Below are 54,635 nucleotides of genomic sequence, written 5' to 3'. Positions count from 1 at the left end.
CGTCGAGCACGCAGGAATGATGGTCGAAGCCTTGGGCCCATCCCTTGCGGACGGCCTCTTCCGGACTTTCGGCAAGGATCTTGACGCGTTGCGGCGCGGCGGAACCGCTCGGACCGCTTAGCAGGTACCATTGCGCCATGGGTTTGCTCCCTTTGCGTCGCTGACGGGGACCACCATAGCGCATTGTGTTGCGTCGCAGCATACTAGGTGCTGTGACCACAACTCCCTGATTGAACAAGTCTTGTGCGAAGGCGTGGTGCATCGCGGGAGGAATGCACCAGTGCGAGGCATCTCTGTCTCCCGGCACGCGCCGGGCGGGCATCCCCGCCGAGCGGGGACACGCCGCGCGCGGGCGGCTTACTCAGCCGCCCTTGTCGAGCTCGGCCTCGAGCTCCGGCACCGCCTCGAAGAGATCGGCGACCAGGCCGTAGTCCGCCACCTCGAAGATCGGCGCCTCCTCGTCCTTGTTGATCGCCACCACCACCTTCGAGTCCTTCATGCCCGCAAGGTGCTGGATGGCGCCGCTGATGCCGACGGCGATATAGAGCTTGGGGGCAACGATCTTGCCGGTCTGGCCCACCTGGTAGTCATTGGGCACGAACCCGGCGTCCACCGCCGCCCGCGAGGCACCCACTGCCGCGCCGAGCTTGTCGGCCAGACGCTCGATCAGCGCGAAGTTCTCGCCGGAACCCACCCCGCGACCGCCGGAGACGACGATCTCGGCCGCCGTGAGCTCCGGGCGGTCGGAGCTGGTCAACGACTCATCGACGAACTCGGCAACGTCGTTGTGGGGCATGGCCTCCACTGCCTCCACCGTGGCGCCGCCGCCCTCGGCGGCCGCCGGGTCGAAACCGGTGGCGCGGACGGTGATCACCTTGATGGCGTCCGTGGACTGCACCGTGGCGATGGCATTGCCGGCGTAGATCGGCCGCCGGAAGGTGTCCTCGGACTCCACGGCGACGATCTCGGAGACCATGGCCACATCCAGGCTGGCCGCCACCCGGGGCAGGAAGTTCTTACCGGTGGTGGTCGCCGGGGCGAGCACATGGGAGTACCCGCGCGCCAGCTCGGTGACCAGCGCCGCCAGGTCCTCGGCGGTGGGGTGGGCATAGTGCTCGGCCTCGGCGTGGAGCACCCGCCCGACGCCCGGTACCTTGGAGGCCGCCTCCGCCACTGCCTCGCTGCCTTGGCCGGCCACCAGCAGGTCGATGTCCCCGCCGATGGCGGCCGCCGCGGTCACCGTGGACAGCGTGGCCGCGCCCAGGGTGTCGTTGTCGTGGTCCGCAATGATCAGCACGTTGCTCATGTTCAGATCACCTTCGCCTCGTTGCGGAGTTTCTCGACCAGCCCGGCGACACTATCCACCTTCACGCCCCCCTGGCGCTTCGGCGGCTCGGCAACATTGAGCGTCTTCAGCCGCGGCGCCAGGTCCACCCCCAGCTCGGCGGCATCGATCACGTCTAGCTGCTTCTTCTTCGCCTTCATGATGTTCGGGAGCTTGACGTAGCGCGGCTCGTTGAGACGCAGGTCCGTGCTCACCACCGCCGGGAGCTTCAGACGCACCGTCTGGGTACCCCCGTCGATCTCCCGGCTCACCGTGGCGGTGCCATCCTCGAGCTCGAGGCCGCAGGCAAAGGTCCCCTGCCCCCAGCCGAGCAGCGCGGCGAGCATCTGCGCGGTCTGATTGGCGTCGTCGTCGATCGCCTGCTTGCCGGCAATGACCAGCCCGGGCTCCTCGCGCTCCACCACTTTGGCCAACGCCTTCGCCACCGCCAAGGGCTGCAGCGCCTCCTCGCTGGTGATGAGCATGCCACGATCGGCACCCATCGCCAGGGCGGTGCGCAATGTCTCCTGGCTCGACTGCTCGCCCAGGGAGACCGCGACGATCTCCTCGACCTTGCCCGACTCCTTCAACCGGACCGCCTCCTCCACGGCGATCTCATCGAAGGGGTTCATCGAATGCTTGACGTTGGCGGTCTCAACGCCGGAGCCGTCCGCCTTTACCCGGACCTTGACGTTGTAGTCCACCACCCGCTTGACCGGGACCAGTACCTTCATGATCGCTCCCGTCCGTTCCTGTATCCGTTACTTATTATCCCGCAGGCCGGTGGGCCCGCAATTCGCGAACCCTGACGCCGACTTTCGCCGCTGCGACACCCCGGCGAAGCGACCCCGGGCCGTTACGGGCTATTAGCGTAAACCGATATGGCCCCCGTTTGCCCAGCGGCCTGCCCTATGGCTGTCAGCACCCCGCGTTCTCGAGAAGGCCCCTACCGGAACTCGCGCTGATCGTCGATGACCTTGCCGTCGTTGGCAAGCGTGCCCGGTTCCTCCAGGGCCACCTCGCCGCGCAGCCCGCAGAGCTCCCGGATGGACTCGCCGACGGCCTCGGCGAGGCCCTCCGGACGATCCCGCGCCTCGCAGTGCAGGGTCATCACGTCACGGTGCTCCTGCTGCGTGACCACCAACCGCGCCCGAGTGAGCTCGGGGTGGCGCTTGACCAGGGCATCCACCTGGGAGGGGTGCACGAACATCCCGCGTACCTTTGCCGTCTGGTCCGCGCGGCCCATCCAGCCGCGGATCCGCTGATTGGTCCGGCCGGTGGGACAGGGCCCCTCGAGCACGGCGGAGAGGTCGCCGGTGGCGAAACGGATGAGGGGATAGTCCGGATTCAGGGTTGTGACCACCACCTCGCCGACCTCGCCGTCGGGGACCGGATCACCGGTGCCGGGACGGACGATCTCCACGATCACCCCCTCGTCCACCACCAGCCCTTCCCGGGCCGAGGTCTCATAGGCGATGAGGCCCAGGTCAGCGGTGCCATAGCACTGGTAGACATCGATACCGCGGCCGGCGAAGCGCTCCACCAGTGAAGGGGGCAACGGCTCGGCGGTAACCAGGCCATGTGTCAGCGAGCCCACGTCCTCGCCCAACTCGTCCGCCTTCTCGAGGAGGATGTTGAGGAACGACGGCGTTCCCGTGTAATAGCGCGGCCGCAGCGCGGCCATCGCTCCGACCTGTTGCTCGGTCTGCCCGGTGCCGGCCGGAAATACGGGGCATCCCAACGCGGCTGCGGCACCGTCGAACATGAAACCCGCGGGGGTGAAATGGTAGGCGAAGGTGTTGTGCACCAGCCCACCGCCGCGCTCGAAGCCCGCAGCGACCATGGCCCGGGCGAAGCGCCAGAAGTCCTCGCGGCGGGACTGCGGCTCATGGATGGGCCCCGGCGAGCGGAATACCCGCAGCAGGTCCCGCTCCCCCATGGCGGTCAGCCCGCCGAAGGGCGGCGCCGCGTCCTGGCGCTCCACCAACTCCGTCTTGCGCAGCACCGGCAGCCGCGCCAGGGCGTCGCGATCGGTTACCCCCGCGGGGTCCACATCCGCGAGACGATCGGCGTAGTGGGGGGCGCGCTCGCGCGCCTGGCGCACCTGGCGGGGAAGGGCCTCCGCCATCGCCTCGGCGCGCGCCGCCACGCTGCGCGTCTCCAATTCATCGTAGAAACCGGTCATTGCCGCTCCGTTACAGCCAGCGCTTGCGCCGCTTGTAGCTCTTGAGGTTCTTGAATGAACGGCGCTCTTCGCCGCCACCCAAGTAGGATTCCTTGACGTCCTCGTTGTTGAGCAGCTCATCGCGGCTGCCGTCGAGGACGATCTTGCCGTTCTCCATGATGTAGCCGTAGTCGCACATCCGCAGGGCATAGTTGGCGTTCTGCTCCACCAGCAGCATGGTCAGCCCCTGCTCGCGGTTGATCCGCCCGATAATGGAGAACACCTCCTTGACCAGCATGGGCGACAGCCCCATGGACGGCTCGTCGAGGAGCAGCATCCGCGGGCGGGCCATCAGCGCCCGGCCGATGGCCAGCATCTGCTGCTCGCCGCCGGAGAGGTAGCCGGCCAGACCGCCGGAGCGCTCGCGCAGGCGGGGGAAGTACTCGAAGACCATATCCATGTCGGTCTTCACCGCCTCCCGGTCCCGGCGGGTGAAGGCACCGAGTCGGAGGTTCTCCACCACCGTCATGTCCTCGATCACCCGCCGACCCTCCATGACCTGGAAGATCCCGCGTCGCACGATCTCCTCCGGCGGTCGGTCGCTGACGGTTTCCCCCTCGAAGGAGATGTTGCCGCGGGTGATCTCGCCATCCTCGCTATGGAGCAGCCCGGAGATGGCCTTCAGGGTGGTGGACTTGCCGGCGCCGTTGGCGCCGAGAAGGGCCACGACCTGCCCCTTGGCCACCCCCATGGAGACCCCGCGCAGCACCAGGATGACGTCGTCGTAGACCACCTCGACATTGTTAACGGAAAGCACCGGCTCCGCGGTGAACGCCTCAGCGGGTTGTGACATCGTGCCTACCTCCTCGGATTCAGCGGGCGGGGCGCTCGCACGCCCCGCCCCGGGCCGTCACCAGCCGAGCCAGTCGTCCCGGCGTGGCAGGTCGACAGTGGTCAGCTTGTTGAGCTCGAAGTCGCCGCCCCCCTTCCACTCGTTCTGGTAGACCATCACCTCGGTGGTCCCGCGGTGATTCTCGTTGGTCCAGGTGTGCGGCAGGCAGACACCCTTCATGCCCTCCGGCACGTGGCTGCGCATGCTCTCCAGGGCAGCCTTCACCCGTGGACCGGTAATATCGCCGTCCTCGGCCGCCATGAGCATGGCGTCACGCATGAAGTACACCGAGCAGGCACCACGCATATAGTGCAGGGCCCGCTCGCCACCGCCGGACATCTGGGAGATCTCCTCGATGGTGTCCATGCCGGGGACATCCGCGCCCCACTGTGCCGCGCCTACCGGGAAGACGATGCCGTCACCCGCGGCCTCCGCCGCCGGCGCCGCCAGCTCGTCGAAACCCCAGACATTGGAGACGAACTGCACATCGACATCCACCGTGTCACAGGCCTTGAGCAACGAGATGTTGGAGCCCGAGGTGTTGGCCAGGTATGCGTAGTCGGCATCCGCGTCCTGGAGCGACAGGCACTGCGCCTTGAAGTCCCCCGGGGCGAGCGAGTAGACGATGGGATTCAGCACCTCGAAACCCTGGTTCTCGGCGTACTGTGAGCAGGCCGCCTTGGGGGCGTTGGGGTAGGGGTGGTTGTCGCCCATGTGCACCCACTTCGGGGTTCCGTCCTCGCCCCGGTCCGCCCAGTCCTGCTTGGCCCAGGACACCATCGCCCGGCAGCCGTCGGTATAGGAGGGTCCGTAGAAGAAGTTGTACGGGGCGGGGTTCTTGGTGTGCTCCGACTTCCCGGTGGGGTCGGTCAGGTGCCCGGAATAGGAGGCGGACATGTACACGATCTCATCGCGGGCGACGAAGCGCACCAGCGCCTCGGTGTCCGCGGTGCCCCAGCCCTGGATCACCGGCGGCGGGTTGTCGGAGCCGGTCCAACGCTTGTAGGTGGCGATGGCGCGGGGCGCCTCGTAGCCATAGTCCACGGTGTCCTTGTCGATCATGCGGCCATTGATGCCGCCCTGGTCATTGATGTAGGCGATGGCGTCCTCGACACCCTGGCCGTAGACCTTGCCCACCGACGAGGTCGCCCCGGTATAGGCGGCGATGTGGCCGACGGGGATAGACTCCTGGGCCTGAGCGCCGGCCGCCAGGCCGAGGGCCGCCGCCGCCGACAGTGCAATGGTGGTAGTACGGATCATGCTTCTCTCTCCTCCACTAGCGTGGTTGGCGTAATTCGGGCGAGTGCCCGTTGCTTGGTGGTTGTCAGTATGAGAAAGGATAGAGCTTCCAGTAGGCCTTGATGAGCTTCCAGCGGTGGGCGAGGCCATCCGGCTCGAAGATCAGGAACAGCACGATGGCCAGACCAATGGCCATCTCGCGGAGGTATGACAGCCCCTGGCTGAAGCCAGGGAAGACCACGCTCACCGCACCCGAGCTCCACTCCATGACCTCCGGCAGCAGCACCATAAAGGCCGTGCCCATGAGCGTGCCCATCACCGAGCCGAGACCACCGATGATGATCATGCCGAGGAACTGGATGGACAGCACGATGGTAAAGCCCTCCGCCGAGACGAAGCTCAGGTAGTGGGCGAACAACGCCCCGCCGACGCCCGCATAGAACGAGGCCACACCGAAGGCGAGCACCCGGTACTTGCTGAGGTTGATCCCCATAATCTCGGCGGAGAGGTAGTGATCACGGACGGCGACGAAGGCCCGGCCGTCGCGGCTGCGCAGGAGGTTGGCGCCGAGCAGGTACATCACGACCACGAAGGCGAGCACGATGTAAAAATAGCGCTCGTCACTCATGAACGTATAGCCGAACAGGGACAGCGGCTCGGCCATTGCGCCGGCGGAACCGCCGGTGAACCAGGCCGCGCGGCTGAAGAAGTCCTCGAGGATGAACTGCGCCGCGAGCGTGGCGATGGCGAGGTACAGCCCCTTGATGCGCATCGCCGGGATGCCGACGATCATGCCCACGGCGGTGGTCAGCACGCCGGCGAGGGGGATGCACAAGATCACCGGTATGCCGGTGGTGTTGTACAGCCAGGCCGAGGCGAAGGCCCCGAAGCCGAAGAACGCGCCGTGGCCCAGCGAGATCTGCCCCGAGAACCCCACCAGGATGTTCAGCCCCAGGGCGGCGATACCGTAGTAGCCGATCTGGATCAGCAGGTTAAGCTGGTAGCTGCTGAGCACCAGGGGCGCAAGCAGCAGCAACACCACGCCGGCGATGGCGAAGTTCCGCGACATGGGCGTGGGGAAAATGGTGGTGTCCGCCTTATAGGTGGTGCGAAACTCGCCGCACCGCATGCTGTCCGCGCTGAGCGCCATGCCCTCTCTCCTCCTCGCCGGTTATCAGATGCGTTCGATGTCCTTGGTGCCGAATAGCCCGTAGGGTTTGATCATCAGGATGATCACCAGCACGTAGAACGGCGCGATCTCGTAGAGGTTGCCCCAGCCCAGCCACTGGGTGTCCACAAACTCGGCGAAGTTCTCCAGCAACCCGATGATCAGCCCGCCGACCACGCCGCCGACGATGGAATCCAGCCCGCCGACAATGGCGGCGGGAAAGACCTTGATGCCGATGAATGACAGTGCCGAGGACACCCCGTTGACCATGCCCACCACCACGCCGGCGAGCGCCGAGACCATGGCGGAGATCGCCCAGGACAGGGCGAAGACGTGCTTCACCGAAATGCCCAGGCTCTGGGCCACCTGCTGATCGAAGGCAGTGGCCCGCATGGCAAGCCCCATGCGTGAGTATTTGAAGAAGAAGAAGAAGCCCACCATGATCAGCAGCGAGATCACCAGGCTCATGATGTAGGCGCTCTGCACATTGAGCCCGAGGATATTCACCTTCTCGATATCGAATACCTGGGGAAAGGGCTTGGCGAACTCGCCGAAGATCCACGACAGCAGGGCCTGCAGGAACATCGACAGCCCGATGGTGAGCATGATCACGGAGATAATGGGCTCGCCGATCATCGGCCGTAAGACCACCACCTGAAGCAGTACACCGAAGACGAACATGAACGCCAGGGTGACCAGGAAGCCCAGCCAGAACGGCAACTGGAAATACACCAGCAACGCCCAGCAGACCCAGGCCCCGATGAGCAGGAACTCGCCCTGGGCGAAATTCACCACCTGGGTGGATTTGTAGATGAGGATGAAGCACATCGCCACCACCCCGTAGAGGGTGCCGACGATGACGCCGTTGACCAGAAGCTGTCCGAGTAGTGCCCAGTTCATCGTCCTCTCCTCCGGTAAGGCTCAAGCCGCGCCAGCGGCGCGCTTGTTACCGCCCGCCTCCACCACCCCGGTCTCGGGGGCCAGATCCACCAGCCGCAGATCGGTGCGGATCCGCGAGGTGGTGCCATCCTGGAAGGTGATCACCGTATCCACGTGCACGTGGTCCAGGTCGCCATAGATGGCGTCGATGATCTCTTGGTATTTCTCCTGGATAACCCCCCGGCGGACCTTGCGGGTGCGGGTGAGCTCGCCGTCGTCGGGGTCCAGCTCCTTGTAGAGCAGCAGGAACTTACGGATGCGCTGCCACTCCGGGAGGCTCGCGTTGACCTGCTCCACTTCCGACCGGATCAGGTCATAGACCTCCGGCTGGGCGGAGAGGTTGGTGTAGTTGGTGAAGGAGATGCCGCGCTGCTCCGCCCACTTGGCAACAATGCCGTAGCGGATGCAGATCATCGCCGCCAGATACGGGCGCTCATGACCGAGGATCACCGCCTCGGCGATGAACGGGGAGAACTTGAGCTTGTTCTCGATGAACTGGGGCGAATACCGGTCACCGTGGGAGGTAGTGGCCAGGTCCTTGACCCGGTCAATGACCACCAAGTGGCCGTTCTCCTTCTTGAAGTAGCCGGCGTCGCCGGTATACATCCAGCCATCACGGACGTCCTCGGCGGTGGCCTTCTCGTTCTTGTAGAAACCGAGGAACATCCCCGAGTTGCGGGCGACGATCTCGCCGACGCCATTCTCGTCCGGCTTGTCGATGACCACCTCGGCGTTGTCGAAGGGCACGCCGACGGTGTCGTAGTCGATGTCATCGCCGCGGTGGATGGTGTAGGCGCCGGCGAGCTCGGTCTGGCCGTAGAGCTGGCGCAGCGGCACGCCCATGGCCAGGAAGAACTTAAAGGTATCCGGGCCGAGGGCGGCCCCGCCGGTGGCCGCTGAACGCAGGTACGAGAAGCCGAGGCGATCCTTGAGCGCCCGGAACAAAATCCAGTGCGCGAGCCGCGAGTGCTCGCCGCGCTCCACCGCCTCCATGCCGAGCTTCATGCCCAGATCGAACATGCGCCGCTTGAAGGGCGTCGCATCCATCATCCGCGCCTTGACGTCGGCGGCAATGGTCTCCCACACACGGGGCGCGAGCAGCACGAAGTTGGGCCCGATCTCGCGGAGATCGGACATCATGGTCTCGGTGGCCTCGACGAAGTTCACCGTGATGCGGCTGAGCAGCGACTCCGCCACCGCGTAGACCTGCTCCATGATCCAGGGCAGCGGCAGCACCGAGACGTAGTTGTCGTCCGGATACTTGGGGTCGGCGCGCAGGTACGCCATGCAGTGATCCAGGAAGGGACCCGCCTGCATCATCGAGAGCTTGGGCTTGGAGGTCGTCCCGGAGGTGGTGATAAGCATGGCGACGTCGTCACCGTTGGTCGCCGCCACCAGTTCCCGGTAGAGCTCCGGGCCCTCGCGGTCGAGCTCGTCGGCGAGCTCGAAGAGCCGCTCCTGGCTGATCAACCGCGGGTCATCGTATTTCCGCATCCCCCGGGGGTCGTGGTAGATGATGTGCTTCACACAGGGGCACTGCTCGGTGATCTCCAGCGCCTTGTCCACCTGCTCCTCGTCCTCGCACATCACTACCGGTGCCTCGGCATAGTTGATCAGATAGGCAACCTCCTCATTGAGGCTATCCTGATACATGCCGAGGCTCATGGCCCCGAGGACGTGGGCGCTGACCTCGCAGTGGATCCATTCCGGGCGGTTGCCACCGATGATGCAGACGCTGTCGCCGCGGTCGACACCAAGGCTGCGCAACCCCAGGGCAAAGCGGCGCACCGCGGTTTCGTAGTCCCGCCAGGTGTACTCCATCCAGATGCCGAATTCCTTCTCACGCATGGCCACCTCATCGGGCCAGTGCGCGGCGTTGTAGGCGAGCAGCTTGGGGAAGGTGTCGTGCTCGCCGATATCCGGCAGCTCCATGGCTCGCTCGCTCATCACGCCACCTCCGCGCTGTCTTCCTCGCCGAGATAGGCTTCACGGACGCGGGGATTGGCCATGATTTCGTCGGGCACCCCATCGCCGATCTTCTCGCCGAAGTCGAGCACCGCCACCCGGTGGGAGAGGTCCATGACCACGCCCATGTCGTGCTCGATCATGATCACGGTAATGCCCCACTCCTCGTTCACATCGACGATATAGCGCGCCATGTCCTCCTTCTCCTCGTGGTTCATGCCCGCCATGGGCTCGTCGAGGAGGATCAGCCGCGGCCGCAGCGCGATCGCCCGGGCGAGCTCAACGCGCTTGCGCAGCCCGTAGGACAGCGTCCCCGCCACCGACTTGCGAATATGCGCGATCTCGAGGAAGTCAATGATGTCCTCCACCTCGGCGCGGTGATCAAGCTCCTCGCGCTGGGCCCCGGACAGCCAGTAAAGGGAACCCGTGAAGAAGTTGTTCCGCAGATGGTGATGGCGCCCGACCATGATGTTGTCGAGCACGCTCATGTGATCGTATAGGGCGAGGTTCTGGAAGGTGCGACCTATGCCGAGCTCACAGCGCCGGTTCGGCCGCAGCCCGATGATATCGCGCCCCTGAAATCGGATCCGACCCTGCTGCGGGTGATAGCGCCCTGAGATGCAGTTAAGCAAGGAGGTCTTGCCGGCGCCGTTGGGGCCGATGATGGAGAACATCTCGTTGTCGTGGACGTCGAGGCTGACGTTGCGGAGCGCCTTCACGCCACCGAATGACAGCGTGATGTCATCGATATTCAGGATGACATCCCCGTTCCCGGATTCAGCCATGCCGAACTCCCCTGCCTCGGCGACCCTTGCCGCCGGTGGACTCCCCGGGAGAGGCGCCTTGTTCGGCCGCGGTGGCCGCGACGGGCCGCAACACCGCAAGCTGGCGGGAAACCGACGCGATTCCCTCACGCCGGCACCTCTCCTCCTCCTATAGGGTGGCCCGCGGACCACCCGGCGGCGGGGTGACTTGATGGGATGGTGGTGTCACCCTCTGCCGACGTAATGAGCTTACGTTTACGTAAACGTTAATTCAAGCGCCCACCGGAGCGCAACAGCTCATCGCGGGCCCAGTTCGGGGTTCAGGGAAGGGGCGGGCACCACGCCGGCGCCCACCCCGGGGTGGCTCAGCGCGGCGCCATGCGGATGGCACCGTCGAGGCGGATCACCTCGCCGTTTAACATGACATTCTCGCAGATGTGGCGCACCAGGGCCGCATACTCCACCGCCCGGCCGAGGCGTGGCGGGAACGGGGTCTGCTCGCCGAGGCTCGCCCGCACCTTCTCGGGCAGGCTCGCCATCATTGGCGTCTCGAAGATGCCGGGAGCGATAGTCATCACGCGGATCCCACGGTCAGCCAGATCCCGGGCCAGCGGCAGGGTCATCCCCGCCACACCGGCCTTGGAGGCGGAATAGGCCGCCTGCCCCACCTGGCCGTCGTAGGCGGCCACGGAGGCGGTATTGATGATCACCCCCCGCTCGCCCTCGGCGTCCGGCTCGTTGCCCGCCATCGCCGCGGCGGCGACGCGTAGCACGTTGAAGGTCCCCACAAGGTTGATCTGGATGACCCGGGAGAAGCTCTCCAGGGCATGGGGCTCGGCGGACTTGTTCAGCACCCGCTCGCCATGGACGATGCCGGCGCAGTTCACCACCCCGTGCACACCGCCAAAGGCAGAGACCGTACGGTCCACGGCGGCCTGCACGGCCGCCTCGTCAGTGACGTCGGCCACCACGGCCACCGCGGCCTCGCCGAGCTCTGCGGCCAGGGACTCGGTGGCCTCGGCGTTGATATCGGCGAGCGCCACCCGCGCCCCGCCGCCCACGAGCTCCCTGGCGCTGGCACCACCGAGCCCCGATCCGGCACCGGTCACCAGGAAGACCTTCCCATCGATGTTCATCGTCGTCTGCTCCTTCGTTGCCGTGTGTCAGGCGCGCATACCTTTAATGGGTTAATGCTCGCCCGTCCAGAAAATTGACGCGTGAAAGATTCCCGCAAATTGACGTTAACGTAAACGTCACTAGAATGGTTCCCGTAGCCCCGGGCCGGGTCACAAGCTCCCGAGCCAGGGCATGACGCCACGATAACGCGACAGGTGCTCCCATGACGCGAACCGTCCCCTTATTCATCGAAGGTCGCTTCGTCGACAGCGAGGCGAACGAGTGGATCGACGTCACCAATCCCGCCACCAACGAGGTCATCGCCCGGGCGCCGGTGGCCACCGATGACGAGATGGCCCGGGCCATCGCCGACGCCAAGGCGGCGCAGAAGTCCTGGGCGGATGTCTCCGTCTCCGAGCGGGCCCGCTACCTGATGCGCTACCAGGCCCTGCTCAAGGAGCACCAGGAGGACATCGCCCACATCCTGGCCGAGGAGACGGGCAAGACCTTCGGCGATGCCAAGGGCGATGTCTGGCGCGGCATCGAGGTGGTCGAGCATGCCATAGGCGTGCCGACCCACCTGCTCGGCGACGCCATGGCGCAAGTGGCCGGCGGCGTGGATACCGAGAGCTTCCGCGAGCCGCTGGGCGTGTGCGCCGGCATCACCCCGTTCAACTTCCCGGCCATGATCCCGCTTTGGATGTTCCCGCTGGCGGTGGCCTGCGGCAACAGCTTCGTACTGAAGCCCTCGGAACAGGACCCGCTTACCCCGATGCGCCTGGCCGAGCTCTGGCAGGAGGCGGGCTTCCCCGACGGGTTGCTACAGGTCGTCCATGGCCGCAAGGAGCAAGTGGACACCCTGCTCACCCATCCGGACATCAAGGCCGTCTCCTTCGTGGGCTCGGCACCGGTGGGCCAGCACATCTACCGTACCGCAAGCCACCATCTAAAGCGTGTACAGTGCATGGTCGGCGCCAAGAACCACTCCGTGGTGATGCCCGACGCCAACCGGGAGCAGACCGTCAACGCCCTGGTGGGCGCGGCCTGCGGCGCCGCCGGCCAGCGTTGCATGGCGATCTCCGTGGTGGTGCTCGTCGGCGAGGAAACACGGGACTGGGTCCACGACCTGAAGGCCGGCTTCGAGCGCACCCATCCCGGCCCCACCGACGACCCCGGCGCCGCCTACGGTCCGCTGATCAGCCCGGCCGCCAAGGAGCGCGTCGAGCGCCTCATCGGCACCGCTGAGGCCGAGGGGGCCACGCTGCCCCTCGACGGCCGCGGCTACCAGGTGGAGGGCTATCCGGACGGGAACTGGGTGGGACCGACGCTCATCGACAACGTCACCTCGGAGATGACCTGCTACCGCGAGGAGATCTTCGGGCCGGTGCTCAGCGTGGTCCACGTGGACACCCTCGACGAGGCCATCGAGCTCGTGAACGCCAACCCCTACGGCAACGGCACTTCCATCTTCTCGGACTCGGGTGCGGCGGTGCGCAAGTACCGCCGGGAGTGCGAGGTGGGCCAGATCGGCGTGAACCTGCCTATCCCCGTGCCCCTGCCGTTCTTCTCGTTCACCGGCGGCAAGGGCTCGTTCTACGGGGACCTGCACGCCTACGGCCAGGACGCGGTGCGCTTCTATACCGAAACCAAGACGGTGATCGAGCGCTGGTTCGAGTCGGACATCCCCGACGGCCATGGCCCCAACATGACCATCAACCTGGGCTGAGCCCGGCGCCCCCGCTAACGGGGGCGTCACCGGGCACGAGAGGAGGAGGGATCAGCGCCCATGGACTTCGCACTCACTGACGAGCAGCTCGCCTTCCAGGAGGCGGCGCGCGAGTTCGCCGCCAACGAGCTCGCCCCCAACGCCGCACGCTGGGACGCCGAGGCACACTTCCCCACCGACGTCCTCGCCCAGGCGGGCGAGCTCGGCTTCTGCGGCATCTACGCCCCCGAGGCCGCGGGCGGGTTGGGGCTATCACGACTGGACGCCGCCATCATCTTCGAGGAGCTGGCCGGGGGGTGCACCTCCACGGCAGCCTTCCTCACCATCCACAACATGGTCACCTGGATGATCACTACCTTCGGCGGCGAGGCGGTGGTCGGCGAGTGGGGCGAGACCCTGACCAGCGGACAGCGGCTGGGCTCCTACTGCCTCACCGAGCCCGGCGCCGGATCGGACGCGGCGAGCCTGCGCACCAGTGCCCGCCGCGACGGCGACCACTACATCCTCAACGGCGGCAAGGTGTTCAGTTCCGGTGCCGGCGACACCGACGTCCTGGTGGTCATGGCGCGCACCGGCGGCGAGGGGGCGGCGGGGATCTCGGCATTCGCCGTGCCGGCGGACCTCGACGGCATTACCTATGGGCGCAAGGAGGAGAAGATGGGCTGGAACAGCCAGCCCACCCGCTCCATCACCTTCGACGACGTCCGGGTCCCCGCCCAGAACCTGCTGGCCGAGGAGGGGCACGGCTTCCGGCTGGCCATGAAGGCCCTGGATGGCGGGCGCATCAACATCGCCACCTGTTCGGTGGGCACCGCCCAGGCGGCGCTGGCCGCCGCGGGCGGCTATATGCACGAGCGTCGCCAGTTCGGGCGACCCTTGGCGGACTTCCAGGCCCTGCAGTTCAAGCTCGCGGACATGGCCACGGAGCTCGTCGCCGCCCGGCAGATGGTCCGCCACGCCGCCTGGCGCCTGGACCACGGCGACCCGGAGCTGACCACCTACTGCGCCATGGCCAAGCGCTTCGCCACGGACGTGGGCTTTCGGGTGTGCAATGAGGCGCTGCAGATCCACGGCGGCTACGGCTACATCCGCGAGTACCCGCTGGAACGCCACGTCCGCGACACCCGGGTCCACCAGATCCTGGAGGGCACCAACGAGATCATGCGACTGATCATCGGCCGGCGCATGCTCGCCGACCATGCCATGGAGACCATTCGATGAGCGACTACACCAACCTCCGCGTGGAACACCGGGGCCATACCGCCCTGGTGACCATGGACAACCCCCCGGCCAATACCTGGACCCGGGAGGGGCTCATGGACCTCAAGCGCCTGGTGGGGGAGCTGGCCGCGGACCGGGACGTCTATGCCCTGGTCCTCACCGGCGCCGGCGAGAAGTTCTTCTCCGCGGGCGCCGACCTCAAGGCCTTCGCCGACGGCGTCCCGGCGGTGGCCGCGGAGATGGCGCGGCGCTTCGGCGAGGCCTTCGAGGCCTTGGCGGGTTTCCGCGGCGTCACCATCGCCGCCATCAACGGCTTCGCCATGGGCGGCGGCCTGGAGGTGGCGCTGGCCTGCGACACCCGCATCGCCGAGGAGCAGGTGAAGCTGGCCCTTCCGGAGGCCAAGGTGGGCCTGCTGCCCTGCGCCGGCGGCACCCAGCGCCTGCCCCGGCTGGTGGGCGAGGGCTGGGCCAAGCGCATCATCCTGTGCGGCGAGCAGCTGGACGCCGAGACCGCCCTGCGGATCGGGCTGATAGAGGAAACCGCGGCCACCGGCGGGGCCCTTGAGCGCGCCCTGGAGCTCGCCGGGCAGGTGGCCAACCAGAGCCCGCCCGCGGTGGCCCACTGCAAGGCGCTGATCGACGCCGCCCAGTTCCGGCCCATGGCGGACAACCTCCCGGATGAGCGCGAGCGCTTCGTGCGGCTGTTCGACACCGAAGACCAGCGCGAGGGGGTCAACGCCTTCCTGGAGAAGCGCGCGCCGCAGTGGAAGAATCGTTAGGCGGGAGCCCGCCCCGCGCGACCGGACCGGGCCCGCCGCTCGACGGTGAGGCCGGCTCCCACTACAGCCGCCGCGCCGCAAGGCGCTTCATCCGGTAACGGCGGGGCCACCCCGCCGGATCGCCTGCAGAGGAGCAGACAATGTCCGACGAACCCGTCATCTTCGAGGAGGTCGGCACCCGCAACGGCCGGCGCATCGGCTTCGCGCGGCTCAACGCCGAAAAGGCGCTGAACGCGCTCAACCCCGCGATGATCGCCGCGCTCCAGCCCCAGCTCGCCGCCTGGGCCGAGGACCCGGCCATCGCCTGCGTGGTCCTGCACGGCTCCGGCGACAAGGCCTTCTGCGCCGGCGGTGACGTCATCGCCACCTACAACGCCATCCGCGAGGCGGACGGCGGCCGCAGCGAGTTCTGCGAGCAGTTCTTCGAACAGGAATACCGGCTGGACTACCGCATCCACACCTATCCCAAGCCGCTGCTGGTCTGGGGCCACGGGATCGTCATGGGCGGCGGCCTGGGGATGATGGTGGGCGCCAGCCATCGGGTGGTCACCGAGGCCTCCCGCATCGCCATGCCGGAGATCACCATCGGACTCTACCCGGACGTTGCCGGGACCTGGTTCCTCAACCGCATGCCCAGCCGCGTCGGCCTGTTCCTCGGGCTCACCGCCGCGCACATGAACGCCGCCGACGCCCTCTACACCAGCCTCGCCGACTACTTCATCACCGTGGAGCAGCGCGCCGCGGTATTCTCCGCCCTAAGCGATGTGGAATGGGACGACGACCCGGAGCTCAACCGCGGCCACCTCTCCATGCTCCTGCGGGGCTTCGCGGACCCGGTGCGGGAACAGCGGCCCCGCTCCAATGTCCTGGAGCACATCGATTTCATCGATCATGTAACCGACCGCCACAGTGTCGGCGGCATTCTCGAGGCCATGCGCAGCGCCGCGCCCGACGACAAGTGGCTGGCCACGGCCACGCAGAATCTCGCCGACGGCTCGCCCACCTCGGCGCGGGTGATCTTCGAGCAGTTCCGCCGGGGCAAGTACCTATCCCTGAAACAGGTGTTCCAGCGGGAGCTGAACATGTCCGTACAGTGCACCCGTCGCCACGACTTCCCTGAAGGCGTGCGGGCGCTGCTGGTGGACAAGGACCGCAACCCGCGCTGGGATCCGCCCACCATCGACGCGGTGGACGACGCGCTGGTGGCCGCCCATTTCGAGCCGCCCGAGGGCCTGGAGCACTCGCCGCTGGCCGATCTCCCGGAACCGTTCTAGGGCGTCGGGTCGACGATGGTGTAACCTGCCTTCCCATGGAACAACCGAGCTGGATCGTGCCGGACTGGCCGGCCCCGGAAAACATCCGGGCGGTGTCCACCACCCGCTGTGGTGGCATCAGCCGCCCGCCCTTCGACAGCCTCAACCTGGGCGCTCGCACCGGCGACGATGCGCTCAGCGTCACCGAGAACCGCAAGCGCCTGGCCACCGCCCTGGGGCTGCCGACGGCACCCCGATGGCTCGCGCAGATTCACGGCAGCCGGGTCGTCACCGCCGAGGAGATCGAGCCCGACGAGACGCGCGCGGATGCCGCCACCACCGGCGCCACTGCGACGGTATGCGCGGTGCTTACCGCCGACTGCCTGCCGGTACTGCTCTGCGACCGCGATGGCTCCCGGGTGGGCGCCGCTCATGCCGGCTGGCGTGGGCTTGTCGCCGGTATGCTCGAGCGCACGGTGGAGGCGATGGGAGTAGCGCCGGAGAGGCTCATGGCCTGGCTGGGCCCTGCGATCGGGGCGGAGGCGTTCGAGGTCGGTGATGAGGTCCGGGAGGCCTTCCGCCTCTCGGACCCGGGTTGTGAGGCGTGTTTCACTGCCGGCCGGCCGGGCCACTGGTATGCCGATCTCGGCGCCCTCGGCCGGCGCCGGCTCTCGGCCGCCGGCGTCGGCGCCCTATATGGCAGCGGCCTGTGCACCTACAGTGATGCCGGGCGGTTCTATTCCCATCGCCGGGATGGGCGCACCGGCCGGATGGCCACCCTGGTCTGGCGGGCACACTGAGACGATGACAACGGATTCAAGGGGGAGAGGATCATGCGCGTGATCAGCGGCGAGCAGGTGGCGGCGGCGCTACCGTGGCCGGACCTCATCGACGGCATCGACGCACTGTTCCGGGAAGGCTGCGAGGCACCGCCGCGGCACCACCACGCCATACCCCGACCCGACGGCGAGGCCACCATGCTACTGATGCCGGCCTGGGAGCATGACGGCCACATCGTCGTGAAGATGGTGCATGTGTTCCCGCAGAACGCGGACCGCGGGCTACCGGCGATCTCCGGCGTCTACCTGCTCTGCAACGGGGAGACGGGCGAGCCGCTGGCCTGCATCGACGGCGCCGAGTTGACCCGTCGCCGCACCGCTGCCGCCTCCGCGGTGGCGGCCCGCTACCTGGCCCGGCACGACGCCCAGCGACTGGTGATGGTGGGCACCGGCGCCCTGGCACCGATGCTCATCGAGGCCCATGCGGCGGTCCGCCCCATCCGCTCGGTGGGCATTTGGGGACGCAACCCGGAGAAGGCCGCAGCGCTGGCCGAGACCTGCCGGCAGCGGGGCTTCGACTGCGATGTGGTCACGGAGCTGGCACCGGCAGTGGCCAATGCGGACATCATCAGCTGCGCCACCCTCTCCAGCGAGCCGCTGGTGCTCGGCGAGTGGCTCCGGCCCGGAACGCACCTGGACCTGGTCGGGGCGTTTCGGCCGGACATGCGCGAGAGCGACGACGAGGCGGTCCGCCGCGCCGAGGTATTCGTGGACACCTATGCCGGTGCCCGGGGCGAGGCCGGCGACCTGCGCATGGCCGAGAGCGCCGGCGCCTTCGACTACGACGAGATCCGCGCCGACCTGGCGGCGCTGGCCCGCAGCGAACACCGCGGCCGGCGCGACGCCTCCGAGGTCACCCTGTTCAAGTCCGTGGGGACGGCCCTGGAGGACCTCGCCGCCGCCATCGCCGTATGGCGCGCTATCTCCTGACGCTCCCAGGGCTCAGGTATAGGGCTCAGGTATCCGGTCGGTCCCGGCGATGGCGTAGCTCGTCGCCCAGCGACGAGCCCGCCGCCTGGGCCATGCCCTTGAGCAGGTCCCATTCCGCCCGAATCCGGCGCAGGCTCATATGCCAGAGGTCCTGGTCCTCTTCCGCCTGCCCTTCGGGGCCGTCGAGCTCGCCGTACAGGGCCAGGGCGCGCTCCGCGCAGCGCGCCAGGGAGTAACGCTCCGCCGTCTCCGCCACCGCCTGCGCCCAGCGCCGTCGGGTGTCGACGTCGGCCTCCACGCACTCGCCCAGGGCGCTGGCGAAGGCGGCCTCATCACAGTGGGGCAGGAGCCTCCCGTTGTGGCCGTCGTCCACCACTTCCCGCACCCCGGGGGCATCCACCGCGACCACGGGCAGGCCTGCCGCCATCGCCTCCGCCAGGACCATGCCCTGGGTCTCGCTGAGCGAGGCGAAGGCAAAGCAGTCCATGGCGGCGTAGGCATCGGCCAGCGCCGGTTGCACCAGCTTTCCGGGCATGTGCAATCGCTCCCTCGCCCCCACCACGTCCAGCGCCCGCCGGATCCCTTCGGCGGCGGGGCCATCCCCCACCACCAGGAAATGGGCCCGCGGGACCCTGGCGAGCAGCCGAGCCACGGCACGGGCGAGGAAGCCCAGGTTCTTCTCCTCGGCCAATCGCCCCACATGGCCGATCACGAAGGCGTCCTCCGGGATCCCCGCCCGGCGCCGGAACGAGCGGCCATCGCCGCCCCGGAACTCGTCCACGGCGACCCCGGTGGGTACCACGTCCACCGGCGTACGCACCCCCCGCTCGCGGAGAATGCCGGCGATGCTCTCACTGGGGGCGAAGACGCGATCGCAGAGATTGGCGTAGCTGGTGGAGAGTTGCACCACGAAGCGCCGCAGCACCGCCGAGTCACCAGGCACATAGTGCGTATAGCGCTCATACATGGTGTGGTGGGTGAACACCAGCGGGAGGCCGAACAACGAGGCCAGGCGCAGGGCAGTGGAGCCGATGAGAAAGGGATGATGGGAATGGATGATGTCCGGCTCGAAACGGGTCACCTCCCGTTCCAGGAAGCGGGGCACCGGCAGGACCACGGAGAAATCACTGCCGTTGAAGTTCTGCAGCGCCGGCATGCGCACCACGCCGGCCTCGTCCTCCACCGTCCCGGCGAACTCCGGGGCCACCACCAGCACCCGATGGCCACGCTCGCGATAGGCCTGCGTAAAGGAGGCCACCGAGCGCGCCACCCCTCCGACGTGGGGCAGGTAGGTGTTGGTCATCATCAGTATGTTCACGCCGCCGTCCTCCAGCGCAGGGTTACCCGGCCGGCACCGGGCTCGGCCCGCATCGCCCGCATGCCGGCCGGGGCGATCTCCACCGCCTCCGGCCGGCGGCGCCAATCGGCCTCCCAGCGCACCTCGACGGCGCCTCGGTCGCCGGATACCGGCACGATCTCCACCGCGACCGTCCCGAAGCGGGTAGGAGTGGGCCCGAAGCGCATGCGCTCCCCCGCGGCGAACCACTGCGGCGGGACACCGGCGGCAAGCACCAGACGCTCGCCCTCCTCGCGCACGAAGCAGTTCCGTAGCACCGATACCCATTCCGCCGCCGCCCAGACATGCTGGCCATCGCCCATGCAGCCACCGAGGGTCCTTGGATGGATGGCCTCGGGCCACTGGCCCGTAGGGGTGGCCAGGTCCGCCACCGCCCGGATGAGCTCATGGCAACGGGGATCGCCGGCGCGCATGAGCACCTGGGCCAGGTGCAGGGTGAGATAGGCGTTGATCCCCGAGTGGATCATATCCTGGAAGAAGCCGCCGCGGACCCGGGCGTGGTCCATCAGCCAGTCCACCGTGCCGAGCAGCCGCGCATCGCCGGCCGGCACCAGCTGCAGGGGATACCCGGCGACGAGCCCCCCCACGGCGCCGGCATCCATCCGCCGATAGGGGGAGGCCGGCACCGCGACCCGTCCGAGTCGCTTCTCGTCCTGCTCGTGACAGCGCTCCAGGACCCCGCGAAGGTCCACCGCCTCGGCCTCCAGCTCCGACGCCCGGACCGGGTCACCATGATCGCGCAGGACCTCCGCCGCCGCTTCCAGTCCACCCACGGACCAGTAGTCGTCCCAGTAGTAATAGTCGTTGGGCCCGAAGTGCTCGGCGCTGAAACCGGCCGGTAACAGCCCCGCGTGGGGGGCATCACCGTGCGCGTCCGTGCGCTTGCGCGCGATCCAGCGCGCGCCGCGGCGCAGCGCCTGCAACCACGCCTCCGGCAGTTCCTCGCCGGTGACCTCGTGATAGCGCGATAGGATCCACAACGCCTCGCCGTTGGCGTCCCATTCGCCGTCCTGGGAGTGGAAATACCCGGTGGTACGATGCTGGCGTCCCGGGAAGGGTGCCAGCATTCGACAGGCCCGACCCGTAAGGCCCGCGTCGAGCAGGGCGTGGACGATAAAGGCCGCGTCCCGGAACCAGAAGCGCTTGTAGGTGTAGGGGCCCGGATAGGCATCCTCCACCGTGTGCAGCACCAGGGTGCGCAGGGCCGTGTGGTAGAGCCCGGCGATGTGTGCATCCGGGATCTCCAGGACGGCGCCGCCGGCCAGGGCCCCGGCCCAGTCGCCGCCGGCGCCGACATCATCGGCCGGGTCCAGGGGTACCCGCACCCCTAACCGCCGAACCTCGCCGCCGGCGACCGGAAACTCGGCGGCGGCAGTGGCGAGGCCCACGTCGCAGTCGACCTGCCCCGCACCCTCTTCCTCCCCCATGTGGATGGCCACATCACCATGGGCGTAGTCCGATACGTGATGACGCGCCGCCGCTGCGTCGAAGCGCACCGGCCGTTTGCCGTCCACCCGCCAGCCACGGCGATCCGCGTCCAGCTCGGCCTGGTGGATGAAGCTGATTCCCTCGGGATTGTAAGGCCGCAGGGCCAGCACCAGCGTACCGCCATTGTCCGCGCGGGCCTCGTAGTCCAGGTACAGGGTCGCCCTGCCCCCCTCGCGGCGCACCGCGGCCCGACAGAGCAGGCGCAGGCCGTTGCGGACCACCTCGGTGACCACGGCGCCATGGTCGGCGGAATCGAGGTACTGGGAGGCATGGGGCTCCCGCGAGGGATACAGGCGCTCCCCGTCGGCACCGTACACCCAGGCATCCAGGGACCAACCGTCGTGGAAGGGGGTCACCAGCCCCCTCGGATCCACGATGGGCAGCCCCGCGTGATCGGGGATGCCCACGGCGGTCCAGTTCCGATGCGTCAGGTTCACATGGGTTACCGAGAAGGCCCGGGGCAGGAACGCGTCACTCGAGGGATCGAACTGCTGCTCGATCCACCAGGGCCACACCCAGTCCAGGTTGTGCTGTATCACCCGGGTATTGATGAGCCCGCGGGCATGGAAGACCACCCCCGCCCGCAGCAGCTCGATGGGCTCGGAGACCTCCGATGGCTGAGCGAAACGCTGCAGACGCGCGATCAAGGCCAGCGGATCGAGAAACCCGTGGGCCCGCGCGGCACGGCGTACGAGGAATCGCCAGGGCAACCAGCGCCAGCGCAACAGGGCACCTCCCGTTCAGGGCAGCTCGACGAGACTGCAGTCCAGGGTCCGGCGATGGGTCTCCGGTGTTTCATCCGGATAGCCGTACCAGAGCAGGCCGATGACCGTCTCGATATCCGGATCCACCCAGAGGAGGTCATAGAAACGTGGATCGCGGATGACCGGCCCGGTGGTCCACTTCACCCCGATCCCCTCGCTCCAGAGATACAGTGCCAGATTGTGTATCGCGCAGGCACAGGCGGCATAATCCTCCCAGGCCTGCAGCTCATCGGTGGAATGGTCACAGCTCACGGCGAGCCAGCCCGGCTTCGCGGACCAGCTCTCGCGCTTGTCCCGGGCCGCCTCCTCCCCCTTGTTCGCGGCCACGAGTTCCGCGTTGAGCTCGATGATCGCCTCGCGGGTACGCTCGCCGATGAGATAGAAATGCCAGGGCTCGGTGAGGTGATGATTCGGTGCCCAGCGCGCCAGCTCCAGGGCGCGCAGGACGGCCTCCCGGGGCGGCGGCTCCGGGCGGAAGCGATTAATGGTGCGCCGGCTACGGATCAGCTCCGCGGCCTGCTCCGGCGTGGCGGGATGGGCCGATCGCTCGGCGGTGGCGCGGGTCTCGGCTGCCATGAGTACTCCCTTCACACGTCGCCCGGAAAAGCACAGGATATCAGAGCCACAGGGGCAGATTCGGGGCGAGGGATCGCCTTTCAAGGGGATGGGACATGGACACCGAGAGCTACCACCACTGGATGATCCTCACGCCGCCGCTGACCGGCGACGGCGGGGATTGGCTCGCACGCGGCCTCGCCGATGCCCGCGCCACGCTCCTGCATCGATTGGAGCTCACCAGCGCCCGGTTGCGCCTGCGCGGCCTGCGCCTGCACGTCGCCGCTGCGACCCCGCCGGACGTCCGCATCCCTGCGCAGGGGTCCCTGGGGCTGGCGCTGACCATCGTCGATGTCGATGACAGTCTGCGCGTCCGGGAGGCCCTGTACGGGAGGGAGGCCGAGGGCTGGCGACGGCTGTGGCTGGGGTATAGCCTGATCGGCGTCAGTGATGGCGAGCACCCGCAGCCGATGCCGGACGACCTCCGCGAGCAGGCTCGGGGCTGGCTGCGGCTGTTCCGGGATCAGGTCGCATTCCATTCCAGCGGGGACACACCCTGAGCCGACGGCGAATGGACTGTGCACCGCCCGTTTTTTTATGATACAAACACTATACAAACCTAGGACACGACGAAAGACCCATGACCCACCCCCTGGCCACCCAATTCGAACAGATCATCACCGGTATCGGCGAGGATGTCAGCCGTGAGGGGCTCGAAAAGACCCCCGAACGTGCCGCCAAGGCATTCGCGTACCTCACCGAGGGCTATACCCAGAACCTCTCGGAGCTGATCAACGGGGCGCTGTTCGAGTCCGATCTCGACGAGATGATCATCGTCCGGGACATCGAGCTGTATTCCCTGTGCGAGCATCACCTGCTGCCCTTTTTCGGCCGCGCGCAGGTCGCTTACATCCCCAACGGGCGGGTCCTTGGCCTGTCCAAGGTCGCCCGCATCGTTGATATGTTCGCCCGGCGCCTGCAGATCCAGGAGCAGCTCACCCGCGACATCGCCGAGGCGGTACAGGAGGTGACCGGTGCCCGGGGCGTGGCCGTGCAGATCGAGGCCCGGCACCTGTGCATGATGATGCGGGGCGTCGCAAAGCAGAACTCGGAGATGAGCACGTCGGTGATGCTCGGCACCTTCCGGGAATCACAGTCCACGCGGAACGAATTCCTCCAGCTGATCCGCTAGGGGCGGCCCATGCGACACGAGCGCTCGCGGATCCGTATCAAGAATCTCCGGCTACGCACCTATATCGGCTTCAACCCCGAGGAACAGGAGAAGCGACAGGACGTGGTGGTCAACGTCACCATCGACTACGACGCCCTGCCCGCCGCGCGTGCCGACGAGGTGGAGCGGGCCCTGGACTACAAGGGCATCACCAAGCGGATCATCGCCCACGTCGAGGACAACCGCTTCCTGCTGCTCGAGAAGCTGGTCAGCGACATCCTCGACATCGCCATGGCCGCCGAGCAGGTGGAACGCGCGGAGGTGGAGGTGGACAAGCCCCACGCCCTGCGCTTCTCCGACTCGGTGTCCCTGGCAATGGCGGCCAGCCGGGAATGATATGCCCGGGGATTCAGTCCCGGTTCATGCGGTGATACTCGGGATTGGGCATCATATCCACGCCGGCGGCGAGGCGGTTGGTCATGTTGAAGAATGCCGTGACCGCGGCGATATCCCAGATCTGTCGATCCCCGAAACCGGCCTCGCGTAGCAGCGCCCGGTCCTCGTCGCCCACGGACTCCGGATCCTCGGTCAGGGAAACCGCGAAGTCCAGCATCGCCACCTGCCGCGGCTCCAGCTCCGCGACCCGGTAGTTCATCACCAGCATCTCGCCGAGCTCCGGGTCCCCGGAGAGGGCGCGCACGGCCTGTCCATGGGCGACGAGGCAGTAGTAGCAGCGGTTGATCGAGGACACCACTACCGCGATCATCTCCCGCTCGAGCTTGCTCAGCCCCGAATCGCCGAGCATGAGCTCATTGTAGGCATTCACGAAATTGCGCAGCTTCGCCTGGTCGAAGCTGTAGGCCCGGAGCACGTTCGGGACCATGCCCAGCTTTTCCTCGCAGACCTCGAAGTAGCGGCGCATGTCCTCGTCCATGGCGGCCCGTTCGGGCTCGGGTAGATCGAGGGCGGTGACGTGATCGGGCTGACCCATTGCCATTCTCCTACTCATCGGATTTCGCCCCAGCGTAGCGCAATGGCGGGAACAAGGCGCGATCCGATTCGCGGGACGAGCCCCGGTGACTACCCCCGCCGTCCGCCCACGCCGTAGCGGGTCACCAGGGCCACCCCAATCAAGGCCAGGGCACCGCCCGCGAAGATCAGCGCGTTGGGCTGTTCGTCCAGCCACAGCCAGGCGATCAGTACGGAGATGGGCGGCTGCAGGTAGATGAAGCTCGAGGCGACGCTGGCCGGCAGGCGCGACAGGGCGAAGGTATACAGACCATAACCCGCGGCCATGGGGAAGATGCCCAGATAGACCCCGGCCAGGGTGGCCTCCAACGGCGCCGCGGCGATCCGATCCCAGATGCCGAAAGCGGCGGGGCTGCTGGCGAGCAACGAGGCCCACACCGCCCAGGCCAGAAACACCGTGGGCCGCTCGTGGCGCAGCACAGGTTTCTGATAGACGAAGTACACCGCGGTCACCGCCGCGGCGATGATGATGAGACCGACGCCACGGATGCTGCCCAGGTCCAGGCCTTCGTTGGCGGTGATCACCGTCACGCCGGTGGCCCCCAAGGCAAGTCCCACCCAGGCGGGGGCACGGAGGCGCTCGCCGGCCACCGCCGCGCCGAGCAGCGCGGTGAACACCGGCACCGCCGTGATCACCAGGCCCGCCGCGCTGGCCGTGATGCTGGTCTGCCCCGTCGCCAACAGGGCCTGGTAACCGAATACCCCGATGAGCCCGAGCACCACCACCCGGGGGAGTCGCCGCCAGGAACGCAAGGCGGCGACGCCCCGGGGGATCAGGACCACGGCGAAGCACAGCGCCGCCACGGTAAGGCGCAGGAACACCGTCTCCATGGGGGTGTAGTAACTCAGCGTCGCCTTGGCCGCGGGAAACGCGGAGGCCCAGAACACCGCCGTGGCACAAAGCGCCAGCAGGGCCACTAGCCGGGCCCGGGCGTCGCTATCGGCGGCGCTGCTCATGACGAGAGGACCCGGGACACCGTCACCACCGCGAGGCCGAGGAGCAGGCACCCTGTGAGCCGGTCCACCCAGACGCCGTGCCGGCGCAGCCACTCCACCACGCCGGCACCGGTCAGCGCCGTGGCCACCAGGGCATACCAGCCGCCGTCGATCACCGCCGCCGTGAGCCAGAAGACCGTGGTCTCCCCGACCCCCATCCCCGGGCGGACAAATTGGCTGAATAGCGCCACGAAGAAGACCGCGATCTTGGGATTGAGAAAGGCGATGAGGAAACCGTCACGGGCGGCGGCCCCGACTCCGCCGACGGCCTCCCTGCCAGCTCCCACCAGGGTCCGACCCCCAGCCCGCAGCGCCGCCACCCCCAGCCACGCCAGATAGGCGGCTCCGGCCAGTGCGATAACCCGGTAGACCAGCGGCTCGGCGGTGACCACCGCGGCCAGGCCCAGCGTGGTGAGCAGCGCGTACACGCCGATACCGACCGCGTGGGCGAGGGCCGCGGCGACGCCATGGGTCCGGGAGCCGCGGATACTGTGGCGCACCACCACGGCGAGGCTCGGACCCGGCGATACCGCCCCCATTGCGCAGACGGCGGCCAGGGAGAACCAGGCGGTGAGGCTCACTGCGCCGGTTCCGGCACCGTCAGCCGCGCCCCCGGCCGCAGGCCGAGTCGCTTGGCCTGGCCGGCGGCGAGCTCCAGGGCGTGCTGCACCCCGGGGGGCGACTCATAACCGTGGCCACCGGGCTCCATGCGGCCAACCTCCAGGACGCGGCCATCGACGTCCATCCAGACGATATCGAGGGGCAGGCGGACGTTGCGCATGTGCCAGCGGGTCACCCGCGGGGACGGATAGGCGAACCAGATAGGGCGGGCGCGGATCTCGGCCGGCGGCAGGTGCTGCATGCCCTGGGCCCGTTCGCGAGCGTCATCAGCGATGCGCACCACCAGTGGGTGCTCCCGGCCGGGCACGGGGACGGTAGCGGCCTCCATCCCCTCCACCACCGCCAGCGCCCGCCCCAGAGGCCCGCGGTCATCGGCGGGTCCCAGCGGGGCGAAGGCCAGCACCGCAACGGCCAGCAACAGCGGGAAGGCAAACCGGGGCGCCTGGCGCAGGATCCGTAAAGGCCGGCCCCTGCCAGTCCGGAGCCGGCGAGTCATTGCCCTTCCCGGGCCACCGTGCGCCGGATCCGCAGCCCCAGCTCGCGGAGTTGCGCCTCCTCCACCGCGGCCGGCGCCTCGGTGAGCAGGCAGGTGGCCGTCTGGGTCTTGGGGAAGGCCATCACGTCACGGATGGAGTGGGAACCGGTCATCAGCATGGCCAGTCGGTCCAGGCCGAAGGCGATCCCGCCGTGGGGCGGTGCGCCGTACTCGAGCGCATCCAGCAGGAAGCCGAACTTCTCCCGGGCCTCCGCCTCGCCGATGCCCAGCAGCTCGAAGATGCGCCACTGCATCTCCGGGCGGTGGATACGGATGGAGCCGCCACCGATTTCGGTGCCGTTGAGCACCATGTCGTAGGCCCGGGACAGAAGCGCCTCCGGGTCCTGGCCCTCCAGCTCGGCAGGATCGGAGACCCGCGGCGAGGTGAACGGGTGATGGAGCGCATAGAGGCGCTTGTCGTCCTCGTCGTACTCGAACATGGGGAAGTCCACCACCCACAGGGGCCGCCAGCCCGACTCCACGAGGTCAAGGTCGTGGCCCAGGCGCACCCGCAGGGCCCCCAGGGCATCGTTGACCACCTTGGCCTTGTCAGCGCCGAAGAACACGAGATCCCCGGCCTCCGCGCCGGTGCGCTCGAGGATGCCCGCGACCGCCTCGTCGGGGAGGAACTTGAGGATCGGCGACTGCAGCCCGTCACGACCCTTCGCCGGATCGTTGACCTTGACGTAGGCGAGCCCCTTGGCGCCGTAGCGGCCCACGAAATCCGTGTAGCCGTCGATGGCCTTGCGCGTCAGCGAACCGCCGCCGGGCACCCGCAGCGCCGCCACCCGCCCCTTGGGGTCGGCGGCCGGCGCGGCGAAGACCTGGAACTCCACGCCCGCGACCAGGTCGGCCACCTCCACGAGCTCCAGGGGGATGCGCAGGTCCGGGCGGTCGATGCCGAAGCGCTCCACGGCCTCGGCGTAGCTCATCCGCGGGAAGGGCTCCGGCAGCGCCACATCCATGACCTCCGCGAAGACACCGCGGATCATGGCCTCCATGTGGCCCATGATGCCGTCCTCGTCGAGGAACGAGGTCTCGATATCGAGCTGCGTGAATTCCGGCTGCCGGTCGGCCCGCAGGTCCTCGTCGCGAAAGCACCGGGTGACCTGGTAATAACGGTCCATGCCGCTCATCATCAGCAACTGCTTGAACAGCTGCGGCGACTGCGGCAGGGCATAGAACTCGCCCTGGTGGATGCGGCTCGGCACCAGGAAGTCCCGGGCCCCTTCGGGGGTGGCCCGGGTGAGCATCGGGGTCTCGATATCGAGAAAGCCGTTGGCGTCGAGATAACTTCGCGCCGCGGCCGTGAGCCGGGCGCGGGTGCGCAGGCGCTCGAGCATCTCCGGGCGGCGCAGGTCCACATAGCGGTGGCGAAGGCGGACGTCCTCGCCCACGTCGTGATCGTCGAGCTGGAACGGCGGCGTCTTCGCCCGGTTGAGGATTTCCAGATCCGTGGCATAAAGCTCGACCGCGCCGGTGGCCAGCGCCGGATTCTCGGTGCCCGTAGGGCGCCGGCGCACCCGGCCGGTTGCGCGCAGCACGAACTCATTGCGCACGCCATCGGCGAGCTCGAAGGCGGCCGCCTCGTCGGGATCGAAGACCACCTGCAGCAGCCCCTCGCGATCACGCAGATCGACGAAGATGATCCCGCCATGATCGCGGCGCCGGTGGGCCCAGCCGCAGACCGTCACCGTATCGTCCAGCAGGGCCTCGGTGACCTCACCACAGTAGTGCGTACGCATGAATCCGAACCGCCGTGTCCGCAATTGGGAGACAAGAAAATGCCCGCGACCGCGGGCACTGAGAAGCCCAGAATGGTAAGAGCTCGCCGTTGACGGCGCAAGCACTCAGCTTGCGCTCGCCTTCTTGCCTTCGCCCTTCTTCGTCTCGCCACTGCTACCGGAGCCGGACCCCTCGGAGCCCTTCGACCCGCTGCTGCCACTGCCGCTGTCACCGGCGAGATTGCGGCGCTTTTCCTTCTCGTTCTTGAAATCGGTCTCGTACCAGCCGCTGCCCTTCAGCCGGAACGCCGTCGCGGAGATGCGCTTGCGCAGCTGCGGGCGATGGCACTCGGGGCAATCGGTGAGCGGCTCCTCATTGATGGACTGGAGGGCCTCGAGCTCATGGCCACAGGCATCACAGCAGTATTCATAGATGGGCATGGCAGAATCCTCACGAAAATGGCCCGAAGGGATGATCACTCGTAACAACCGATAGACATAGGGGCACCCGCATCCCGAACCAAGTACCCGCGAACGCGCCGATGATACCCCATTCCAGGCAATCCATTTACCATGCGGTCGGGGCCTTTCCCGGGAGGGACGCGTGAATCCACTCGGACTACTGCTGGGCGTCTTCCTGCTCGCCTTCGTCTTCGCACTGGTGCAGGTGGGGGCGCTCACCATCGCCTTCGATAAGCTGGGTCTGTCCAGCGGCTCGGCCATGCTGCTGTTGCTGAGCTCACTGGCCGGCAGCGGGATCAATCTGCCGCTGTTCACCCTCGACGCCGAAGGCGAGCTGGACCCGCGCTGGCGCCAGCGGCAACTGTGGATGAATCCGCTGATGCGCCAGATCCGCGCGGGCAAGGTGCTGGTGGCGATGAATGTGGGCGGCGGCCTGGTGCCCGTGTTCTTCTCCGGCTACCTGCTTTCCCGAAGCGCCCTGCCGCTGACCGCTGTTGTGCTGGCTACGGCACTGCAGTCGCTGGTGTGTTACCTGTTCAGCCGCCCCATTCGCGGCGTCGGCATCGGCATGCCCATCTTCATCGCCCCCATCTCCGCGGCGCTCATCGCCGTTACCGTCCTGCCCGAGGCCAGCGCCCCCCTGGCCTACATCTGCGGGACGATGGGGGTGCTCATCGGTGCGGACTTGATGCGCCTTCGCGACGTCGGCCGCCTCGGCGCGCCGCTGGCCTCCATCGGCGGCGCCGGCACCTTCGACGGGGTATTCATCACCGGCATCGTCGCCGTGTTGCTGGCCTGACGCTCCCGAACCGCTGCCTAGCAATCCGCGTTCATCCGTGCCCATCCGTGGCCCGGTCACGATGGGCACGCAGGGCGGCGAGCAGGGACTGGAAATCCTCCGGCGGCTGTGCCTCCCAGGCCATGGCCTCACCGCTAACCGGATGCTCCAGCTGCAACCGCCAGGCGTGCAGCGCCTGGCGGCGAAACCCCGCCAGCGCCTCACGCACCGCCTCATCGGCCCCCGGGGGCAACCGCGGACGGGCGCCATAAGTGGCGTCCCCCACGATGGGATGACGGATGTGCGCCATGTGGACCCGAATCTGATGGGTCCGCCCGCTCTCGAGCCGGCAGCGCAGCAGGGTGTGCGCGGGGAATCGCTCAAGGATGCGGTAATGGGTTACCGCGGGACGCCCCCCCTCGCGCACCGCCATGCGGGTGCGATGATGGGGGTGGCGGCCGATGGCGGCCTCCACACGGCCGCCGGCGGTGAAGGTGCCCGCCACCAGGGCCTGATACTCCCGACCCACGCGCCGCCGCTGGAGCTGCTCCACCAGCGACCGGTGCGCTCCCAGGGTTCGCGCCACCACCATCAGGCCCGTGGTATCCCGATCCAGCCGGTGGACGATCCCCGCCCGCGGCAACGTCTCCAGGGCGGGATCGTGGTGCAATAATGCGTTCTGCAGGGTGTCCGCCAGATTGCCGGCCCCCGGGTGTACCACCAGCCCGGCAGGCTTGTTGATTACCAGCAACGCCTCGTCTTCGTGGCAGATATCCAGGGGAATGGCCTGCGCCTGCACCGCACCCTCTGGCTCTAGCTGCGCGTGAATACGCACCCGCTCGCCACCGTGGACGATATCCCGCGGCCGGGGCACGGCACCATCGACGGTGATGGCCCCATCCTTCAGCCACCGCTGCAAACGGCTTCGGGAATAGTCCGGGAACACCGCGGCCAGGGCACGGTCCAGCCGCACCCCGGCCTGCCCGGCGGGGATCTCGGCCTCAAGTCGGAGGGTCGGTGCTTGCATTGCGGCGTCTGCGGTCTCGGTGTGGATCAACGGACGGTGGCCCCCTAGAATAGCGCACTCAGTCACTGCCGGAGCGCACCCATGTTGCGAGCCCTGCCCCTGATGCTGGCGGCCCTGCTTCTCGCCGCCTGTGCCGGCGATCCGCCGGAGGAGGAGCCAACCGGTGACCCCTCCGCCGAGGTGCTGTACGACCGCGCCCGCGGCGCCCTCGATCGCGGCGATTATCAGCTCGCGGTGGCGCGGCTCGAGCAACTGGAATCCCGCTACCCCTTCGGCGTCCACGCCCAGCAGGCACAGCTCGACATCATCTACGCCTATCAGCAGATGGGCGAGCCGGCCTCGGCGGTGGCCGCCGCCGAGCGCTTCATCCGGCTCAACCCCCGCCATCCCCGGGTCGACTATGCCTGGTACATGCAGGGGGTGGCCCAGCAGGAGCAGGGCCGTGGCTTCCTGGACCGCGTGCTGGGGCTGGAGCGCGCGGCACGCGATCCCGAGCCGCTGCGGCAGGCCTTCGAGGCGTTCCGCACACTGCTCGAACGCCACCCACAGACGGAGTACGCCCGCGACGCCCGGCGCCGCATGGCCGACATCCGCGACCTCCTCGCCCGCCACGAGTTGCGCATCGCCCGCTTTTACGCCGACCGCGGTGCCTGGGTGGCGGCCGCGAACCGCGCCGCCCATCTCGTCCGGGAATACGAGGGCGCGCCAGCGATGGGCCCGGCGCTACAGCTGCTCGAGCGCAGCTACGCCGAGCTCGGGGCGTCCGATCTGCGCCGCGAGGTACGACGCGTGCTGGAGTACAACGACCTGGATCCGGCGGACGCCTGAGCCCTCAGATCGCCTGTTCGTCCTCCTCACCGGTGCGGATGCGGATCACCCGCTCTACCGGGGTGACGAAGATCTTGCCGTCCCCGATCTTGCCGGTGTGGGCCGCCTGGTTGATCGCCTCGAGGCAGCGCTCCACCTGGTCGTCGGCGATCACGATCTCCACGCGCATCTTGGGCAGGAAGTCGACCACGTACTCCGCGCCGCGGTAGAGCTCGGTATGGCCCTTCTGCCGGCCGAACCCCTTGACCTCCGTCACCGTCATGCCGGTGATGCCGATCTCGGAAAGCGCCTCCCGGACGTCGTCGAGCTTGAACGGCTTGATGATCGCTTCGACCTTCTTCATGTAGTGGCTCCTTGGGTAATCGGTCGCCGCCGGATGCGGTCATGGCGGCAGTTTACCCATCGTCACGGCGCTCCGAAACCGAGCCAGGCCTGCCGCGCCGGCCCGGGGCGATTCCCGCCGCCGTTTCCGGTAGGATTGCGCGGACCCCCGATTTGTGGCGAACATCACGGCTATGACCGATTCCCAGCGCTTCGCAATGGCCCAGCTCAACCTCCTGGTGGGGGATATCCCCGGCAACACCGAGGCCGTGGCCCGGGCGGCCGAACGCGCCCGCGACGAGCTCGGTGCGGGGGTGGTCGTCTTCCCGGAGCTCGCCCTCACCGGCTATCCGCCGGATGACCTGCTGCTGCGCGGGGACTTCATCGCCGCCGTCGAGCGGGGCATCGAGCGGCTACGCGCCGAGGTCGGGGGCGTCGTGCTCGTCGTCGGCGCGCCGCGGGCGGAGGGCGACAATCTCTACAACAGCGCCTTCGTCCTGCGCGACGGCGAGCTGCTCGGGGTCTACGACAAGCACCACCTGCCCACCTACGGGGTCTTCGACGACCGCCGCTACTTCGACGCCGGTGACCGCCCCTGCATCGTGGACACGGGGGGATGCCGCCTGGGGGTGACCATCTGCGAGGACGCCTGGCACCCTGGCCCGGTGGAGGAGGCCGCCCGGGCCGGCGCCGAGGTCGTCGTCAACCTCAACGCTTCGCCCTTCGACCATCGCAAATGGCTGGCCCGGGAATCGGTGCTCCGCGAGCGCATTGCCACTGCCCGTGTGCCAGTACTCTACTGCAACATGGCCGGCGGACAGGACGAGGTGGTCTACGACGGCGGCTCCTGTGCCTTCGACGCCGACGGCGCGCTCGCCATGCGTGCACCCCGCTTCGAGACCGGGCTCTACCCGGTGGATCTACAGCGCGGCACCGACGGCTGGCGGCCCGTCGATGCCGAGGTCTGCGAGGACCCTTCCGAGGAGGCCTGCGTCTACGACGCCCTGGTCTGGGGCTTGCGGGACTACGTGGAGAAGAACGGCTTCCCCGGCGTCCTCGTCGGTCTCTCCGGTGGGATGGATTCCGCGCTGGCGGCCACCATCGCCGTCGACGCCCTCGGCCCGGAGCGGGTCGAATGCGTGATGATGCCGAGCCGCTATACCTCGGATACCAGCCACACCGACGCCGCCGCCCTGGTGGCGAATCTGGGGGTTCGCTACCGCGACATCCCCATCGAGGGGATCTTCTCTGCGTACCTGGAGGCGCTGGCGCCGAGCTTCGAAGGGTTGGCGCAGGATGTCACCGAGGAGAACCTCCAGTCCCGGGCCCGCGGGACGCTGTTGATGGCACTATCCAACAAGTTCGGCAAGTTGGTGCTGGCCACCGGCAACAAGAGCGAGCTGGCGGTGGGTTACGCCACCCTCTACGGGGACATGGTCGGCGGCTTCGCCCCCCTGAAGGACGTATTCAAGACCGAGGCGTACCGGTTGGCCCGCTACCGCAACGAGCTCTCGGAGGTGATCCCGGCGAACATCTTCGTCAAGGCGCCCACCGCGGAGCTGCGGGAGGACCAGAAGGATACCGACAGCCTGCCGGACTACGAGGAGCTGGACGCCATCCTCGCCGCCTACGTCGAGGATGACGCCGCCATCGCGGAGATCGTGGACGCGGGCCACGACGAGGCCACGGTGCGGCGGATCGTACGGATGGTCCACGGCAACGAGTACAAGCGCCGCCAGGCCCCACCGGGGGTGAAGACCACTACCAAGGCCTTTGGCCGGGACCGGCGCTACCCCATCACCTCGGGGTTCGGTCGCGTCGAATGAGGGGGCGCCCGCCCCCTCAGACGTTGAAGCGAAAGTGGCAGATGTCGCCCTCCTGGACGACGTAGTCCTTGCCCTCGAGGCGCAGCTTGCCCGACTCTTTCGCTCCCTGCTCGCCGCCGCAGGCGATGAAATCCTGGTAGGCGACGACCTCGGCGCGGATGAACCCGCGCTGGAAGTCGGTATGGATGCGCCCCGCGGCCTCCGGCGCCGTCGCCCCCTCGCGCACGGTCCAGGCCCGCACCTCCTTGGGACCGGCGGTGAAGAAGGTCTGCAGCCCGAGCAGGCGGTAGCCGGCACGGATGACCCGGTTCAGCCCCGGCTCCTCGAGGCCGTACTCGGCGAGGAACTCCGCCTTGTCCGCGTCTTCGAGCAACGCGAGCTCCGCCTCGATGGCCGCGCAGACGACCACGACACCGGAGCCCTCGGCCTCGGCATAGTCGCGCAACGCGTCCAGTTGCGGATTGTCGCTGAACCCGTCCTCGGCGACGTTGGCCACGTAGAGCACCGGCTTGGCCGTGAGCAGGTGGAGCTCGCCGAGCAGCGGCTGCACATGCTCGTCAAAGGCCATGGCACGCACCGGGGTACCCTCGTCCAGGGCCGCGTGGATGCGTTTGAGCTCGTCGCGGTAGGCGATGGCGGTCTTGTCGTTGGACTTCGCCTGGCGTTCATAGCGCTGCAGGGCACGGGCCACCGTGTCCAGGTCCGCCAGCGCGAGCTCCGTGTTGATGGTCTCCACGTCGGCGACCGGGTCGACGCGGCCGGCCACGTGATGGACGTCCCCGCTGTCGAAGCAGCGCACCACGTGGGCGATGGCCTCGGTCTCGCGGATATTGGCGAGGAACTGATTGCCGAGCCCCTCCCCCCGGGAGGCGCCGGCCACCAGCCCGGCGATGTCCACGAACTCCATGGTCGTGGGAATCACCTTCTCCGGGCGCACGATCTCCGCGATACGCTCCAGCCGCGGGTCGGGCACCGGCACGATGCCCACGTTGGGATCGATGGTGCAGAATGGATAGTTCTCGGCGGGGATCTCGTTGCGCGTGAGCGCGTTGAAGAGCGTGGACTTGCCCACATTGGGCAGGCCCACGATGCCGCATTTGAATCCCATGTTCGATGCTCCGAAGCGCTGTGGCGCGGCGGAAGGCTACGCCGCAGTATGCAGTCGCTGGAAGGCGCGGTCCCAGTCGCCGGCGAGTAGCCAGGGCATCACCGCCAACGCCTCGTCGATGGCGGCCTCCATGGCCGTCTGCTCATCCCGACTGGCCTGGCTGAGCACATAGGGGACCACCGCCTCCGCGCTACCCGGATGGCCGACCCCGATACGCAGGCGAGCAAACTCCCGACTGTCCAATGCCTTAACGGCATCGCGCAGCCCGTTGTGCCCGCCATGGCCACCACCGCGTTTGAGACGGACGGTCCCGGGCGGGAGGTCGATCTCATCGTGGGCGAGCAGCAGTTCCGGAGCGCCCAGACGGTAGAACCCGGCCAGCGCCTGCACGGCGCGTCCGCTATGGTTCATGTAGGTGGTGGGCTTGAGCAGGTGGACGTCCCGTCCGTCGATAGTCACCCGGGCGTGGAGGCCGTGGAACCGGCGCGCCTCGCGCCAGCTGCCATGGTGCGCCCGCGCGAGGGCCTCCACGAACCAGAAACCGGCGTTATGGCGGGTACGCTCGTAGCGCGATCCCGGATTGCCGAGCCCGACAATCGCCCGAATCCCCTGTTGCTCCACCATACGCCGGTCTCTCTCCGTGAGGGGCAGTCAGCCCTCCTCGCCCTCGCCACCGGCCTCCTCGGAGGGGGTCTCGCCGCCCTCTTCCGCCTCTTCGGCGGCCTCTTCCTTGGCCTTGCGCGGCGCGTGGATGCTGACCACCGGCTGATCGTGCTCGGCATCCTCGCCGAGACCCGGCAGAGTAACGCCGGCGGGCACGGTCACGTCCGAGAGGTGCAGGGCGCTGTCGATGTCCAGATCCTCGACGTCCACCTCGATATATTCGGGCAGATCGCGCGGGTAGCACTCCACTTCCACCTCGATCATGTCGTGGTGGATCACACCCCCGGCCTGCTTGACGCCCTTGGCGATCTCCTCGTTGAGGAAGTGCAGCGGCACGTGGGTGCGCAGCTTCTCGTCCGACCGGACCCGCAGGAAGTCCAGGTGGGTGACGAGCGGCTTGAACGGGTGACGCTGCAGGTCCTTGAGGATGACCTGCTCCTTCTTGCCGTCGACGTTGAGGTCGATGACCTGGGAGAAAAAGGCCTCCTCGCGCATAAGGCGTGAGAGCTGCTGCTCGCCGACGGTGATGGCGGCGGCATCCTTGCCGGCGCCATAGACGATGGCCGGCAGGCGCTTCGCCCGGCGCAGGCGGCGGCTCGCACCTCTGCCCTGCTCCGCGCGAACGCTGGCATCCAGCTTGAGTTCGACACTGCTCATGGGTTGTTTACTCCTGACATGGTAATGGAACCGCCCCTAGGGCGGCCGCCTCCCCCGCGACCAGGTTCGGCGTGGGAAATCACTCGACGAACAGCTCGCTGACCGATTCGTCGTTGTTTACCCGGCGCATGGTCTCGGCCAGCATCTCGGCGAGGGTCTGCGCACGGATCTTCTCCGAGGCCTCCGCGGCCTCCGAGAGGGGGATGCTGTCGGTCACCACCAGCTCGTCCAGCTCGGAGGCATTGATCCGGTCGATGGCCGGACCCGAGAGCACCGGGTGGGTAATATAGGCGACCACCTTGCCGGCCCCCTTCTCCTTGAGCACCCGTGCCGCCTCGCATAGGGTGCCCGCGGTGTCGACGATGTCGTCGACGATGATGCAGGTCTTGTCGCGCACATCGCCGATGATGTGCATGACCTTGGATTCATTGGCCCGCGGGCGGCGCTTGTCGATGATGGCCAGCTCTGCGTCGTCCAGGCGCTTGGCGATGGCACGAGCCCGCACCACGCCGCCGACATCCGGCGAGACAACGATCTTGTTGGGGTGGAGCTGGCGCCAGATGTCGCCGAGCAGCACCGGAGAGGCATAGACGTTGTCCACCGGCACGTTGAAGAACCCCTGGATCTGATCGGCGTGCAGGTCGACGGTAATCACCCGGTTGATACCCGCCGCGGAGATCATGTCCGCGACCAGCTTGGCACTGATGGCCACGCGCTCGGAGCGCGGCCGCCGATCCTGGCGGGCGTAGCCGTAGTACGGGATCACGGCGGTGATGCGCGCCGCCGACGAGCGGCGCAGCGCATCCGCGATCACCAGCAGCTCCATGAGGTTGTCGTTGGTCGGCGCGCAGGTGGGCTGGATGATGAACACGTCGCGACCGCGGACGTGCTCGTTGATCTCCACCTGCACCTCGCCATCGCTGAAGCGCGAGACGAGGGCATTGCCAAGACGGGTCTTGAGATGAGCGGCAACGGCATTGGCGAGTTGCGGATTGGCGTTGCCCGCAAACACCTTCATGCGTCCGTTTTCGATCACGACGGCCTACCTGTCGGTTGCAGCGGTGGGGCTGGATAATGGCTGGGGCGGCAGGATTCGAACCTGCGAATGCGGGGATCAAAACCCCGTGCCTTACCGCTTGGCGACGCCCCAGTGGTTTTGTGCGGTCACCGGCGGCACTCCTGTGCCTCCTGCAGCCGGCCGAGCAGTGGTGAGGTGTTGCGCGCCCGGGCCACGAACCCCCGCCATTGCCGCGGCAGCCGCGCCACCACCTCATCGGCACCGGCGCGTTCCGGGAAGGTCGCGAACACGCACCCGCCGGTTCCCGTCAACCGCGGCCGGGCAAAGCCCCCGAGCCAGTCCATGGCCTGTGCCACCGCAGGGTAGCGCTCGCGAACCACCGGCTCACAGTCATTGCCGAGTGACCCCGTGTCAAGGCGCGGTATTCTGATACGCGGGGTGTTGCGTGTCAATTTCTCAGCGCCGAAAACCGCGGCGGTACTGACATTCACGCCGGGGTCGACCACCACGACCCAGGGCTCGTCCGGGGCCACCGGCGTCACTCGCTCCCCCACCCCCGTCGCCCAGGCCGCATGGCCATGCACGAACACGGGCACATCCGCGCCCAGCGCAAGGCCGATGTCGGCGAGCGCCGCCACCCCCAGCCCCGTCCCCCAGAGGTGGTTCAACGCCACGAGGGTGGTGGCCGCGTCGGAGCTGCCGGCACCCAGACCACCGCCGGCGGGGAGGCGCTTAGCCACACGCACCGTGCACCCGGCCGGGCTGCCCGTGGCGCGCTGCAGCGCCCGCGCGGCACGTACCGCGAGGTCGTCCCCGGCGGCGAGGCCGGGGAGCCCGCCGCTGCGTTGGACCTCACCGGAGCGATCCACCTCGAAGTCGAGAAGGTCACAGCGATCCAGGAACTGGAACAGGGTCTCCAACTCATGGTAGCCGTCCGCCCGGCGACCGACGATATGGAGGAAGCGGTTGATCTTCGCCGGTGCCGGCCAGGCCGCGGAGCGGATGGTCGCGACGGGCATGCTCACTCCTCGCCGAGCCGCCACTGCCGCACGGCAAGGCGCAGTCCTACCCCCTCCCCCTCCACGGACAGCCGCCCCGGCAGGGAATGACCCTCCAGCCGGCGATAGTCGTCATAGATGATCGTCCAATCGCCCTGGTGGAGCCGCACGGGCCGGTCATTGGCATCCAAGGCGACCTCCCCGCCGAGGCCCGGCGCCGGCAGGGCCCGGACCCACCAACGCAGGTAGGCCACCGGGAGGTCGTAGCCGGTCTCGCGCCACAACAATACCCGCGCCGAATCCGCCTCGCTGCGCCGGCCATCGCCGGTGCGCAGGATCACCCGGCCATCCCAGCCCTGTAGCCGCACGCTCCCTGAACCGAGGGGACCATTCAGGGTCAGGCGGTAACGCTCGCCATCGCTGCGCCAGGAGACCGATACCGTGGCGGCCTCGTCACCGGCGCGCAGCGCCGCACGACCGCTCAAGCCCCAGGCCGCCGGGACATCCGGCGCCTCCCAGTCATCCACCCCCAGGATACTCTGCTCGCCGGCCGGCTCCGGTGGCGCGACGCCGCAGCCGGTCACCAATGCCGCCAGCAGGAACACCGCCAGGGCCCGCACGTCCCTCATGGGCGCAGCCGCTCTACCGTCTCGCGGAGGACCTCGTGGTCGGGGTTCACCGATAGCGCCTCGTCCCAGATGGCCCGCGCGCGATCCCGCTCCCCGAGCCGCCAGAGGACCTCGCCCAGGTGGGCCCCGATCTCGGGGTCGCGACCGAACCCCCAGGCCCGCTCCAGGTACTCCCGGGCCTCCTTCAGCCGCCCCTGGCGGTAGGCCACCCAGCCCATGCTGTCGATCACCGCTGGGTCATCCGGCGCCAGGCGGTAGGCTCGTTCGATCAGCGTCTGCGCGCGGTCGAGCTCCTCACCCCGGTCCGCAAGCGTATAACCAAGGGCGTTGAGCGCCGTGGCGTTGTCCGGTTCCTGCTCGATGATTCCTTCCAGGTCGCGCGTGGCCGCCTCCACCCGGTCCGCCTGGATTCGGGTCATTGCCCGCGCATACAGGAGATCGGTGTCGCCGGGAAACGCTTCCAGGGCCTCGTCGAGTACCGCCAGGCCTTCATCGACCCGCCCCCGGCGACGAAGCAGCTCCGCCTCCGTGGCGTAGGCCCGCACCCCGGCGTCGGGCTCCTCGGTACGTAGGGCGCCCAGCAGTCGGCGCGCCTCGACCAGGCGCCCGGAAAGCGCCATGGCGGAAGCCTCACCGAGGCGGGCATCGATGGCGTAGTCGCCGCCCACCTGCCGGAAGCGGCGGATCGCCTCGGCGTAATCCCCTTCGTCCACGGCCAGCCGACCGAGGTAGTAATTGGCGGCATGGGTACGCGTCCCGATGGCGAGCAGTCGCTTGAGCCACTGCCGCGCCTGGTCGTGGTGGCCCGACTGCAGGGCCAGGAGCGCCCCGGACAGGAGAATGCGCCCGTCGTCCGGCTGACGCTCAAGCAGGGCATTGAACTGCTCGAGTGCCTGTTGCGGCCGCCCCGCCGCAGCCAGGGCACGAGCGTACTCCCGGCGCAGCTCGTAGTCCCCCGGAGACGCGGCGACCATGGCGTCCAGGCGCTGCAGCGCCTGTTGCTCCCGGCCCAGGCGTCGCAACGACTCGACCTCCAGGAGCTCCGCGGCCCGCCACTGCCCGCGCAGGGCGAGCGCATCCCGGCTGGCACCGAGGGCGATCCCCGCCTCCCCGGTGCCGAGCGCCACCCGCGCGAGGGCGAGCTGGGCGTGAGGGTTATCCGGAAACCGGCCGGCGATGCGCTCCGCCACCAGGAGCGCCGCCGCCCCATCGCGCTCCTGCGCCAGCGCGGAGCCGATGCGGTCGAGGGCCTGATCCCGCTGCGCACCCCCCTCGGGCAGAAAGGCGAGGAATGCCTCCGCCGCCTCGCGTGGATTGCCCTCACGCAGGGCGCTCACCGCCGCGATCCGATAGGCCTCCCTCGCCACCGGATCCAAGGCCAGCCAGCGCTCGGCTGCGGTGCGAGCCAGGCCGAAGCGCTCAGCGTAGAGCGCGACCCGCGCGGCCCGCTCGGCCACCGCGGCGTCGCCGGAAAGCTCTATCGCCCGGGAATACGCCTCCGCCGCCTGGTCGAAGGCCCCGCGGCTGCCGGCGAACTCCCCCACCAGCAGCTCGAAAAGCAGGCGGTCGTGAGCGGACGCCTCCATCCCCGCGGCATCCGGCGCAAGCTCCTGCCGCGCGGGGGGCGTGCCGGTGTCGGGCCGGGTCGCGCAGCCGCCGGCCAGCAGCACGGCCGACAATACAGTCACGATGGTGATTCGCCCCATGCGCTCCTCGTTGGTTCCCTGGTGTGGGACGCGGTTCGTCCCCATATTACGGCCGACGGGGCAAGCCCTGCCACCACGGCGGTTTGTGTAGAGGCGGCAGTGCTCTACAATTCGGCTTTCGGCACGCCGCCCGGTAATGCATGCCCGTTGTCACCCTAGGCCTTAGTCACAAGAGCGCCCCCATCGAGGTCCGAGAGCGCGTGGTGTTCGAGCCCGACCACCTCGCTGAGGCGCTCCGCGCCCTCGCGGGTAATCCGGGCGTGGACGAGGCCGTATTGCTGTCGACCTGCAACCGCACCGAGCTGTACGCGGTGCTCGATGACGAATGCCCCGCGGAAGGCCTGCGCACGTGGCTCGAGAGCACACACCAACTCCGGGCGGGCTGGCTGGCACCGTATACCTACGCCCACCATGGCGAGGCGGCGGTCACCCACCTCATGGAGGTCGCCGCGGGGCTCGACTCGCTGGTGATCGGCGAACCCCAGATCCTCGGCCAAACCAAGCTCGCCTGGCAGACGGCGGCGGACGCCGGTGTGGTAGGGGCGACGCTGGACCGGCTGTTCACCCACGCCTTCTCCGTGGCCAAGCAGGTCCGCACCGAGACCGGTATCGGCAGCCACCCCGTGTCCGTGGCCTTCGCCGCGGTGACCCTGGCCCGGCAGATCTTCGGCGCACTGAAAGGCCACACCGCGCTCCTGATCGGGGCCGGCGAAACCATCGACTTGGCGGCCAGACACCTCCGCGAGCAGGGCATCGGCCATCTGATCATCGCCAACCGCAGCGTGGAGCGGGCCCGACAGCTCGCCGACGAGGTCCATGGTGAGGCCATCGGGCTGGCCGAGATCCCGCGGCGCCTCGGCGGTGCGGACATCATCGTGGCCTCCACCGGTGCCACCCTGCCGGTCCTCGGCAAGGGCAGCGTGGAGAGCGCCCTGCGCCACCGCCGCCATCGACCCATGTTCATGGTGGACATCGCGGTGCCGCGGGACATCGAGCCCGAGGTAGCCACCCTGCCGGACGTCTACCTCTACACCGTGGATGACCTCCACGAGGTCATCGAGGACAATATGCGCTCCCGGGAGGCAGCCGCCGAGCAGGCGCGCACCATCGTCGAGGTGCAGACTGAACGCTTCATGGCCTGGCTGCGCAGCCTGGATGCGGTGAGCGCCATCCGCAGCCTCCGACGCCGCGCCCATCAGGAGCGGGAGGCGGTGCTCAGCCGTGCCCGCCGGCGGCTACGCCGGGGCGACGACCCGGAGGCGGTTCTGGAATATCTGGCCCATACCCTGACCAATCGGCTCCTGCACCCACCGACGGTGGGGCTGCGGGAGGTCGCACGGGACGGCGATGGCGCGGCGCTCGCCGCCGGCCGCCGGGTACTGGGGCTGGGCGACGACGAGGGCGAGTCATCGTGAAGGAGAGTCTGCGACGCAAGCTCGAGCAGTTGGCCGAACGCCACCAGGAGATCGAGGCGCTACTGGCCGACCCCGAGGTGATCGGTAACCAGAAGCGCTTCGCCAGCCTGTCCCGGGAGTATGCCCAGCTCGAGCCCCTGGTGGCCACGCTAAACGCCTTCCGCGCCGCCGAGGCGGACCTGGCCTCGGCACAGGAGATGCGCCACGAGGCCGACCCAGAGCTGCGCGCCATGGCGGAGGAGGAAACCGAACGCCTCGGCGAGCGGCTCGCGGAGCTGGAGGGCGAGCTCGAGGTGCAGATGCTGCCCCGCGACCCCGATGACGACAAGGACGTGTTCCTGGAGATCCGCGCCGGCACCGGCGGCGATGAGGCGGCGCTGTTCGCCGGTGATCTGTTGCGCATGTATGCCCGCTACGCCGAGCGCCAGGGCTGGCGAATGGAGATCATCTCCGAGAGCCTCGGGGAGCACGGGGGTTACAAGGAGGTCATCACCCGCATCAACGGCGACGCGGTGTACTCGCGCCTGAAGTTCGAATCCGGCGCACACCGCGTCCAGCGCGTCCCCGAGACTGAGTCCCAAGGCCGGATCCATACCTCGGCATGCACTGTGGCCGTGATGCCGGAGGCCGACGAGATCGCCGAGATGGAAATCAACGCCTCGGACCTGAAGGTGGACACCTTCCGCGCCTCCGGTGCCGGCGGCCAGCACGTCAACAAGACCGACTCGGCGGTGCGCATGACCCACCTACCCACGGGCATTGTGGTGGAGTGCCAAGACGAGCGCTCCCAGCACAAGAACCGCGCCAAGGCGTTGTCACTGATTCAGGCCAAGCTCATGGCCAGCCAGCGCGAGGCCCAGGCGGCGGAGCAGATACAGACCCGCCGCCGGCTCGTCGGCAGCGGTGACCGCTCCGAGCGCATCCGCACCTACAACTTTCCCCAGGGCCGGGTCACCGACCACCGCATCAATCTCACGCTCTACAAGCTCGAGGAGGTGATGCAGGGGGACCTGGATCCGATCATCGGGCCATTGGTCCGCGAGCACCAAGCGGACCAGCTCGCCGCGATGGCCGAAGAATCACTCTGAGCGGATATCGCCGTGGAAGGGAATGGACCACTGTTGGACGCGGATGCACGCGGATTCGGCGAGCACCGCCACGCACCAGCCGCGTCCATCAGGGTTAATCTGCGGCTTTAGAACCACTTCGTGGCAGCGCGCCGCCTCAGGCGACGCGCTGCTTCTCGCGGATCTCCTCGAGGGTCTTGCAGTCTACGCAGAGCGTGGCGGTGGGGCGGGCCTCGAGCCGGCGCAAACCGATCTCCACGCCGCACTGCTCGCAGAAACCGTAGTCGTCCTTGCGGATGCGCTCCAGGGTCTGATCGATCTTGCGGATGAGCTTGCGCTCGCGGTCACGGGTGCGGAGCTCGAGGGCGAACTCCTCCTCCTGGGTGGCCCGGTCCGCCGGATCCGCATAGTTGTTGGCGTCGTCGCGCATATGGCTCATGGTGCGCTCGACCTCCTCCTGGAGCTGACGCTTCCAGGCAATGAGCAGCTTCTCGAAGTGCTCGAGCTGGGCGTCATTCATGTACTCCTCGCCCTCCGCCGGCTGATACGGCTCGATCCCGCGGACTGGCAGGGTATTGTGCTTCTGGGGCATTCGTCACTCCTCCATAGACGGGACGCCGGCCAAGCCATCGCCGACACCCCTATCGTCTGGGCAGCGGCCACACGGGCCGCGCCCTGTTCCGTTTGATCGCCGCGAGGGCGGGCGCTCAGAGGCGCTGTTTACCCCGCCGGTCAACCACTCGTCAAGGACGACAGACAGTCGATGGTCCCCGGCGGTTCCTTCAGGCCGCCCGCTGGCGCAACACGCCCGCGAGGCGCTGATGGGCGTCCCGGAGCACGGTCTCGGTGGTCGACCAGTCGATGCAGGGATCGGTGATGGAGACCCCGTACTCCAGCTCGGCGGGATCGCCGGCGAGCTTCTGGTTCCCCCAACCGATGTTGCTCTCGATCATCGCGCCCATGATGGTGCGATTGCCCTCCAGGATCTGATTGACGAGGTTGTCCACCACCAGGGGCTGCAGCCCGGGATCCTTGTTGGAGTTGGCGTGGCTGCAGTCCACCACCATCTGGGTACGCAGGCCGGCCTCGCGAAGATCCTTCTCGCACAGGGCGATGCTCACCGAGTCGTAGTTGGGCTGCTTGCCGCCGCGCAGGACCACGTGGCCGTAACGGTTGCCCCGGGTACGGATGATCGCCGACTGCCCCTCCTGGTTGATACCGAGGAAGCTGTGGGGGCTTGCTGCGGAACGCAGGGCATTGATCGCGACGTCCAGGCTGCCGTCGGTACCGTTCTTGAAGCCCACAGGGGTGGACAGGCCGCTGGCCATCTCCCGGTGGGTCTGGGACTCGGTGGTGCGCGCACCGATGGCCGTCCAGGTGATCAGGTCCCCGAGGTACTGCGGGGTGATGGGGTCCAGGGCCTCGGTAGCCGCCGGTAGCCCTATGTCAGCCAGGTGCAACAGCAGTTCCCGCGCCCGGAACAGGCCCTCCTCGATATGGAAGGAATCATCCATGTACGGGTCGTTGATCAGGCCCTTCCAGCCGACGGTGGTCCGGGGTTTCTCGAAATACACCCGCATGACCAGGAACAGGCTGTCGGAGAGCTCATCATGCAGCCGTTTCAACCGTTCCGCATAGTCCTTCGCGGCATCCACGTCGTGGATGGAGCAGGGGCCGACCACCACCAGGAGGCGGTGGTCCTCGCCGTCGATAATCTTCTCCACGGTCTCGCGGCCCTCGAGCACCGTGGCACGGGCCGCCTCGGTGAGCGGCAGCCGTTGTTTGGCCTCGATAGGGGTCGGCAGGATCTCCTGGGCGACCACGTTGAGGTTGTCGATATGCACTTCGGTCATTGCTGATCCCCGTGGCGGGTCCGTCGCTAGGCTGATTAAGGGATCATGATACGGTGCCCCCTTGCAAGTTTCCACGCGCCAGGAAATCAGCCGGTGCGCCGCAGCCCGCCGCGGGTACCGGCGACGTCCTCGCCGCTGATGACCAGCTCCCCGTCCGTGGCGGTATACATCGGCTCCAGCAGCACCCGCTCGAGGACGGACCTCAGCCCCCGCGCCCCGGTGCCGGCGGCCAGCGCCTCCTCGGCGACGAGCTGCAGGGCCTCGGAGGTGAACACCAGGCGGCAGCCGTCCATGGCGAACAGGGTCTGATACTGGCGGACCAAGGCATCGTGGGGCTCGGTGAGGATGCGGCGCAGACGCTTCGCATCCAGCGCGTCCAAGGGCACGGTCACCGCAAGCCGGCCCACCAGCTCCGGCAGCAGTCCATAAGCGACGAGGTCATCGGCAGCGGGCGCCTGGGGCACGGCCGCGGCGCCGTCGGGGGTGGCGGCGAAACCGATCCCGCCCGCATGACGCCGCCCCGCCATCACCCTCCCCAGTCCGGCAAAGGCCCCGCCGCAGATGAACAGCACCTCCCGGGTATCCAGCTCGGGGACCGGGGCACGGGGACTGCGGCGGGCCTGGGGGACGGGGATACGGCTGCCCTCGAGCAGGCGCAGCAGGGCCTGCTGGACACCCTCGCCGGAGACATCCCGGCCATGGCCTGGCCCCTCTCCCCGCGCGGCCAGCTTGTCCACCTCGTCGATGTAGACAATACCGCAGCCGGCACGGGATACATCACCGCCGGCCGCCTGCAGCAGGCGCTCGGCGACGATGTCGACGTCATCACCCACATAGCCGGCCTCGGTGAGCGCGGTGGCGTCTATGGAGACGAAAGGCACCTCCAGCGTGCGTGCCAACGTCTCGGCGAGCAGGGTCTTGCCGGTGCCGCTGGGGCCGAGAAGCAATACGTTGCTCTTGCCGATCTCCGCCTCTGCAGGCGAGCGCAGCCGTCGCAAGCGTTTGTAATGGTTGTAGACCGCTACCGAAAGGCAACGCTTGGCGTGCTGGTGGCCGATCACGTAACCATCCAGGAAATCATGGATCTCCCGGGGCTTGGGCAGCGCGGTGGGGGCGACCTCCGCCGCGCCCGCAGGGGTGTCTAGGATACGCGCGCACTCACCGAGACACACCGCACAGATGGACGCACCGCTCACCGCCACCAGCGCCGAAAGGGATGAGCCGGTACGCCCGCAGAATGAACACGTGCTCTCGGAGCATGCCCTGCCACCGATACGTCCGCGCTGTGCCATCTCGGCCATGACGCTACCTCCTCCCGCTATGGTGGTGCGCGGCAATCACCGCCCCTGCCCCCCTTTTATAGAACCCCTGAACGCAGACGCCAGGGTTGCGGGGCTGCTATCATCGGTTTCCGTACACCCGTGGAGCGAGCCATGGCCCTGGACCGAAAGCTACTGGACATCCTCTGTTGCCCGGTGACCAAGATCCCGGTGCGACCGCTGCGCCGCGATGAGCTCGCCCGGCTCAACGACGCCATCCGTGCCGGTGAGCTGCGGAGCATGGACGACAGCCCCCTCACCGAACCCCTGGATGAGGGCCTGGTGACCCGCAACGGCGAGCGCGTCTACCCGGTGGAGGACGGCATCCCGGTGATGCTTGAGGAGCGCGGCATCCCGGTGCGCCAGCTCGGCATCGGTGGCTGACGTCGCGACACTGCTCGAGGGCGGGCACCGGCGCCTGCGGGCCGGGCAGAGTCCCGGCCTGGATGCCGCGCTATTGCTGGGCCACGTGCTCGGCCGCTCCCGCACCTGGCTGCACGCCTGGCCGGAGCATCCCGTGGGGCCCTCGGAGCAGGCACGCTATGAGGCGCTGCTGGCGGCGCGGGAACGCGGCGAACCGGTAGCCCATCTCGTGGGCGAGCGCGAGTTCTGGAGCCTGCCCCTGCGGGTCACCCGGGACACCCTGATACCCCGGCCTGAGACCGAGACCCTGGTGGAGGCGGCCCTCGCGGTCGCGGAGCGGCCCCCGGAGGCGTTCGCGGACCTGGGCACCGGCACGGGGGCGGTCGCCCTGGCCCTGGCCCGGGAATGGCCGGATGCCCGGATCTTTGCCACGGAGCTCAGCGGCGCGGCTGCCATGGTGGCGCGGGAGAACGCGGATCGCCTCGGTATGGCCGCGAGGGTGGAGGTGCTGGAGGGGGATTGGCTGGAAGCCCTCCCGGCCGGGTATCTTCCCCTGATCGTCGCCAACCCACCCTATATCGGCACGGACGAGCCGGAGCCCGGGCAAGGGGACGCCGCCTTCGAGCCGCGCGCGGCACTGCTCGCCGGCGAGGACGGCCTGGCGGCGCTGCGCACCATCATCGCCGCGGCCCCGGCCCATCTCCTGCCGAAGGGCTGGCTGCTGCTCGAGCATGGCTGGCGCCAGGGGCCGGCGGTCCGCTCGCTCCTCGCCGCCGCCGGCTTCCGGGCAATTGAGACTTGGCGGGACCTGGCGGGCCACGAGCGCGTCAGCGGCGGCCGCCGTGACGCCTCCTCCGCGGAACCACGGTAGTACACTGGGACCATGGACGACGATCAGCTGCTGCGCTACAGCCGCCAGATCATGCTCCCCGGTCTGGACTACGAAGGCCAGCAACGCCTGCTCGAGGCGAGCGTCCTCATCGTAGGCCTCGGCGGTCTGGGATCCCCGGCGGCCCTGTACCTGGCGGCGGCCGGCGTGGGCCGCCTGGTGCTCGCCGACCACGACCGCGTGGAGCTGACCAACCTGCAGCGCCAGATCCTCTACACCAGCGATGACATCGGGCGGCCGAAGACGGAGGCGGCTGCGGAACGTCTGCGTGCCCTCAATCCCGACGTGGCGTTGGAGACGGTGACCACGCCGCTGGGCGACGACAACCTCCCCGCCCTGGTCGCCGGGGTGGACGCGGTGGCCGACGGCTGCGACAACTTCGCCACACGCTTCGCGGTCAACCGCGCCTGCGTGGCCCGGCGCCGACCGCTGATCTCCGCCGCGGTGATCCGCATGGAGGGCCAACTCGCCGTCTACCGCCCGGACCGTCCTGAAGCGCCCTGCTACCGATGCGTCTTCGCCGAGGCGGGGGGAGAGGCGGAAACCTGCAGCGAGACCGGCGTCCTCGGCCCCCTAACCGGCGTGCTCGGCAGTCTTCAGGCGGTGGAAACAGTCAAATGCCTCACCGGCCTGGGCGAGGGCCTGGATTCCCGGCTGCTCACCGTGGATGCCAGTACCATGCGCTTCCGGACCCTTCGCCTGCGCCGCGACCCGGACTGCCCGATCTGCGGCGGCACCTGATCCCCGGCATCAGTTTCCGGCGCCGGTGAGCTCCGCCTCCACCGCCGCGAGCAGCCGACGCCGCGCCTCGCCCATGGGCAGGCTCACCCCGAGGCTTCGCAGGTCGATCACCTCCAGGCCGGCATGACCGCAAGGGTTGATCCGGGAGAACGGCTCCAGGTCCATATCGATATTGAAAGACAATCCATGGTAGCTGCAGCCGCGCCGTACCCGTAGCCCCACCTGGGCGATCTTTGCGTCACGCACGTACACGCCGGGGGCGTCAGGGCGGAGATGGCCACTGATCCCGAGGTCGGCGAGCACGCGGACCACGGCGCCCTCCAGCACCGATACCATGCGCCGCACGCCGAGCCCCCGACGGCGCAGGTCCACCAACAGGTAGGCGACCAGTTGCCCGGGCCCGTGGTAGGTGACCTGCCCCCCGCGGTCCACGGCGACTACGGGGATATCCCCGGGGGCCAGGACATGCTCGGATCGCCCGGCGAGCCCCTGGGTGAACACCGGCGGGTGCTCGAGCAGCCAGACCTCGTCGCTGTCGGCGGGCCCGCGCCGGTCGGTGAATGCCTGCATGCGCCGCCAGGTCGGCTCGTAGGCCACCCGCCCGAGCTCCCGGACGATCAGGGCTGCGTCGTTAACGGCCGCCGCGCTCACAGCGTCATCAGGACATCGTCATGGTCGTGCAGGGCCCGGTAGATCGCATCCAGTTGCGCCCGGCTGGTAGCCCGCACGGTGACCGTCACGGAAATGAATCGGCCGTTTCGACTCTCCGCCACCCGGACCGCCTCGGCTCCGGCCACCTCCTCGGCGTGCTGGCCGATGAGCTCGCGGACGCTGGACTCGAGATCTACCCCGGCACGACCCATGGCCTTGACGGGGAAGTCGCACGGGAACTCGAAGGGGCTATCGCTCGACTCACTCATACGCCCTCCACCGCATTCCCGCCGGCGACAAAGGCGGCCTTCCGCCGGTCGAGGGCGGCCCGCAACCGTTGCCACAACGGCCCCGGCCGGCCCGCGCCCACCGGCCGGCCATCGACCCGTGCCACCGGCAACAGCTCGCGGGTGGAGCTGGTCAGCCACAGCTCTTCGGCGTCATCCAGGGCCTCCCGGGGCAGCGGCCGCTCGGCGACCGCCATGCCCTCGCCTCGGGCCAGCTCCAGGATCAGGCCCCGCGTGACCCCGGCGAGTAGCTCCGGGCCCAGCGGCGGGGTGGTGACCACCCCGTCGATGACCGCGAACACATTGCTGGCTGAGGCCTCGGTAACCCGTCCCTCGCGGAGCAGCAGCACCTCCGCGGCCCCTGCCTCTTCCGCCGCCTGGCGCAGCAGCACGTTGCCGAGCAGCGACGTCGACTTGATGTCGCAACGGCCCCAGCGGAAGTCATCACGCAGGACCACGTCCACACCCCCATCATCCCCCGGAGGCGGGGATAGCGGGGCAAGGTAAGCGAACACCCCGGGGCTCCCCCCTTCGGGGAAACGGTGATCCCGACGCGGGGCCGCACCCCGGGTCACCTGCAGGTACACCGCCGCGTCGGCATCGACCCCCTCGAGGAGGCCGTCGACGATGGCGCTGGCATCCAGGGCGCACGCCTCGATGCCGATCGCGGCGAGGCTGTCCGCCAGCCGGGCCAGGTGTCGGTCGAGCAGGAAGGGGCGGCCGGCATACACCGGGATCACCTCGTAGACACCGTCACCGAAGAGAAAACCCCGGTCCATGGGCGAGATACGGGCCGCCGAGAGCGGCAACCACTCGCCGTTGACGTAGGCCGGTGGATCGGTCACTGGAACCAAAGCAGGACCTCATCCATCAGGTTGCCCACCATGCCGCCCTCCCCCACGTCCTCGAGGGCTTCCAACGGCACATCGGCGACCGGCGAACCGTCCAGGGACACCGCGACTTCGCCGAAGGCGTCACCGCGGCGCACCGGCGCGACGATACGGCTATCCACGCTCATGCTCGCCTCCAACCGATCATACTGGCGCTTGGGAACGGTCACGTACAGGTCGTGGCGAATCCCCAGCGGCAAACGGTCGCTGTCGCCCTTCCACACCCGGACGTCGGTGAGCTCCGCTCCCCCTTCGTAGAGCCGATGGGTCTCATAGAAGCGGAACCCGTAATTGAGCAGGGACTGGCTCTGATTCAGGCGGGCATTGGCGTTCGCCGCACCCAGAACCACCGAGATCAACCGCATGCCCTCCCGCTCCGCCGAGCTCGCCAGGCAGTAGCCCGCCGCCTGGGTATAGCCGGTCTTCAGCCCGTCCACCGTGTCGTCACGCCAGAGCAGCTTGTTGCGGTTGCTCTGCTCGATGCCGTTCCAGGTGAAGTTGCGCTCGGAGTAGTACTCGTAGTACTCGGGGAACTCGCTGATCAGGGCACGGGCGAGCTTCGCGGTATCCTCGGCGCTGGAGTAGTGGTCCTCATGGGGCAAGCCGGTGGCATTGACGTAGTGGGTGTTTTCCATGCCCAGCGCGTCGGCGTACTGGTTCATAACCTGCGCGAAGGTATCCTCGCTGCCGGCCACGTGCTCCGCCATGGCGATGCTGGCGTCGTTACCGGATTGAATGATCATCCCCCGCAGCAGGTCCTCCAGGCGGATCCGGTCGCCCACCTCGATAAACATTCGCGAGCCCGGCGCCCGCCAGGCCCGCTCCGAGACCACCACCTCGTCGTCGGCGGAGATGTTCCCCGCCTCGAGCTCCTTGAACACGGTATAGGCCGTCATCAATTTGGTGATGCTGGCGGGGTCACGGCGCTGACCGGGATTGCGCTCGGCGAGCACGCGGCCACTGTGGTAGTCCATGAGGATGTAGCTTTCGGCGGCCACGCTCGGTGGATCGGGTACCGGGATGGGCTGCGTCTGGGCGCTCGCGGCGCCGCATGCCCACAGCAGCAGGGCGCCGGTGACTGCGATGAATGCCTTGGAGAATCTTGCCATCTTGGCTTCTTGCTCGTGTAGTGAAGAAGGAAACGCGGTGCTCAGGGCTCGCTGACCACATGCCCCGGCGGGTAGCCCATGGCGGTAAGCCGGCCCCCGAGCCGCTCCACCAGGGACGGGTCCGGCAGCGGGCCGACACGCACACGATACAGCGGCCTGCCCCGGTGCTCGGCCTCGAACAGGCGAACGGGGGCCCCCAGCTCGCCGTCGCGGAGGTCATTGAGGACCCGGCGGGCGTTGGCCCGCTCCCCGAAGGCCCCGACCTGGAGATACAGCTCGCCGTCCCCCGCCGCTGCGGTGTCAGCGGAGGGCGGAGCGTCGCCATCACCCCCCGCCGCGGGGCCCGCCACCGCAACGACCCGGAGCTCCACCGGCGCGGTACCCGCAGCGACCACACCCAGCTTGCTGGCCGCCGCGTAGGAGAGATCGATGATGCGGCCCTTCGCGAATGGCCCGCGATCATTGACCTTCACCACCGTCGTACGGCCGTTGTCCAGGTTGGTGACCTCTACCCAGCTCGGCAACGGCAGCCGCTTGTGGGCGGCGGTCATGGCATACATGTCGTACGGCTCGCCGCTGGAGGTCCGGCGCCCGTGGAACTTCCTACCATACCAGGAGGCCACTCCGCGCTGGGTGAACCCGTCGGCGCTTTGCAGCACATGGTAGCGCTGGCCGAAGACCTCGTAGCTCGGCGGATTGCCGTAACGGCTGCGAGGCTCCTTGCGAGGCACTGCATCCGGGAGGTTCCCGGCATCGGCGATGGCCTCGCCCGGTCCATCCGACTCCGGCGAGGAGGCGCAGCCGCCGAGGAGCAGCACCGGCGCCGCCAGGGCGGCGAGCAGCCGCGCCCCGCGCCTCATGCACCGGTCTCCTTGCGCCGCTCGGCGATGGCCGCGGCCAGCTGGTGCACCGCCATGGCGTAAAGCGCGCTGTGATTGTAGCGCGTGATGACGTAGAAATTCCTCAGGGTAACCCAATGCTCATCCCCCTCCGCCCCCTCCAGGACGGTGAGCCGGGCGGCGGCGTCCGCGGGCAGCGGGGTCTTCGGGCGGACGCCGGCGGCGGTGAGCTCGCCCACCGTGGTGTTCGGCCGCAGCCCGTCGGCATCCAGCGAGCGCCATTCCTCGCCTACGACCTCCGCGGGCACGGCCACCGACGCGCCGGTTTTCCAGCCATGCTCTTGGAAGTAGTTCGCGACACTGCCGAGGACGTCGGGCAACTCGCCCCACAGGTCGCGGCGACCGTTGTCATTGAAGTCCACTGCATACGCCCGATAACTGCTGGCGATGAACTGCGGCATTCCCATGGCGCCGGCGTAGGAGCCCTTGGGCTCCAGCGGATCGATCCCCTCATCGCGGGCCAGGAGAAGGAACTCCGCGAGCTCGCGGCGGAAGAACTCGCTCCGCGGCGGATAGTCGAAGGCCAGGGTGCGCAGGGCATCGAGGACGCGGTAGCGACCGGTATACTCGCCGTAGCGCGTCTCCACCCCGATGATGGCGACCAGGAGATCCGCCGGCACGCCGTAGCCGGCGCTCACTTCCCGGATCAGCGCCTCGTGCTCGTCCCAGAAGGCCGCCCCGGCGCGGATCCGATCCTCGGTGAGGAAGATCTCCCGGTAGCGGTGCCATGGCAGGGCCTCGGCGGGGCGTTCCATGGCATCGATGATCCCCTGCTGGCGGCTGCTGCGCTCGAGCAGGGCGAGCACCTGGTCATATTCGAGCTCGTGCTCCGCGGCCATTTCCCGGGCGAACCGGTCCATAGCGTCCTCCGCCGCCGCATCCGCCGTGGTGGCACAACCGGCGCCGGCGAGGGCGGCCGTCAGCAGGCCCGCCAGTGCCAGGCCGGTGGGGACGATACGCTGGGGTGATCTCATCCGCTCTCCTCCAAGGCGCCCTGCCGCTCACGATGAGGACCACATGCGGCGGTGCGTGTGAATGGACATGAGAATACCGAACCCCGCCATGAGGGTCACCAAGGATGTGCCGCCAAAGCTCACCAGCGGTAGGGGCAGCCCCACCACGGGCAGCAACCCCGACACCATCCCCATGTTGACGAAGCCGTACACGAAGAAAGTCAGCGTCATGCTGCCGGCGAGCAGCCGGGAGAAGTTGTCCTGGGCCTGACCGGCGATCCAGAGACCGCGACCGACCACCGCAAGGTACAGCGCCAGCAGCACGCAGACGCCGAAGAAACCGAATTCCTCGGCGAGCACTGCGAACACGAAATCCGTGTGCCTTTCCGGGAGGAATTCCAGGTGGGACTGGGTCCCCGCCATCCAGCCCTTGCCATAGAATCCGCCCGAGCCGATGGCGATCTTGGACTGGATGATGTGATAGCCGGCACCGAGCGGGTCACGTTCGGGATCCAGAAAGGTGAGCACCCGCTGGCGCTGGTAGTCATGCATGCCATACAGCCACAGTATCGGCGCCGCGCCCCCCACCAAAAGGCCGCCGCCGAGGACATAACGCCACCCCAGGCCGCCAAGGAAGAGGGCGAATATACCGGCAGCCCCGACCACCACCGCGGTGCCGAGGTCCGGCTGGGCCGCAATCAGACCCACGGGCACCAGGATAACCGCGAGCACAAGGGCCACCGCACGGAGCCGCGGTGGCGGCCCCTCGCGGGCGAGGAGCCAGGCCACCATCATGGGCAGTGCCAGTTTCAACAGCTCGGAGGGCTGAACCATCATCACCCCGAGGTCCAGCCAACGCTGCGCGCCACCCGCGGTGGAGCCGAAGGCCGCCACCAGCAGCAGGCTGACGACGCCTGCGGCATACACCGAGGGGCTCAACCGCCGCAGCTGCCCGGGCGGCACCTGCGCCAACACCAGCAGCACCACGAACGCCGCGCCGAGACGCCAGAGCTGGCGTTGCCACTGGGCCCCGTCGCCGTCAAAGGCACTGTAGAGCACCACCAGGCCGCCACCGGCAAGCAGTGCCAGCAACACCAAGAGGGGAACGTCAAGGTGGAGGTAACGCTGGACCGGACCACGCTCGCCGCCACCGATTACGTCAGCCACCCTTATAGCCCTCCGCCGTCTCCCGCAGGCGCAACAACCAGGCGTCCATCACCGCCCGCGCCAGCGGCGCGGCGGTGCCGCTGCCGCTACCACCGTTCTCCACGATCACGGCAACGGCGATCTCCGGATCTTCCGCCGGCGCAAAGGCGATGAAAAGGGCGTGGTCGCGCAGGCGCTTCTCCAGCTCCTCGGCGTTGTATTCCTCGTCCTGACCAATGCCGAAGACCTGGCTGGTGCCGGTCTTGCCGGCGAACCGGTAGGGCGCGTCCTCGCCCACGGCCCGGGCGGTACCCCGGCGCCCGTGCACGACGGCCTCCATGGAGCCGACCACGTCCCCCCAGTACCCCGAATCGGACAGCCGGATCGGTTCCACCGGCTCACCCCCCCCGGCTACCGGTGCCCTTTCACCGTCGTGGGAACGGGTGCCGGCCAGCAACCGAGGGGGTACGGTC

At 68.3% G+C, this 54,635-nt stretch carries 57 protein-coding genes and 1 tRNA gene (2 of these 58 running past the window's edge); 17 read left to right on the top strand and 41 right to left on the bottom strand.

All coding sequences use genetic code 11. The features are described 5' to 3' along the window. From ACQ754_RS06870 to ACQ754_RS06820, 11 genes are all read right to left on the bottom strand, one after another. On the bottom strand, positions 1–139 hold the 5' portion of the coding sequence (locus ACQ754_RS06870) for a hypothetical protein (RefSeq protein WP_440996261.1). It extends 86 nt beyond the left edge of the window; the window shows 139 of its 225 coding nt (coding positions 1–139); the start codon lies at positions 137–139; its stop codon lies beyond the left edge, outside the window. 222 nt (positions 140–361) lie between these two features. Further along, on the bottom strand, positions 362–1,306 hold the full coding sequence (locus ACQ754_RS06865; protein WP_440996260.1) for an electron transfer flavoprotein subunit alpha/FixB family protein: 945 nt from the start codon (positions 1,304–1,306) through the stop codon (positions 362–364). Positions 1,307–1,308: 2 nt separating this feature from the next. Then, positions 1,309–2,058: an electron transfer flavoprotein subunit beta/FixA family protein gene (locus ACQ754_RS06860; RefSeq protein WP_440996259.1), complete on the bottom strand. Its 750-nt coding sequence runs from the start codon at positions 2,056–2,058 to the stop codon at positions 1,309–1,311. A gap of 212 nt (positions 2,059–2,270) precedes the next feature. Continuing rightward, entirely contained in the window at positions 2,271–3,509 is a 1,239-nt protein-coding gene (locus ACQ754_RS06855; protein ID WP_440996258.1) for a phenylacetate--CoA ligase family protein, read from the bottom strand. A 10-nt stretch (positions 3,510–3,519) separates the two neighbouring features. After that, positions 3,520–4,341 (bottom strand): ABC transporter ATP-binding protein, encoded by an 822-nt coding sequence (locus tag ACQ754_RS06850; protein WP_440996257.1) that lies wholly within the window; start codon positions 4,339–4,341, stop codon positions 3,520–3,522. Between the two features lie 57 nt (positions 4,342–4,398). After that, the gene (locus ACQ754_RS06845; RefSeq protein WP_440996256.1) at positions 4,399–5,640 is read right to left on the bottom strand and encodes an ABC transporter substrate-binding protein; all 1,242 of its coding nucleotides are present in this window, start codon (positions 5,638–5,640) and stop codon (positions 4,399–4,401) included. Between the two features lie 64 nt (positions 5,641–5,704). Beyond that, positions 5,705–6,769, bottom strand: coding sequence for a branched-chain amino acid ABC transporter permease (locus tag ACQ754_RS06840; RefSeq protein ID WP_440996255.1), 1,065 nt, complete (start codon positions 6,767–6,769; stop codon positions 5,705–5,707). Between the two features lie 24 nt (positions 6,770–6,793). Beyond that, complete coding sequence (locus tag ACQ754_RS06835) at positions 6,794–7,687, bottom strand: branched-chain amino acid ABC transporter permease (protein WP_440996254.1); 894 nt, start codon at positions 7,685–7,687, stop codon at positions 6,794–6,796. Positions 7,688–7,708: 21 nt separating this feature from the next. Further along, positions 7,709–9,673, bottom strand: a complete 1,965-nt coding sequence (locus ACQ754_RS06830; RefSeq protein WP_440996253.1) for a long-chain fatty acid--CoA ligase — start codon at positions 9,671–9,673, stop codon at positions 7,709–7,711. Further along, the gene (locus ACQ754_RS06825; protein WP_440996252.1) at positions 9,673–10,476 is read right to left on the bottom strand and encodes an ABC transporter ATP-binding protein; all 804 of its coding nucleotides are present in this window, start codon (positions 10,474–10,476) and stop codon (positions 9,673–9,675) included. Before ACQ754_RS06825 ends, ACQ754_RS06830 begins: the two co-directional genes overlap by 1 nt. Before the next feature lie 344 nt (positions 10,477–10,820). Continuing rightward, complete coding sequence (locus tag ACQ754_RS06820) at positions 10,821–11,591, bottom strand: SDR family NAD(P)-dependent oxidoreductase (protein ID WP_440996251.1); 771 nt, start codon at positions 11,589–11,591, stop codon at positions 10,821–10,823. A gap of 203 nt (positions 11,592–11,794) precedes the next feature. Here ACQ754_RS06820 and ACQ754_RS06815 point away from each other — a divergent pair, with 203 nt between their 5' ends. From ACQ754_RS06815 to ACQ754_RS06790, 6 genes are all read left to right on the top strand, one after another. Then, positions 11,795–13,297, top strand: a complete 1,503-nt coding sequence (locus ACQ754_RS06815) for a CoA-acylating methylmalonate-semialdehyde dehydrogenase (protein ID WP_440996250.1) — start codon at positions 11,795–11,797, stop codon at positions 13,295–13,297. 60 nt (positions 13,298–13,357) lie between these two features. Further along, the gene (locus ACQ754_RS06810; RefSeq protein ID WP_440996249.1) at positions 13,358–14,518 is read left to right on the top strand and encodes an acyl-CoA dehydrogenase family protein; all 1,161 of its coding nucleotides are present in this window, start codon (positions 13,358–13,360) and stop codon (positions 14,516–14,518) included. Beyond that, positions 14,515–15,297, top strand: a complete 783-nt coding sequence (locus ACQ754_RS06805) for an enoyl-CoA hydratase (RefSeq protein ID WP_440996248.1) — start codon at positions 14,515–14,517, stop codon at positions 15,295–15,297. Before ACQ754_RS06810 ends, ACQ754_RS06805 begins: the two co-directional genes overlap by 4 nt. Before the next feature lie 140 nt (positions 15,298–15,437). Next, entirely contained in the window at positions 15,438–16,571 is a 1,134-nt protein-coding gene (locus ACQ754_RS06800) for an enoyl-CoA hydratase/isomerase family protein (protein ID WP_440996247.1), read from the top strand. A 35-nt stretch (positions 16,572–16,606) separates the two neighbouring features. Next, positions 16,607–17,350, top strand: coding sequence for a peptidoglycan editing factor PgeF (pgeF, locus tag ACQ754_RS06795; RefSeq protein ID WP_440996246.1), 744 nt, complete (start codon positions 16,607–16,609; stop codon positions 17,348–17,350). A gap of 33 nt (positions 17,351–17,383) precedes the next feature. Beyond that, the gene (locus tag ACQ754_RS06790; RefSeq protein ID WP_440996245.1) at positions 17,384–18,319 is read left to right on the top strand and encodes an ornithine cyclodeaminase family protein; all 936 of its coding nucleotides are present in this window, start codon (positions 17,384–17,386) and stop codon (positions 18,317–18,319) included. A gap of 25 nt (positions 18,320–18,344) precedes the next feature. Here the strand turns inward: ACQ754_RS06790 and ACQ754_RS06785 are convergent, their stop codons facing one another. From ACQ754_RS06785 to ACQ754_RS06775, 3 genes are read right to left on the bottom strand one after another with little or no spacing between them, the layout of a single operon-like run. Then, the gene (locus ACQ754_RS06785) at positions 18,345–19,637 is read right to left on the bottom strand and encodes a glycosyltransferase (RefSeq protein ID WP_440996244.1); all 1,293 of its coding nucleotides are present in this window, start codon (positions 19,635–19,637) and stop codon (positions 18,345–18,347) included. Next, positions 19,634–21,889, bottom strand: a complete 2,256-nt coding sequence (locus tag ACQ754_RS06780; RefSeq protein ID WP_440996243.1) for a hypothetical protein — start codon at positions 21,887–21,889, stop codon at positions 19,634–19,636. Before ACQ754_RS06780 ends, ACQ754_RS06785 begins: the two co-directional genes overlap by 4 nt. A 15-nt stretch (positions 21,890–21,904) precedes the next feature. After that, the gene (locus ACQ754_RS06775) at positions 21,905–22,504 is read right to left on the bottom strand and encodes a nitroreductase family protein (protein ID WP_440996242.1); all 600 of its coding nucleotides are present in this window, start codon (positions 22,502–22,504) and stop codon (positions 21,905–21,907) included. Between the two features lie 95 nt (positions 22,505–22,599). On the opposite strand from ACQ754_RS06775, the gene ACQ754_RS06770 reads away from it, so the two are divergent. The 3 genes from ACQ754_RS06770 to folX all read left to right on the top strand — a co-directional run bounded on the left by ACQ754_RS06770 (position 22,600) and on the right by folX (position 24,050). Then, the gene (locus ACQ754_RS06770) at positions 22,600–23,043 is read left to right on the top strand and encodes a hypothetical protein (RefSeq protein ID WP_440996241.1); all 444 of its coding nucleotides are present in this window, start codon (positions 22,600–22,602) and stop codon (positions 23,041–23,043) included. 80 nt (positions 23,044–23,123) lie between these two features. Next, entirely contained in the window at positions 23,124–23,675 is a 552-nt protein-coding gene (folE, locus tag ACQ754_RS06765; RefSeq protein ID WP_440996240.1) for a GTP cyclohydrolase I FolE, read from the top strand. A gap of 9 nt (positions 23,676–23,684) precedes the next feature. Further along, a complete protein-coding gene (gene folX, locus ACQ754_RS06760) occupies positions 23,685–24,050 on the top strand; it encodes a dihydroneopterin triphosphate 2'-epimerase (RefSeq protein ID WP_440996239.1) in 366 nt (121 codons plus the stop codon). A gap of 13 nt (positions 24,051–24,063) precedes the next feature. Here folX and ACQ754_RS06755 read toward each other — a convergent pair whose 3' ends face one another. The 6 genes from ACQ754_RS06755 to ACQ754_RS06730 all read right to left on the bottom strand — a co-directional run bounded on the left by ACQ754_RS06755 (position 24,064) and on the right by ACQ754_RS06730 (position 29,000). Continuing rightward, a complete protein-coding gene (locus ACQ754_RS06755; RefSeq protein ID WP_440996238.1) occupies positions 24,064–24,645 on the bottom strand; it encodes a peroxidase-related enzyme in 582 nt (193 codons plus the stop codon). A gap of 89 nt (positions 24,646–24,734) precedes the next feature. After that, a complete protein-coding gene (locus ACQ754_RS06750; RefSeq protein ID WP_440996237.1) occupies positions 24,735–25,640 on the bottom strand; it encodes a DMT family transporter in 906 nt (301 codons plus the stop codon). Beyond that, the gene (locus ACQ754_RS06745) at positions 25,637–26,260 is read right to left on the bottom strand and encodes a LysE family translocator (protein WP_440996236.1); all 624 of its coding nucleotides are present in this window, start codon (positions 26,258–26,260) and stop codon (positions 25,637–25,639) included. The genes ACQ754_RS06750 and ACQ754_RS06745 overlap by 4 nt, the downstream gene beginning before the upstream one ends. Next, complete coding sequence (locus ACQ754_RS06740; RefSeq protein ID WP_440996235.1) at positions 26,257–26,796, bottom strand: DUF192 domain-containing protein; 540 nt, start codon at positions 26,794–26,796, stop codon at positions 26,257–26,259. The genes ACQ754_RS06745 and ACQ754_RS06740 overlap by 4 nt, the downstream gene beginning before the upstream one ends. Further along, positions 26,793–28,580 (bottom strand): aspartate--tRNA ligase, encoded by a 1,788-nt coding sequence (aspS, locus tag ACQ754_RS06735; RefSeq protein ID WP_440996234.1) that lies wholly within the window; start codon positions 28,578–28,580, stop codon positions 26,793–26,795. The genes ACQ754_RS06740 and aspS overlap by 4 nt, the downstream gene beginning before the upstream one ends. Before the next feature lie 105 nt (positions 28,581–28,685). Beyond that, a complete protein-coding gene (locus tag ACQ754_RS06730; RefSeq protein WP_440996233.1) occupies positions 28,686–29,000 on the bottom strand; it encodes an FmdB family zinc ribbon protein in 315 nt (104 codons plus the stop codon). Positions 29,001–29,163: 163 nt separating this feature from the next. Between ACQ754_RS06730 and ACQ754_RS06725 the strand changes: the two genes are divergently transcribed. Next, on the top strand, positions 29,164–29,820 hold the full coding sequence (locus tag ACQ754_RS06725) for a DUF1614 domain-containing protein (RefSeq protein ID WP_440996232.1): 657 nt from the start codon (positions 29,164–29,166) through the stop codon (positions 29,818–29,820). Between the two features lie 31 nt (positions 29,821–29,851). Here the strand turns inward: ACQ754_RS06725 and rluD are convergent, their stop codons facing one another. After that, positions 29,852–30,826, bottom strand: coding sequence for a 23S rRNA pseudouridine(1911/1915/1917) synthase RluD (rluD, locus tag ACQ754_RS06720; RefSeq protein ID WP_440996231.1), 975 nt, complete (start codon positions 30,824–30,826; stop codon positions 29,852–29,854). An 81-nt stretch (positions 30,827–30,907) separates the two neighbouring features. Between rluD and ACQ754_RS06715 the strand changes: the two genes are divergently transcribed. Continuing rightward, complete coding sequence (locus ACQ754_RS06715; protein ID WP_440996230.1) at positions 30,908–31,654, top strand: outer membrane protein assembly factor BamD; 747 nt, start codon at positions 30,908–30,910, stop codon at positions 31,652–31,654. A gap of 4 nt (positions 31,655–31,658) precedes the next feature. Here ACQ754_RS06715 and glnB read toward each other — a convergent pair whose 3' ends face one another. Continuing rightward, the gene (gene glnB / locus ACQ754_RS06710; RefSeq protein WP_440996229.1) at positions 31,659–31,997 is read right to left on the bottom strand and encodes a nitrogen regulatory protein P-II; all 339 of its coding nucleotides are present in this window, start codon (positions 31,995–31,997) and stop codon (positions 31,659–31,661) included. A 172-nt stretch (positions 31,998–32,169) separates the two neighbouring features. Here glnB and ACQ754_RS06705 point away from each other — a divergent pair, with 172 nt between their 5' ends. Next, positions 32,170–33,801, top strand: coding sequence for an NAD+ synthase (locus tag ACQ754_RS06705; protein WP_440996228.1), 1,632 nt, complete (start codon positions 32,170–32,172; stop codon positions 33,799–33,801). 16 nt (positions 33,802–33,817) lie between these two features. Here ACQ754_RS06705 and ychF read toward each other — a convergent pair whose 3' ends face one another. The 8 genes from ychF to ACQ754_RS06665 all read right to left on the bottom strand — a co-directional run bounded on the left by ychF (position 33,818) and on the right by ACQ754_RS06665 (position 40,580). After that, the gene (ychF, locus tag ACQ754_RS06700; RefSeq protein ID WP_440996227.1) at positions 33,818–34,909 is read right to left on the bottom strand and encodes a redox-regulated ATPase YchF; all 1,092 of its coding nucleotides are present in this window, start codon (positions 34,907–34,909) and stop codon (positions 33,818–33,820) included. 36 nt (positions 34,910–34,945) lie between these two features. Continuing rightward, positions 34,946–35,533 (bottom strand): aminoacyl-tRNA hydrolase, encoded by a 588-nt coding sequence (gene pth, locus ACQ754_RS06695; protein WP_440996226.1) that lies wholly within the window; start codon positions 35,531–35,533, stop codon positions 34,946–34,948. A 27-nt stretch (positions 35,534–35,560) separates the two neighbouring features. After that, entirely contained in the window at positions 35,561–36,229 is a 669-nt protein-coding gene (locus tag ACQ754_RS06690; protein ID WP_440996225.1) for a 50S ribosomal protein L25/general stress protein Ctc, read from the bottom strand. Positions 36,230–36,308: 79 nt separating this feature from the next. Further along, the gene (locus ACQ754_RS06685; RefSeq protein WP_440996299.1) at positions 36,309–37,247 is read right to left on the bottom strand and encodes a ribose-phosphate diphosphokinase; all 939 of its coding nucleotides are present in this window, start codon (positions 37,245–37,247) and stop codon (positions 36,309–36,311) included. Positions 37,248–37,304: 57 nt separating this feature from the next. Beyond that, a tRNA-Gln gene (locus ACQ754_RS06680) sits at positions 37,305–37,379 on the bottom strand. A gap of 14 nt (positions 37,380–37,393) precedes the next feature. Beyond that, positions 37,394–38,266 carry a 4-(cytidine 5'-diphospho)-2-C-methyl-D-erythritol kinase gene (ispE, locus tag ACQ754_RS06675; protein WP_440996224.1) on the bottom strand — a complete coding sequence of 291 codons (873 nt, stop codon included), beginning with the start codon at positions 38,264–38,266 and terminating at the stop codon, positions 37,394–37,396. A gap of 2 nt (positions 38,267–38,268) precedes the next feature. Continuing rightward, positions 38,269–38,874 (bottom strand): lipoprotein insertase outer membrane protein LolB, encoded by a 606-nt coding sequence (lolB, locus tag ACQ754_RS06670; RefSeq protein WP_440996223.1) that lies wholly within the window; start codon positions 38,872–38,874, stop codon positions 38,269–38,271. Beyond that, entirely contained in the window at positions 38,871–40,580 is a 1,710-nt protein-coding gene (locus ACQ754_RS06665; protein ID WP_440996222.1) for a tetratricopeptide repeat protein, read from the bottom strand. Before ACQ754_RS06665 ends, lolB begins: the two co-directional genes overlap by 4 nt. A gap of 140 nt (positions 40,581–40,720) precedes the next feature. On the opposite strand from ACQ754_RS06665, the gene hemA reads away from it, so the two are divergent. Together hemA and prfA are read left to right on the top strand one after the other, a co-directional pair. Next, on the top strand, positions 40,721–41,995 hold the full coding sequence (hemA, locus tag ACQ754_RS06660) for a glutamyl-tRNA reductase (protein ID WP_440996221.1): 1,275 nt from the start codon (positions 40,721–40,723) through the stop codon (positions 41,993–41,995). Beyond that, entirely contained in the window at positions 41,992–43,083 is a 1,092-nt protein-coding gene (gene prfA / locus ACQ754_RS06655) for a peptide chain release factor 1 (protein ID WP_440996220.1), read from the top strand. The genes hemA and prfA overlap by 4 nt, the downstream gene beginning before the upstream one ends. A 136-nt stretch (positions 43,084–43,219) precedes the next feature. Here prfA and dksA read toward each other — a convergent pair whose 3' ends face one another. The 3 genes from dksA to clpX all read right to left on the bottom strand — a co-directional run bounded on the left by dksA (position 43,220) and on the right by clpX (position 46,216). Continuing rightward, entirely contained in the window at positions 43,220–43,654 is a 435-nt protein-coding gene (dksA, locus tag ACQ754_RS06650) for an RNA polymerase-binding protein DksA (RefSeq protein ID WP_440996219.1), read from the bottom strand. 190 nt (positions 43,655–43,844) lie between these two features. Then, a complete protein-coding gene (locus ACQ754_RS06645) occupies positions 43,845–44,915 on the bottom strand; it encodes a 3-deoxy-7-phosphoheptulonate synthase (protein WP_440996218.1) in 1,071 nt (356 codons plus the stop codon). An 86-nt stretch (positions 44,916–45,001) separates the two neighbouring features. Further along, positions 45,002–46,216, bottom strand: a complete 1,215-nt coding sequence (gene clpX, locus ACQ754_RS06640; protein ID WP_440996217.1) for an ATP-dependent Clp protease ATP-binding subunit ClpX — start codon at positions 46,214–46,216, stop codon at positions 45,002–45,004. A gap of 132 nt (positions 46,217–46,348) precedes the next feature. Here clpX and ACQ754_RS06635 point away from each other — a divergent pair, with 132 nt between their 5' ends. The 3 genes from ACQ754_RS06635 to ACQ754_RS06625 are packed head-to-tail and all read left to right on the top strand — an operon-like array spanning position 46,349 to position 48,227. After that, positions 46,349–46,618, top strand: a complete 270-nt coding sequence (locus tag ACQ754_RS06635; protein WP_440996216.1) for a Trm112 family protein — start codon at positions 46,349–46,351, stop codon at positions 46,616–46,618. Then, a complete protein-coding gene (gene prmC / locus ACQ754_RS06630; RefSeq protein WP_440996215.1) occupies positions 46,611–47,468 on the top strand; it encodes a peptide chain release factor N(5)-glutamine methyltransferase in 858 nt (285 codons plus the stop codon). Before ACQ754_RS06635 ends, prmC begins: the two co-directional genes overlap by 8 nt. Positions 47,469–47,480: 12 nt before the next feature. Continuing rightward, positions 47,481–48,227, top strand: a complete 747-nt coding sequence (locus ACQ754_RS06625; RefSeq protein ID WP_440996214.1) for a HesA/MoeB/ThiF family protein — start codon at positions 47,481–47,483, stop codon at positions 48,225–48,227. Positions 48,228–48,236: 9 nt separating this feature from the next. On the opposite strand, the gene lipB is transcribed toward ACQ754_RS06625, so the two are convergent. The 8 genes from lipB to mrdA all read right to left on the bottom strand — a co-directional run. Continuing rightward, positions 48,237–48,878, bottom strand: a complete 642-nt coding sequence (gene lipB, locus ACQ754_RS06620; protein WP_440996213.1) for a lipoyl(octanoyl) transferase LipB — start codon at positions 48,876–48,878, stop codon at positions 48,237–48,239. After that, the gene (locus ACQ754_RS06615; protein WP_440996212.1) at positions 48,875–49,147 is read right to left on the bottom strand and encodes a YbeD family protein; all 273 of its coding nucleotides are present in this window, start codon (positions 49,145–49,147) and stop codon (positions 48,875–48,877) included. Before ACQ754_RS06615 ends, lipB begins: the two co-directional genes overlap by 4 nt. Next, positions 49,144–49,944, bottom strand: a complete 801-nt coding sequence (locus tag ACQ754_RS06610; protein ID WP_440996298.1) for an aminotransferase class IV — start codon at positions 49,942–49,944, stop codon at positions 49,144–49,146. Before ACQ754_RS06610 ends, ACQ754_RS06615 begins: the two co-directional genes overlap by 4 nt. A 62-nt stretch (positions 49,945–50,006) precedes the next feature. Beyond that, positions 50,007–51,164, bottom strand: a complete 1,158-nt coding sequence (locus ACQ754_RS06605) for a D-alanyl-D-alanine carboxypeptidase family protein (RefSeq protein WP_440996211.1) — start codon at positions 51,162–51,164, stop codon at positions 50,007–50,009. A gap of 41 nt (positions 51,165–51,205) precedes the next feature. Beyond that, complete coding sequence (locus ACQ754_RS06600) at positions 51,206–52,024, bottom strand: septal ring lytic transglycosylase RlpA family protein (protein WP_440996210.1); 819 nt, start codon at positions 52,022–52,024, stop codon at positions 51,206–51,208. Further along, complete coding sequence (mltB, locus tag ACQ754_RS06595) at positions 52,021–53,037, bottom strand: lytic murein transglycosylase B (protein WP_440996209.1); 1,017 nt, start codon at positions 53,035–53,037, stop codon at positions 52,021–52,023. The genes ACQ754_RS06600 and mltB overlap by 4 nt, the downstream gene beginning before the upstream one ends. Before the next feature lie 27 nt (positions 53,038–53,064). Then, complete coding sequence (gene rodA / locus ACQ754_RS06590; RefSeq protein ID WP_440996208.1) at positions 53,065–54,183, bottom strand: rod shape-determining protein RodA; 1,119 nt, start codon at positions 54,181–54,183, stop codon at positions 53,065–53,067. Beyond that, on the bottom strand, positions 54,176–54,635 hold the final stretch of the coding sequence (mrdA, locus tag ACQ754_RS06585; RefSeq protein ID WP_440996207.1) for a penicillin-binding protein 2. Its footprint extends 1,412 nt past the window's final position; the window shows 460 of its 1,872 coding nt (coding positions 1,413–1,872); its start codon lies beyond the right edge, outside the window; it ends in the stop codon at positions 54,176–54,178. The genes rodA and mrdA overlap by 8 nt, the downstream gene beginning before the upstream one ends.

Source organism: Arhodomonas sp. SL1 (genome assembly GCF_052060015.1).
Taxonomy (GTDB): domain Bacteria; phylum Pseudomonadota; class Gammaproteobacteria; order Nitrococcales; family Nitrococcaceae; genus Arhodomonas.
Note: the sequence above shows the minus strand (reverse complement) of the source record. Positions and strands in the feature narration are given on the sequence as shown.

What these genes read in the sequence shown, in the direction of transcription:
- ACQ754_RS06600 (WP_440996210.1), bottom strand. Translation starts at nt 52,024, where the DNA reads ATGAGGCGCGGGGCGCGGCTGCTCGCCGCCCTGGCGGCGCCGGTGCTG.
- lolB (WP_440996223.1), bottom strand. Translation starts at nt 38,874, where the DNA reads ATGAGGGACGTGCGGGCCCTGGCGGTGTTCCTGCTGGCGGCATTGGTG.
- ACQ754_RS06755 (WP_440996238.1), bottom strand. Translation starts at nt 24,645, where the DNA reads ATGGGTCAGCCCGATCACGTCACCGCCCTCGATCTACCCGAGCCCGAA.
- ispE (WP_440996224.1), bottom strand. Translation starts at nt 38,266, where the DNA reads ATGCCCGTCGCGACCATCCGCTCCGCGGCCTGGCCGGCACCGGCGAAG.
- ACQ754_RS06815 (WP_440996250.1), top strand. Translation starts at nt 11,795, where the DNA reads ATGACGCGAACCGTCCCCTTATTCATCGAAGGTCGCTTCGTCGACAGC.
- ACQ754_RS06740 (WP_440996235.1), bottom strand. Translation starts at nt 26,796, where the DNA reads ATGACTCGCCGGCTCCGGACTGGCAGGGGCCGGCCTTTACGGATCCTG.
- ACQ754_RS06635 (WP_440996216.1), top strand. Translation starts at nt 46,349, where the DNA reads ATGGCCCTGGACCGAAAGCTACTGGACATCCTCTGTTGCCCGGTGACC.
- mltB (WP_440996209.1), bottom strand. Translation starts at nt 53,037, where the DNA reads ATGAGATCACCCCAGCGTATCGTCCCCACCGGCCTGGCACTGGCGGGC.
- ACQ754_RS06805 (WP_440996248.1), top strand. Translation starts at nt 14,515, where the DNA reads ATGAGCGACTACACCAACCTCCGCGTGGAACACCGGGGCCATACCGCC.
- ACQ754_RS06825 (WP_440996252.1), bottom strand. Translation starts at nt 10,476, where the DNA reads ATGGCTGAATCCGGGAACGGGGATGTCATCCTGAATATCGATGACATC.
- ACQ754_RS06770 (WP_440996241.1), top strand. Translation starts at nt 22,600, where the DNA reads ATGGACACCGAGAGCTACCACCACTGGATGATCCTCACGCCGCCGCTG.
- ACQ754_RS06665 (WP_440996222.1), bottom strand. Translation starts at nt 40,580, where the DNA reads ATGGGGCGAATCACCATCGTGACTGTATTGTCGGCCGTGCTGCTGGCC.
- ACQ754_RS06800 (WP_440996247.1), top strand. Translation starts at nt 15,438, where the DNA reads ATGTCCGACGAACCCGTCATCTTCGAGGAGGTCGGCACCCGCAACGGC.
- dksA (WP_440996219.1), bottom strand. Translation starts at nt 43,654, where the DNA reads ATGCCCCAGAAGCACAATACCCTGCCAGTCCGCGGGATCGAGCCGTAT.
- ACQ754_RS06730 (WP_440996233.1), bottom strand. Translation starts at nt 29,000, where the DNA reads ATGCCCATCTATGAATACTGCTGTGATGCCTGTGGCCATGAGCTCGAG.
- ACQ754_RS06865 (WP_440996260.1), bottom strand. Translation starts at nt 1,306, where the DNA reads ATGAGCAACGTGCTGATCATTGCGGACCACGACAACGACACCCTGGGC.
- ACQ754_RS06690 (WP_440996225.1), bottom strand. Translation starts at nt 36,229, where the DNA reads ATGAGCAGTGTCGAACTCAAGCTGGATGCCAGCGTTCGCGCGGAGCAG.
- ACQ754_RS06605 (WP_440996211.1), bottom strand. Translation starts at nt 51,164, where the DNA reads ATGGCAAGATTCTCCAAGGCATTCATCGCAGTCACCGGCGCCCTGCTG.
- ACQ754_RS06860 (WP_440996259.1), bottom strand. Translation starts at nt 2,058, where the DNA reads ATGAAGGTACTGGTCCCGGTCAAGCGGGTGGTGGACTACAACGTCAAG.
- ACQ754_RS06790 (WP_440996245.1), top strand. Translation starts at nt 17,384, where the DNA reads ATGCGCGTGATCAGCGGCGAGCAGGTGGCGGCGGCGCTACCGTGGCCG.
- hemA (WP_440996221.1), top strand. Translation starts at nt 40,721, where the DNA reads ATGCCCGTTGTCACCCTAGGCCTTAGTCACAAGAGCGCCCCCATCGAG.
- ACQ754_RS06850 (WP_440996257.1), bottom strand. Translation starts at nt 4,341, where the DNA reads ATGTCACAACCCGCTGAGGCGTTCACCGCGGAGCCGGTGCTTTCCGTT.
- ACQ754_RS06705 (WP_440996228.1), top strand. Translation starts at nt 32,170, where the DNA reads ATGACCGATTCCCAGCGCTTCGCAATGGCCCAGCTCAACCTCCTGGTG.
- pgeF (WP_440996246.1), top strand. Translation starts at nt 16,607, where the DNA reads ATGGAACAACCGAGCTGGATCGTGCCGGACTGGCCGGCCCCGGAAAAC.
- ACQ754_RS06615 (WP_440996212.1), bottom strand. Translation starts at nt 49,147, where the DNA reads ATGAGTGAGTCGAGCGATAGCCCCTTCGAGTTCCCGTGCGACTTCCCC.
- ACQ754_RS06645 (WP_440996218.1), bottom strand. Translation starts at nt 44,915, where the DNA reads ATGACCGAAGTGCATATCGACAACCTCAACGTGGTCGCCCAGGAGATC.
- ACQ754_RS06845 (WP_440996256.1), bottom strand. Translation starts at nt 5,640, where the DNA reads ATGATCCGTACTACCACCATTGCACTGTCGGCGGCGGCGGCCCTCGGC.
- pth (WP_440996226.1), bottom strand. Translation starts at nt 35,533, where the DNA reads ATGGTGGAGCAACAGGGGATTCGGGCGATTGTCGGGCTCGGCAATCCG.
- glnB (WP_440996229.1), bottom strand. Translation starts at nt 31,997, where the DNA reads ATGAAGAAGGTCGAAGCGATCATCAAGCCGTTCAAGCTCGACGACGTC.
- ACQ754_RS06855 (WP_440996258.1), bottom strand. Translation starts at nt 3,509, where the DNA reads ATGACCGGTTTCTACGATGAATTGGAGACGCGCAGCGTGGCGGCGCGC.
- folE (WP_440996240.1), top strand. Translation starts at nt 23,124, where the DNA reads ATGACCCACCCCCTGGCCACCCAATTCGAACAGATCATCACCGGTATC.
- aspS (WP_440996234.1), bottom strand. Translation starts at nt 28,580, where the DNA reads ATGCGTACGCACTACTGTGGTGAGGTCACCGAGGCCCTGCTGGACGAT.
- ACQ754_RS06775 (WP_440996242.1), bottom strand. Translation starts at nt 22,504, where the DNA reads ATGGCAGCCGAGACCCGCGCCACCGCCGAGCGATCGGCCCATCCCGCC.
- ACQ754_RS06715 (WP_440996230.1), top strand. Translation starts at nt 30,908, where the DNA reads ATGTTGCGAGCCCTGCCCCTGATGCTGGCGGCCCTGCTTCTCGCCGCC.
- ACQ754_RS06610 (WP_440996298.1), bottom strand. Translation starts at nt 49,944, where the DNA reads ATGGACCGGGGTTTTCTCTTCGGTGACGGTGTCTACGAGGTGATCCCG.
- clpX (WP_440996217.1), bottom strand. Translation starts at nt 46,216, where the DNA reads ATGGCCGAGATGGCACAGCGCGGACGTATCGGTGGCAGGGCATGCTCC.
- ACQ754_RS06840 (WP_440996255.1), bottom strand. Translation starts at nt 6,769, where the DNA reads ATGGCGCTCAGCGCGGACAGCATGCGGTGCGGCGAGTTTCGCACCACC.
- folX (WP_440996239.1), top strand. Translation starts at nt 23,685, where the DNA reads ATGCGACACGAGCGCTCGCGGATCCGTATCAAGAATCTCCGGCTACGC.
- rluD (WP_440996231.1), bottom strand. Translation starts at nt 30,826, where the DNA reads ATGCAAGCACCGACCCTCCGACTTGAGGCCGAGATCCCCGCCGGGCAG.
- ACQ754_RS06685 (WP_440996299.1), bottom strand. Translation starts at nt 37,247, where the DNA reads ATGAAGGTGTTTGCGGGCAACGCCAATCCGCAACTCGCCAATGCCGTT.
- ACQ754_RS06835 (WP_440996254.1), bottom strand. Translation starts at nt 7,687, where the DNA reads ATGAACTGGGCACTACTCGGACAGCTTCTGGTCAACGGCGTCATCGTC.
- ACQ754_RS06810 (WP_440996249.1), top strand. Translation starts at nt 13,358, where the DNA reads ATGGACTTCGCACTCACTGACGAGCAGCTCGCCTTCCAGGAGGCGGCG.
- ACQ754_RS06830 (WP_440996253.1), bottom strand. Translation starts at nt 9,673, where the DNA reads ATGAGCGAGCGAGCCATGGAGCTGCCGGATATCGGCGAGCACGACACC.
- ACQ754_RS06750 (WP_440996237.1), bottom strand. Translation starts at nt 25,640, where the DNA reads ATGAGCAGCGCCGCCGATAGCGACGCCCGGGCCCGGCTAGTGGCCCTG.
- ychF (WP_440996227.1), bottom strand. Translation starts at nt 34,909, where the DNA reads ATGGGATTCAAATGCGGCATCGTGGGCCTGCCCAATGTGGGCAAGTCC.
- ACQ754_RS06625 (WP_440996214.1), top strand. Translation starts at nt 47,481, where the DNA reads ATGGACGACGATCAGCTGCTGCGCTACAGCCGCCAGATCATGCTCCCC.
- ACQ754_RS06820 (WP_440996251.1), bottom strand. Translation starts at nt 11,591, where the DNA reads ATGAACATCGATGGGAAGGTCTTCCTGGTGACCGGTGCCGGATCGGGG.